This is a genomic window from Paenibacillus sp. 2KB_20, assembly GCF_052115765.1.
Classification (GTDB): Bacteria; Bacillota; Bacilli; order Paenibacillales; family Paenibacillaceae; genus Paenibacillus_AQ.
Window position 1 is genome coordinate 115,343 of the sequence record NZ_JBFRHH010000008.1, and the last position, 57,671, is coordinate 173,013.

50 protein-coding genes (2 of these 50 running past the window's edge) are annotated in these 57,671 nt (G+C 48.6%); 42 read left to right on the forward strand and 8 right to left on the reverse strand.

Annotated features, from left to right (window positions below; translation table 11 throughout):
• The 22 genes from metH to AB4124_RS22825 form a co-directional block, all read left to right on the forward strand.
• Positions 1–523, forward strand: partial view of a methionine synthase gene (gene metH, locus AB4124_RS22720; RefSeq protein ID WP_441974262.1) — the 3' portion only. 2,918 nt of this gene lie to the left of the window's left edge; only the last 523 of its 3,441 coding nucleotides appear in the window; the start codon falls outside the window, past its left edge; the stop codon is at positions 521–523.
• 86 nt (positions 524–609) lie between these two features.
• A complete protein-coding gene (rnz, locus tag AB4124_RS22725) occupies positions 610–1,539 on the forward strand; it encodes a ribonuclease Z (RefSeq protein WP_441974263.1) in 930 nt (309 codons plus the stop codon).
• A gap of 373 nt (positions 1,540–1,912) precedes the next feature.
• Positions 1,913–2,707: a TIGR01457 family HAD-type hydrolase gene (locus tag AB4124_RS22730; RefSeq protein ID WP_441974264.1), complete on the forward strand. Its 795-nt coding sequence runs from the start codon at positions 1,913–1,915 to the stop codon at positions 2,705–2,707.
• A gap of 51 nt (positions 2,708–2,758) precedes the next feature.
• Positions 2,759–3,577 carry a DNA-formamidopyrimidine glycosylase gene (gene mutM / locus AB4124_RS22735; RefSeq protein ID WP_076321153.1) on the forward strand — a complete coding sequence of 273 codons (819 nt, stop codon included), beginning with the start codon at positions 2,759–2,761 and terminating at the stop codon, positions 3,575–3,577.
• Positions 3,567–4,415 carry a deoxyribonuclease IV gene (locus AB4124_RS22740; RefSeq protein WP_441974265.1) on the forward strand — a complete coding sequence of 283 codons (849 nt, stop codon included), beginning with the start codon at positions 3,567–3,569 and terminating at the stop codon, positions 4,413–4,415. The genes mutM and AB4124_RS22740 overlap by 11 nt, the downstream gene beginning before the upstream one ends.
• A gap of 17 nt (positions 4,416–4,432) precedes the next feature.
• Positions 4,433–4,771: a cyclic-phosphate processing receiver domain-containing protein gene (locus tag AB4124_RS22745; RefSeq protein ID WP_441974266.1), complete on the forward strand. Its 339-nt coding sequence runs from the start codon at positions 4,433–4,435 to the stop codon at positions 4,769–4,771.
• Positions 4,768–5,115 (forward strand): thioredoxin family protein, encoded by a 348-nt coding sequence (locus AB4124_RS22750; protein WP_098743275.1) that lies wholly within the window; start codon positions 4,768–4,770, stop codon positions 5,113–5,115. Before AB4124_RS22745 ends, AB4124_RS22750 begins: the two co-directional genes overlap by 4 nt.
• Complete coding sequence (locus tag AB4124_RS22755; RefSeq protein WP_441974267.1) at positions 5,112–5,885, forward strand: ABC transporter ATP-binding protein; 774 nt, start codon at positions 5,112–5,114, stop codon at positions 5,883–5,885. The genes AB4124_RS22750 and AB4124_RS22755 overlap by 4 nt, the downstream gene beginning before the upstream one ends.
• A 5-nt stretch (positions 5,886–5,890) precedes the next feature.
• The gene (locus tag AB4124_RS22760; protein WP_441974268.1) at positions 5,891–6,967 is read left to right on the forward strand and encodes an SAM-dependent methyltransferase; all 1,077 of its coding nucleotides are present in this window, start codon (positions 5,891–5,893) and stop codon (positions 6,965–6,967) included.
• Positions 6,968–7,127: 160 nt separating this feature from the next.
• Positions 7,128–8,594 (forward strand): serine/threonine protein kinase, encoded by a 1,467-nt coding sequence (locus tag AB4124_RS22765; RefSeq protein WP_339272390.1) that lies wholly within the window; start codon positions 7,128–7,130, stop codon positions 8,592–8,594.
• Positions 8,595–8,622: 28 nt separating this feature from the next.
• Positions 8,623–9,732, forward strand: coding sequence for an SAF domain-containing protein (locus tag AB4124_RS22770; RefSeq protein ID WP_441974269.1), 1,110 nt, complete (start codon positions 8,623–8,625; stop codon positions 9,730–9,732).
• A 53-nt stretch (positions 9,733–9,785) separates the two neighbouring features.
• The gene (locus AB4124_RS22775) at positions 9,786–10,493 is read left to right on the forward strand and encodes a hypothetical protein (protein WP_441974270.1); all 708 of its coding nucleotides are present in this window, start codon (positions 9,786–9,788) and stop codon (positions 10,491–10,493) included.
• The gene (locus tag AB4124_RS22780) at positions 10,490–11,359 is read left to right on the forward strand and encodes a hypothetical protein (protein WP_441974271.1); all 870 of its coding nucleotides are present in this window, start codon (positions 10,490–10,492) and stop codon (positions 11,357–11,359) included. The genes AB4124_RS22775 and AB4124_RS22780 overlap by 4 nt, the downstream gene beginning before the upstream one ends.
• Entirely contained in the window at positions 11,346–13,250 is a 1,905-nt protein-coding gene (locus AB4124_RS22785) for a pilus assembly protein CpaF (RefSeq protein WP_441974334.1), read from the forward strand. Before AB4124_RS22780 ends, AB4124_RS22785 begins: the two co-directional genes overlap by 14 nt.
• Positions 13,247–15,319, forward strand: coding sequence for a hypothetical protein (locus tag AB4124_RS22790; RefSeq protein ID WP_441974272.1), 2,073 nt, complete (start codon positions 13,247–13,249; stop codon positions 15,317–15,319). Before AB4124_RS22785 ends, AB4124_RS22790 begins: the two co-directional genes overlap by 4 nt.
• 73 nt (positions 15,320–15,392) lie before the next feature.
• Positions 15,393–15,851 carry an ABC transporter permease gene (locus AB4124_RS22795; RefSeq protein WP_076321164.1) on the forward strand — a complete coding sequence of 153 codons (459 nt, stop codon included), beginning with the start codon at positions 15,393–15,395 and terminating at the stop codon, positions 15,849–15,851.
• 24 nt (positions 15,852–15,875) lie between these two features.
• Positions 15,876–16,271 (forward strand): hypothetical protein, encoded by a 396-nt coding sequence (locus AB4124_RS22800; protein ID WP_430130309.1) that lies wholly within the window; start codon positions 15,876–15,878, stop codon positions 16,269–16,271.
• A 5-nt stretch (positions 16,272–16,276) separates the two neighbouring features.
• Entirely contained in the window at positions 16,277–16,831 is a 555-nt protein-coding gene (locus tag AB4124_RS22805) for a hypothetical protein (protein WP_430203943.1), read from the forward strand.
• Positions 16,818–17,813: a hypothetical protein gene (locus tag AB4124_RS22810; RefSeq protein ID WP_441974273.1), complete on the forward strand. Its 996-nt coding sequence runs from the start codon at positions 16,818–16,820 to the stop codon at positions 17,811–17,813. The genes AB4124_RS22805 and AB4124_RS22810 overlap by 14 nt, the downstream gene beginning before the upstream one ends.
• Before the next feature lie 122 nt (positions 17,814–17,935).
• The gene (locus AB4124_RS22815; RefSeq protein ID WP_441974274.1) at positions 17,936–19,489 is read left to right on the forward strand and encodes an ABC-F family ATP-binding cassette domain-containing protein; all 1,554 of its coding nucleotides are present in this window, start codon (positions 17,936–17,938) and stop codon (positions 19,487–19,489) included.
• 408 nt (positions 19,490–19,897) lie between these two features.
• The gene (locus tag AB4124_RS22820) at positions 19,898–20,707 is read left to right on the forward strand and encodes an aminoglycoside phosphotransferase family protein (RefSeq protein ID WP_441974275.1); all 810 of its coding nucleotides are present in this window, start codon (positions 19,898–19,900) and stop codon (positions 20,705–20,707) included.
• Positions 20,708–20,914: 207 nt separating this feature from the next.
• Positions 20,915–21,952, forward strand: coding sequence for a ThiF family adenylyltransferase (locus tag AB4124_RS22825; RefSeq protein WP_441974335.1), 1,038 nt, complete (start codon positions 20,915–20,917; stop codon positions 21,950–21,952).
• 98 nt (positions 21,953–22,050) lie between these two features.
• Here the strand turns inward: AB4124_RS22825 and AB4124_RS22830 are convergent, their stop codons facing one another.
• A complete protein-coding gene (locus AB4124_RS22830; RefSeq protein WP_441974276.1) occupies positions 22,051–25,401 on the reverse strand; it encodes a discoidin domain-containing protein in 3,351 nt (1,116 codons plus the stop codon).
• Positions 25,402–25,627: 226 nt separating this feature from the next.
• Here AB4124_RS22830 and AB4124_RS22835 point away from each other — a divergent pair, with 226 nt between their 5' ends.
• Complete coding sequence (locus AB4124_RS22835; protein ID WP_430107002.1) at positions 25,628–26,350, forward strand: response regulator transcription factor; 723 nt, start codon at positions 25,628–25,630, stop codon at positions 26,348–26,350.
• A 48-nt stretch (positions 26,351–26,398) separates the two neighbouring features.
• Here the strand turns inward: AB4124_RS22835 and AB4124_RS22840 are convergent, their stop codons facing one another.
• Together AB4124_RS22840 and AB4124_RS22845 are read right to left on the reverse strand one after the other, a co-directional pair.
• The gene (locus tag AB4124_RS22840) at positions 26,399–26,893 is read right to left on the reverse strand and encodes a C40 family peptidase (RefSeq protein WP_441974277.1); all 495 of its coding nucleotides are present in this window, start codon (positions 26,891–26,893) and stop codon (positions 26,399–26,401) included.
• A gap of 268 nt (positions 26,894–27,161) precedes the next feature.
• Entirely contained in the window at positions 27,162–27,806 is a 645-nt protein-coding gene (locus AB4124_RS22845) for a thiamine diphosphokinase (RefSeq protein WP_215154976.1), read from the reverse strand.
• 139 nt (positions 27,807–27,945) lie between these two features.
• On the opposite strand from AB4124_RS22845, the gene AB4124_RS22850 reads away from it, so the two are divergent.
• Together AB4124_RS22850 and AB4124_RS22855 are read left to right on the forward strand one after the other, a co-directional pair.
• Positions 27,946–28,593 carry a trimeric intracellular cation channel family protein gene (locus AB4124_RS22850; RefSeq protein WP_076321343.1) on the forward strand — a complete coding sequence of 216 codons (648 nt, stop codon included), beginning with the start codon at positions 27,946–27,948 and terminating at the stop codon, positions 28,591–28,593.
• Between the two features lie 79 nt (positions 28,594–28,672).
• Positions 28,673–29,137, forward strand: a complete 465-nt coding sequence (locus AB4124_RS22855) for a low molecular weight protein-tyrosine-phosphatase (protein ID WP_098743292.1) — start codon at positions 28,673–28,675, stop codon at positions 29,135–29,137.
• A gap of 304 nt (positions 29,138–29,441) precedes the next feature.
• Here the strand turns inward: AB4124_RS22855 and AB4124_RS22860 are convergent, their stop codons facing one another.
• On the reverse strand, positions 29,442–30,170 hold the full coding sequence (locus AB4124_RS22860) for an alpha/beta hydrolase (RefSeq protein ID WP_215154972.1): 729 nt from the start codon (positions 30,168–30,170) through the stop codon (positions 29,442–29,444).
• 256 nt (positions 30,171–30,426) lie between these two features.
• On the opposite strand from AB4124_RS22860, the gene pdhA reads away from it, so the two are divergent.
• From pdhA to AB4124_RS22900, 8 genes are all read left to right on the forward strand, one after another.
• Entirely contained in the window at positions 30,427–31,494 is a 1,068-nt protein-coding gene (pdhA, locus tag AB4124_RS22865; RefSeq protein ID WP_076321344.1) for a pyruvate dehydrogenase (acetyl-transferring) E1 component subunit alpha, read from the forward strand.
• 167 nt (positions 31,495–31,661) lie between these two features.
• Positions 31,662–32,639, forward strand: coding sequence for an alpha-ketoacid dehydrogenase subunit beta (locus AB4124_RS22870; protein WP_076321175.1), 978 nt, complete (start codon positions 31,662–31,664; stop codon positions 32,637–32,639).
• 29 nt (positions 32,640–32,668) lie between these two features.
• Complete coding sequence (locus AB4124_RS22875; protein ID WP_076321176.1) at positions 32,669–33,988, forward strand: dihydrolipoamide acetyltransferase family protein; 1,320 nt, start codon at positions 32,669–32,671, stop codon at positions 33,986–33,988.
• A gap of 3 nt (positions 33,989–33,991) precedes the next feature.
• Positions 33,992–35,407, forward strand: a complete 1,416-nt coding sequence (gene lpdA / locus AB4124_RS22880) for a dihydrolipoyl dehydrogenase (protein ID WP_009589200.1) — start codon at positions 33,992–33,994, stop codon at positions 35,405–35,407.
• 138 nt (positions 35,408–35,545) lie between these two features.
• Positions 35,546–36,340: a thymidylate synthase gene (gene thyA / locus AB4124_RS22885; RefSeq protein ID WP_215154970.1), complete on the forward strand. Its 795-nt coding sequence runs from the start codon at positions 35,546–35,548 to the stop codon at positions 36,338–36,340.
• 58 nt (positions 36,341–36,398) lie between these two features.
• Positions 36,399–36,887 carry a dihydrofolate reductase gene (locus AB4124_RS22890; protein ID WP_076321178.1) on the forward strand — a complete coding sequence of 163 codons (489 nt, stop codon included), beginning with the start codon at positions 36,399–36,401 and terminating at the stop codon, positions 36,885–36,887.
• Between the two features lie 341 nt (positions 36,888–37,228).
• Positions 37,229–38,716, forward strand: coding sequence for a glutamate synthase subunit beta (locus AB4124_RS22895; protein ID WP_441974278.1), 1,488 nt, complete (start codon positions 37,229–37,231; stop codon positions 38,714–38,716).
• Between the two features lie 116 nt (positions 38,717–38,832).
• Positions 38,833–41,124: a DNA topoisomerase 3 gene (locus tag AB4124_RS22900; protein ID WP_430184768.1), complete on the forward strand. Its 2,292-nt coding sequence runs from the start codon at positions 38,833–38,835 to the stop codon at positions 41,122–41,124.
• A 70-nt stretch (positions 41,125–41,194) separates the two neighbouring features.
• Here the strand turns inward: AB4124_RS22900 and AB4124_RS22905 are convergent, their stop codons facing one another.
• Both AB4124_RS22905 and AB4124_RS22910 read right to left on the reverse strand, forming a co-directional pair.
• On the reverse strand, positions 41,195–41,932 hold the full coding sequence (locus AB4124_RS22905; protein WP_076321181.1) for an HAD family hydrolase: 738 nt from the start codon (positions 41,930–41,932) through the stop codon (positions 41,195–41,197).
• A gap of 16 nt (positions 41,933–41,948) precedes the next feature.
• Entirely contained in the window at positions 41,949–42,866 is a 918-nt protein-coding gene (locus tag AB4124_RS22910; RefSeq protein ID WP_076321182.1) for an ArsR/SmtB family transcription factor, read from the reverse strand.
• Between the two features lie 129 nt (positions 42,867–42,995).
• Here AB4124_RS22910 and AB4124_RS22915 point away from each other — a divergent pair, with 129 nt between their 5' ends.
• From AB4124_RS22915 to AB4124_RS22940, 6 genes are all read left to right on the forward strand, one after another.
• The gene (locus tag AB4124_RS22915; RefSeq protein WP_339272425.1) at positions 42,996–44,177 is read left to right on the forward strand and encodes an MFS transporter; all 1,182 of its coding nucleotides are present in this window, start codon (positions 42,996–42,998) and stop codon (positions 44,175–44,177) included.
• An 83-nt stretch (positions 44,178–44,260) separates the two neighbouring features.
• The gene (locus AB4124_RS22920; protein ID WP_441974279.1) at positions 44,261–44,980 is read left to right on the forward strand and encodes a phosphonate ABC transporter ATP-binding protein; all 720 of its coding nucleotides are present in this window, start codon (positions 44,261–44,263) and stop codon (positions 44,978–44,980) included.
• 52 nt (positions 44,981–45,032) lie between these two features.
• The gene (locus AB4124_RS22925) at positions 45,033–46,367 is read left to right on the forward strand and encodes an FG-GAP repeat domain-containing protein (protein WP_256720407.1); all 1,335 of its coding nucleotides are present in this window, start codon (positions 45,033–45,035) and stop codon (positions 46,365–46,367) included.
• Between the two features lie 3 nt (positions 46,368–46,370).
• Entirely contained in the window at positions 46,371–47,069 is a 699-nt protein-coding gene (locus AB4124_RS22930; RefSeq protein ID WP_076321185.1) for a response regulator transcription factor, read from the forward strand.
• Positions 47,066–48,520, forward strand: coding sequence for a sensor histidine kinase (locus AB4124_RS22935; protein ID WP_441974280.1), 1,455 nt, complete (start codon positions 47,066–47,068; stop codon positions 48,518–48,520). Before AB4124_RS22930 ends, AB4124_RS22935 begins: the two co-directional genes overlap by 4 nt.
• Positions 48,521–48,705: 185 nt before the next feature.
• On the forward strand, positions 48,706–49,236 hold the full coding sequence (locus AB4124_RS22940; protein ID WP_076321187.1) for a GNAT family N-acetyltransferase: 531 nt from the start codon (positions 48,706–48,708) through the stop codon (positions 49,234–49,236).
• A gap of 143 nt (positions 49,237–49,379) precedes the next feature.
• Here the strand turns inward: AB4124_RS22940 and AB4124_RS22945 are convergent, their stop codons facing one another.
• Positions 49,380–50,594: a glucose-1-phosphate adenylyltransferase gene (locus AB4124_RS22945; protein WP_441974281.1), complete on the reverse strand. Its 1,215-nt coding sequence runs from the start codon at positions 50,592–50,594 to the stop codon at positions 49,380–49,382.
• A gap of 225 nt (positions 50,595–50,819) precedes the next feature.
• Here AB4124_RS22945 and glgB point away from each other — a divergent pair, with 225 nt between their 5' ends.
• Positions 50,820–52,796, forward strand: a complete 1,977-nt coding sequence (glgB, locus tag AB4124_RS22950) for a 1,4-alpha-glucan branching protein GlgB (protein ID WP_441974282.1) — start codon at positions 50,820–50,822, stop codon at positions 52,794–52,796.
• Positions 52,793–54,232 carry a glycogen synthase GlgA gene (glgA, locus tag AB4124_RS22955; protein ID WP_441974283.1) on the forward strand — a complete coding sequence of 480 codons (1,440 nt, stop codon included), beginning with the start codon at positions 52,793–52,795 and terminating at the stop codon, positions 54,230–54,232. Before glgB ends, glgA begins: the two co-directional genes overlap by 4 nt.
• 123 nt (positions 54,233–54,355) lie before the next feature.
• On the opposite strand, the gene AB4124_RS22960 is transcribed toward glgA, so the two are convergent.
• Positions 54,356–56,104, reverse strand: a complete 1,749-nt coding sequence (locus AB4124_RS22960) for an alpha-glycosidase (protein WP_441974284.1) — start codon at positions 56,102–56,104, stop codon at positions 54,356–54,358.
• Positions 56,105–56,663: 559 nt separating this feature from the next.
• Between AB4124_RS22960 and AB4124_RS22965 the strand changes: the two genes are divergently transcribed.
• Positions 56,664–57,671 carry the 5' portion of an ABC transporter substrate-binding protein/permease gene (locus AB4124_RS22965; RefSeq protein ID WP_441974285.1) on the forward strand. Its footprint extends 435 nt past the window's final position, so the window shows 1,008 of its 1,443 coding nt (coding positions 1–1,008); the start codon lies at positions 56,664–56,666; the stop codon falls past the right edge of the window.

The window sequence follows — 57,671 nt, forward strand, 5'->3', positions numbered from 1 at the left end:
AAAAGATACAACAAAAGTATTACATACCTTTACGTTTCCAAGACAGCAGGTTGAGCCGTACCTGTGCTTGGCGGATTTCCTGAAATCCGTAGATAGCGGGATTATGGATTACGTTGGATTCCTTGTCGTTACAGCCGGCCACGGCGTCGGAAAATTGTCCGGGGAATGGAAGGACAAGGGTAACTATTTGCGCTCCCACGCACTTCAATCGGTCGCACTGGAAACGGCAGAAGGGCTGGCGGAGCGGATTCACCATATGATGCGGGACTCGTGGGGATACCCCGATCCGGCAGACATGACGATGAAACAGCGCTTGGGTGCGAGATACCAAGGCATTCGCGTATCTTTCGGGTATCCGGCATGCCCGGATCTGGAGGATCAGGAACCGTTATTTAAATTGATGCTGCCAGAAGATATTGGCGTTCATCTGACCGAAGGTTTCATGATGGAACCTGAGGCATCGGTATCCGCCATGGTGTTCAGTCATCCGGAAGCTCATTATTTTAACGTAGATAAAGCTTAACATTTGAATACCGGTAAAGCCGGTTTGAAATCCTCCGAATGTTTCGGGGGATTTCTCCGGTTTTCAACCGAAAGGGGAGAAGAGGGATGGAACTCTATTTTCTAGGAACAAATGCGGGGGTTCCTACGCTGCAGCGTAACGTAACCTCGATTGCACTGCGTATGCTGGAAGAACGAAGAAGTCTGTGGCTGTTTGATTGTGGAGAAGGTACGCAGCATCAAATATTGAAGTCCCCGCTCAAGCTGTCCAAGCTTGAAAAGGTATTCATCACCCATATGCATGGTGATCATGTATTCGGTTTACCGGGTTTGCTGTCCAGTCGTGGTGCCCAAGGGGTAACTTCACCCCTGACGATATATGGTCCCCCTGGTATTAAGACCTTCATTGAAACTACGCTGAATATTAGCCAATCGCGCGTTCCTTATACGATGGAGGTCATTGAACATACCGGAGGCGTGCTGTTTGAGGACGATAACTTCCTCGTGGAATCGGCAAAGCTGGATCACAGGGCCGAGAGTTATGGCTACCGTATCGTGGAGAAGGATCTTCCCGGCAGCCTGGACCTGAAACGGTTGGCGGACTATGGACTTAAGCCAGGGCCGCTTTATGGCAAACTGAAAAGAGGGGAAAGCGTAGAACTCGGCGACGGCCGATGGCTTCATGCCTCTGAGGTGCTCCTGACACCGAAAAAAGGGAGAGTGGTTACGATCCTCGGGGATACAAGGCCATGCCCTGGAGTGGAGACTCTGGCCAAAGACGCCGATCTTTTGGTCCATGAAGCCACTTTCATGGAGGATCTGTCGGAGCTCGCGCACGAATACTATCACAGTACGGCTAAACAGGCGGCGGGAGCAGCGAAACGGGCTGGAGTAAGAACGCTGTTCCTGACCCATTTTAGCTCCCGGTATAAGGATATGGAGCATTTGCAGCCGCTGCTCAAGGAAGCGCAGGAGATTTTTGAGAATACACGCTTGGCAGAGGATTTCGGATTATACCCAATCCAGCGCAAATCATAAGCCAATAGAGCTGCTGCTATTTACAGGGAAATATCGAGTGATGGAGTGAATTATTTTCCGGGAAAGCGCAGGAAATGACAAACCGGTTGATAATCACTAATGCTTGGACACTCTTCGATTTCTTTCGACTGATTAGCTACCGGGCTGAAGTACTAGCCATGAGCCTTGCAACCGGAAGTAGCCTTCTTTACAATAATACTAACTGGAGTTTCTACGTAAGTATGCTTCAGGGTAGTGTATGAACCGAGGTTATACATATTATACCGATATATGACGATGAATGACGATCACAGCGATGCCGAGAAAGCTCATACTTTAGCCGATGAATCATTTATGGCGTGAAGGAAAGAAATAAAGAAGGTGCTATCAATTCATGGAAAAACCAAAACCAAAAGGATTACTGATTGACCTGGATGGAACGCTTTATCATGGCCGTTATCGAATTGAGGGGGCAGACCTTCTCATCGAACGGCTGAAGGAATTGCAGATTCCGTTTCTGTATGTAACGAATAATTCATCACGAACACCCGAGCAGGTTGCGGCGCATCTGATGGAGTTGGGGATACCTGCCTTGCCGGAGGAAGTCTGCACCTCTTCCTTGGCTGCAGCAAAATATATCGCGGAGAAGTCACCGGGTGCCAAAGTGGCGATGCTGGGAGAAGTGGGGCTCCGTGAAGCCCTCTTGTCTGCGGGTCTAAATATCGTGGAGCAGTCCCCTAAATACGTGATTCAAGGAATCGACCGTTCGTTCGATTACGAGAAGTTAACCCGTGCCGTTCGCTGGATTCAGGAGGGAGCCGTGTCGATATTGACCAATCCGGATTTGCAGCTTCCATCAGATACCGGCTTGATGCCAGGTGCAGGTTCGCTGGGTGCTGCGATCGAAGCCGCTTCCGGAGTGAAACCGACGGTCATCGGAAAGCCGTCCTCGATTTTAATGGAATTTGCTTCGGATCGTCTCGGTTTGGCTCCGGAGGACACTTATGTAATTGGAGATAATATACGTACGGATATCGCGGCCGGCGCGCATGCCGGCTGTAAGACGGTGCTCGTTATGACCGGAATCACGACCGATCTGAATATGGAGACACATATGGAAGCCACGGGTGTCACACCGGACTTTATTTGCCGAGATTTGAGCGAAGTGATAAACCTGCTGTGCTCATAATGAGCGAAAGTGTACATTAACTTTTGTGATTGACGAAAGGGAAGATGAATGATGCCGGAACTGCCGGAAATGGAAAATTACCGAAGATTGTTATCGCAGAGCATTTTGAATGTGCCGATCACGAATGTTGTCGTGAACCGTGAAAAATCACTGAATGTGACGGTTGACGAGTTTACTTCCGAGTTAAAGGGAAGCAAGGTCATTTTTGTGGAGCGCAGAGGCAAACACCTCATATTCCATCTGCATAACGGAGGCAGATTGCTGCTTCACCTCATGCTGGGCGGCATTTTGTATTTAGGGCATAGGGATGAGGAGCGTCCCTCAAGGTCGACCCAGGTCGAGATCACATTTGGTGAACAGGTGCTGTATTTTATCGGTTTGCGTCTGGGTTACTTGCATTTCTTAACAGCCAGAGAAACGGAAAATGCGCTTAAAGAGCTTGGTCCTGAACTTCTGGATCGGCGAATGACCAAAGCGCGCTTCGTTGAACGGATTGGAAAACGGCGGGGCGCTTTAAAAACAACGCTGGTTAATCAGCAGGTTGTCGCCGGAATTGGCAACTGTTATGCGGATGAGATTGCCTTTGATGCTCACATTCACCCGCTGTCCAAAATTCAGGATTTATCGGAGCAGTCTTTAGAGCAGTTATACGAGAGTGCCGTTAAAGTGATGCACGAGGCGACGGATGGCGGCGGATATATGGAAATGCCGTTTCAGGAAGGGGATACTCTGACGGGAGCTTATAACGACGAGTGTAAAGTTTACGATCGCGAAGGAGAGCCCTGTGTTCGCTGTGGCACGCCGATCGTGAAGGCGGAGCATACCTCGCGCAAAGTGTTCTTTTGTCCAAATTGTCAGCATGAAGTCTAAAGTCCGGATTGGAAGTCATGTCAGCACACGAGGCGGATTTCTCGCAGCAGCTCAGCACGCAGCCGGCATCGGTTCACTCGCCTATCAGTATTTCCCGAAAAATCCGCGCAGTCTTCATTTGAAGACGCCGGATGCCCGCAATGCCGCCGCATGCTCAAAGTTTTGTCAGGAACAAGGACTCGTTTCGATCGCGCACACACCATATCCGACGAATATGGCGGTTGGCTTAACGCGGGGAGAAGAGTTTTACCAGTTGACCGTAGATTCCCTTAAGAATGATCTCATGATTGCCGAGGCTTGCGGATCGCTGGGTATTGTGGTTCATTTTGGGCATCTCAAGAGCCAGGATATCCTTGAAGGGTATCAGAATATTATTCGCTGTTTGAATGATGTGTTGGCTTCCTGGACGGGAAGGGCCAAGCTGCTGATCGAGAATCAGGCGGGAGACCATGGGTCCATGGGGATGACGCTTGAAGAGAGTGTAAAGGTTAGACAGCTTGCTGATGATCCGGAAAAAATAGGCTTTTGCCTGGATACCTGCCACTTGTTTGCTGCCGGAGGCTGGGACATTTCGAATACGGATGAGCTCCTTGCCAGAGGCAAGGAGCTAGCCTATTGGGAATCCACCGTTGCCGTTCATCTGAACGATTCGAAATATGGGGCCGGTTCAAGAAAAGATCGCCACGCCCGCATCGGACAAGGTATGATAGGTACAGAAGCCTTGAAGCGTTTGGTTCTGGCACCGGAACTTGCGGGCAAGGCATTTGTTCTGGAAAGTGAAAAAGGGGCTGACGGCACACATCGGGAAGACATCGCTAAGGTGCTGTCCTGGTCCTGATTAAGGGAGAGAGTAAAATGATTCATCTGTATTTAGACGACTGGCGCCCCAATCCGAAAGGATTTGCGCTGGCTCGAAACGGGGAAGAGTGCTTGTTGATGCTCCGTGAATGCGAAGTGGATGTTCTGTCGCTTGATTTTGAATTGGGGCACGCCCAGATGAACGGCGGCGACGTGGTTGCAGCCATGATCGCCGAAAACCTGCAGGCCAGGGAAATATACTTGCATACCTCAAGCCCGTCGGGCAGAAGAAAAATGTATGAGCTGCTCTATGAGCACATGCCGGAAAGCGTCCAGGTTCACAATGGGCCGATGCCGGAATCCGTTCTGCGGGAAGTCGCCCAGGGTTCAAGATGATTGAGGTTACACAGCGTGAATTGACAGAGAGGCTTGAATGGCACGAGCGCCTGACGAAACGAGATGCGAATGCGGAGCCTGTCATCGTATTTTTACATACGCCATTATGCGGCACATGTGCCGCTGCGCGTAAGATGATCGACATTGTGGAACATGTGGTGCCGGATGTACAGCTGCTCGAAGCCGATGTTAACTTTCTACCGGGCATTGTGGAACGGTATCAAATTCGCAGCGTTCCTGCATTGCTGGCTATTCAGTCGAGTCCCCTCGCCGCGCCGGAGGTGCTGTACCGGATGGGTTCCGTGCAGGATATCGTAAGTTTTGTTAGGAGTGTGAGGCCGTGATTTCGTTACAGCATGTGTCGCTCGTCAGAGGGAGCCGTCATATTCTGGATGATGTTAGTATCGAGATGAAGCCGGGACAGAACTGGGCTATTTTGGGCAGGAACGGATCAGGCAAAACGACGCTGCTGGAAATGATGACAGGATATATGTTTCCTTCCCGTGGGCGTGTTGAGGTCCTGGGTCATGTTTACGGACAATGCGACGTTCGGGAGGTCCGGAAGTCCATTGGCTATATTAGCCAGTCATTATTAGAGAAATTGACCCTGAGCGACCCAGTCTGGGAGGTTGTGGCAACAGGGGCGTATGCCTTTCTGCGCTTCTACCAGGACATTCCGGAAGAGGCCAGGAATCAAGCCTATTCCCTGCTGAACGAAATGAATTTCGGCCATCTGGCGGAGCAGCCTCTCGGGACATTGTCCCAAGGTGAACGGAAAAAGGTGATGTTGGCACGCTCCCTCATGGCCGATCCGAAGATTCTGATTATGGATGAGCCTTGTGCCGGCCTGGATTTGTATGAACGGGAGAAGATGCTGCAGGAGATTCACAACCTGAGGCAGCACGAAATTACGGTTGTGTACGTCACGCATCATATCGAGGAGATTGTCCCTTTATTTACTCATGTGGCGCTCATGAAAGACGGCCGCTTAACGGGTGCGGGAACAAAAGAAGAAGTATTAAACCATGTACTTATCAAACAAACTTATGATATCGACGCTCAGCTGGAATGGGATGGCGGACGTCCCTGGATCAAAGTTATTTCTGGAGGTTAATCCGTTTGGATGAATTAAATATGATGCAAGAGCATGAGGAACAGAATCAAAATCACCGGGATTTTCACAGCAAGTGGGTATGCACAGCAAACCATGGTTTTGCTCCCTACGCCCAAGAAGAGCTGCGCCGGATGTTTGGCAGTTTAAAGAGCACGATGATGATGCCGGGCGAGGTGTTTTTGGCGACACTCGGCAGTTCCGAAGAGGAGGCGAAGCGGCTAATTACGTCTTCCCCGCCAATTTTTCTGCGGCATTTGTTTCCGGTACATCTGGAGGTAGCGGCCGATACCGCTGCCGAAGCATTGCATGCGGTCGTTGAGCATGTCATGAAGCAGGAGGAGATCGGCAGCAGCCGTGTATCCATCCAGATCCGAAAGACGGAGAACAGCTCGTGGAAGGAAAACCCGGCGGCGCTTCGAGATGAATTACAGCATCGCTTGGCTGCGCTAGAAATTGAATACACGGTTCAGGCACCGGAGTGGATTATTTCACTATTCGCTGCTGACAGCGTCTGGTATGTTGGCGTGTCGCGGCCGGAGGACAACCTGTCGGATTGGAACGGAGGCGCCGTCCGCTTTCAACGGGAAGAGGGACAAATCTCAAGAGCCAAATTCAAGCTCCTTGAGGCGGAGAAACAGTTCGGGATTCCGTTTGATTCCTTCCGCAAGGCAGTTGATATCGGAGCAGCGCCTGGCGGATGGACATCCTTTCTATTGGAGCGCGGCCTGCAAGTTACGGCAGTTGATCCGGCGAAAATGCATCCATCACTCGATGGTCATAAAAACCTCCGCGTGATTCACAAGAATGCAGCGGACGTATCGTTTAGAGATTCTGAGTTTGACTTGTTGGTGTGTGATATGAGCTGGAGTCCTAAACAAATGGCCAGAATGGTGACCGGGCTGCTGCACAGCCTTCAAACGGGCGGTACTGCTGTCATTACGGTGAAGCTGCTGACTAAGAAACCGATGGCGCTGGTAAAAGAAATCATGTCGGTGTTTGAAGAGTCCAGAATGCAGATTCAGGGAGCGAGGCAGCTGTTCCATAATCGGGACGAGATTACGCTATATATGATTAAGTATTAAAAAAGTCTTTACAAGTGAATGTAACTTGTTCTATAATGATTCCAAAATTAACCAACGACAACATTAGGGAAAGCATCCCGCTATTCATCACAATTCAGTGATGAGGCGGAGTGCTTTCCTTTTTTTGTTGTGTTTGTAAGTCAGAGGAGAGGGCGTTGACATGAATCAGCCTTGCAGATTGGTACATGGGGAAGTGTTGGGCGAGCGTTACGTGATTGACCGCGTGATTGGTGAAGGGGGCATGAGCTGTGTATATCTAGCCGAGGATCAGAAGCTGCCCGGGAAGAAATGGGCAGTGAAAGAGAGCTTGTCTGAACCCGGTATGCAGCGCGCCGTTCAGGATGAGGCACAGCTTCTGATTAAACTCAGTCACCCGCGGCTGCCCCGTATTGTCGATTTTTTTCATGTTCAGGATACCGGCTACACCTATTTAGTTATGGATTATATTCAGGGCATGACTTTGGAGAAGTACTTCCGAGGATATCGGGGAAATGTGAATCCGGACTTCATTATGGAACTGATCGAGCAATTGCTGGATGTTCTGGAGTATCTCCATAATCACGAACCTCAGGTTATATTCCGAGATTTAAAGCCATCGAACATTATGCTGACCGATCAGCTGGAGGTTAGACTCATCGATTTTGGAATCGCGAGAAGTTATAAACAGGAGAGTGGCGAGGATACGGTCAAGCTAGGCACGGTTGGATTTGCAGCGCCGGAGCAATACGGAGGAAGGCAAAGCGATGCGAGATCGGACCTGTATGGACTTGGTGCGCTTCTGCTTTATCTCTCAACCGGAGGCAAATTCAGTGAATGGATAACGGGTGTGGAGCGACATATTCGTGGCGATTTACCAAGAGAGCTTGTGCCCGTTATCCGAAAGCTGCTACAGTATGCTCCGGAGCACCGATATCAATCCACAGTAGAGGTTCGTTCAGCACTAAACAGGCAGCAGTCGATTACTGCGAATATTGCGGGTGTTCAGTCCAACACGCTAGCCGGGACGCTTGTGACGGCCGTATTGGGGACATCGTCCGGTGTAGGAACAACGCATAGCTGTATCGCATTTGGTCATTACTTGGCATCAAGGTACGGGAAGGTAGCGATCGTGGAAATGAGTGCAAAATCCACCGCCTTTACCCGGATTCAGGAAATTGCCGAGGGCGGGAAGCTTGGATCTATCCGAAAATTCGAAATCAACGGGATTCATTTCTGGCGGCAAACGGCCAGAACGGAAGTTATTTCGCTGCTCGGAGGCAGCTACGATGCAGTTGTGTTGGATTTGGGAGCATACCGGGACAGCGAACGGCTTGAGGAGTTTCTTCGGGCCGATCTGCCTATCGTTATCGGATCAGGAGCGGAGTGGCGACAGCATGATGTGGTGACGCTGGCCCGGATGCTGTTAAGACACCCACAGGCGGCAAGGATCTATGCACTGCCTCTTGCAGGAGAAGAAACAATTCAAGAGATGAGAAGAACGCTAGGAACGAATAAAGTTTATTCTTTACCCCTGCAATTGGATCCGTTTGAAGTACCGGACAGCAGCAGGGAGGCATTTGCACAGTTATTTCAGGACTACTTGCCGCCGGCAGAAAGGAAGCGAAGATTCAGGTTTCTAAAGAATTAACCGCATTTGAACTGAAGGAGATGAAGCAATGCCGATTATCAGGAGGCGCAGCCGCAAACTGATATTTGCTGGACTTGCCGGCGCAGCCGTAACGGGTGCCGTATGTGCTGGCGCAATGATGTATTATGTGCACGGTTATAAAGAGCAGCAGGGTGTAGAGCGTACTAAATACGAGCAGCGAATCACGGAGCTTGAAGAGACGCAGCTGCAGCAGCTCAATTCAATGAAGGTTGCATGGGTTCCGTTAAAAGATATTCCGCCTGGTCATTTCATAGATGCGAAGGATATTAAGGAAGTGCGTTTGCCTGATGACGGTTCTTCCGGCAATCTGTTCTCGGTCAAGGAAGAGATCGCAGGGAAGGGGGCTAAGATCGAGCTGCTGCAGGGAACACCGATTACCCGCTCGATGCTCTTTGAAGAAGAGCCGACACCGTCTGATCTCCGTCATCGGGAGATGAAGTCCGTATATCTGCCAAGCAATTTACGCCAAGGGGATGTGATCGATGTAAGGGTTCAATTTCCTACCGGACAGGATTACATCATTTTATCCAAGAAGAAGATCGACAAGCTTCAAAATCCAACGTTCTGGACGACGTTAAGCGAACAGGAGATTTTATTGCTTTCCAGCGCTTTGGTGGATGCTTATCTGCATGATGCAACGCTTTATGCACTCACCTATGTAGAGCCGGAGCTGCAAGATAGAGCGATTCCTAACTATCCTCCGAACGCTGAAGTAACGAAGCTGATTACAAGCAACCCGAATATTGTAAAGAAAGCTGAGAAGTTTTTCGAGGTTACGCTGCGAAACACGCTGGAAGAGGATTTAAAGAAGCTTCAACCGAATCAGCAGGCTCAGGTATCTGACATGCATCATAACTCGATCTTTGCCAGCGGTGCAAGGAGTCCGGACTCCTGGAGTCCTGCGTCCAACATAAGCTCGCAAGCGAAATCTTCAACGGATACGGAATGGAATACCGCTGACATCCGTTCTGACGATGAGTCCAATACAGAGACTCCGATCCGTGAAGAGCGGGATTCAGAAGCGGAGCAAATTTTGGGATCATCCGGCTCGCCAGAATCCCAGAATAGCAGTGATAAGGAATCACCAGAAGCGGAGTTGATATTCTCAAGTCCTTAGTAAGACAAGGCGAACCCCGAAGAACAGATGGTAAGTGAAGGAGTGTAATCAAATTGAAGACGTGGATATTTACAGGCATCTGTGATAAGAGCGACATGCTCCTCTATATGTGCAAAATATTAGCCAATGGAGACAATAGAGTACTGCTCGTGGATGGTGCGATTGATGCGAAGTACAAACATTGCATAGGCGTGATACATCCACAGCTGCCGGTTATGGAGTTTGCCGGATTCGACGTGGCAACCGGATTTGAGAACTATACGTCGCTGATGGACTATCTGGAGGAAACAGACGAGAGGAAATATGACTATATCGTCATGGACGTGGAGAAGACGGAATTCCTGGACAAGATGCAGTGGGATACAGCAGATGCCCATGTTTGGGTTAGCGGGTTTGAGGTAACAGGACTGCGTAAGAGTACGGCTTTGCTTGATGAACTGAGAGCTTCAAGAACAGATGCTCCGCTACCGCCGTTCCACCGGGTATATGTTCAGGTCATTGAAGATTTGATGGATGAAACCTACATTGAAGGCTATCTGGAAGACAGCCGGATTCAGTGGCTGGGTCCTCCCGTGAAAATGCCTTGGGATGAATTGTTTTTCGCCTTGAAAATAAAAAATGAACATGCAGGAAGATTGGGCATCAAGCCATTGTCCAGACAGTATAAACGATCGCTTACCGAACTTCTCCGCCTTTTAACGGAAATGGAGCAGCGGCATATTCGCCGGGCACTTCGGCAAGCAGGAAGGAGGCATGCATGAGTCTGATTGCTGTATGGAGTCCCTTGAAGAGCGGCAGTGGCAGTACGATGTTGGCTTCGAGCTTACCTATTGTATTGGCGCTTGAATATCAGGTTAAAGTGCTCCTCGCCCATGGTGGACATGCAGGGGAACGAGTGGAGCAAGCCTTTACCTATAAACAGGAAGCATTAGATTATATGACGGCATTTCAAGATACCGGAATGGATGCCTTGGAACGGCTTCGTGCAAGCGGGCGACTGAGCCCAGAGAATGTACGCAATTATACCTTGCCGCTCCTGTCTGATCGGCTCGATCTTTTATGTGGACCGAAACCCATGTCTGCCGATGCTATACATGCAACAGGAAATGCGGAGGACAGGAAACAGGCAGAACTTATGACCAGAGTTATGGAGTCCTCCAAGCGAAGTTACGACATCACGGTAGCCGATGCAGGAAATGGAGTTCCTGGTGCGGCAGATCGGGCGATACTTCAAGCGGCAGACTTAATCGTAGTTGGTTTGAATCAGAATTTGCATATCCTGGAGAGTGCGATTGAACAGGAGAGGTTGCCTCCAGAAGTGAGTGACAAGGCATGCTTCTATATCGTCGGCAAATATGACCGGGATAGCCATTGTACACTGCAAAATATCAAGCGCCGCTTTGGCATCAAGACGACGGTACTCGGTGTTCCGTATTGTTCCGGGATGACGGATGCATGGAATATGCGCTCAGTTATGCCCTACATGCAGCGAAGCCGGGGAGGCGCTGACCTGAAACGCATGAGCTCACTGTATAATGCGGTTCGTAATCTGGCGGATGCCGTGGCTGAACAGCTTGGTCTTCCTGCTGGCGGTTCGAAACTGGGAGGCCTGCATGCTCTTGGGTAATTCCTTGAATACGATATGGATCATCGTCATGATTTTGTTTGTATTGCTGTTTGTATATCTGCGTTATTTGGATACCCGAAAACCGGCGGCTACGATTTCGCGGGGATCGGACCCCTATTCTATTGAAGCTATGACTGCGTTTGTTAAAGAAAGCCTCCATCAGCTGACGCACAGCCAGTTGTCTGATTTAGGGTTGCACGAAGAGGAGTATCGCCGCAGGCTGAACAAGCGAAGCGAATTGAGAAGTGCCCTCAAGGGCTGCGTTTCCGGAGATGTGCTGGATAAGGCGTATGTAAAGGATTTTTTAAAGCAGCTCCTGGTAAGAGACCTAGGTTTGAACGAGTCCAACATTCATGCAGCCATTCCGTTCGAAAACCTGACCGAGTTAACGGCCCAGGATCAATTCGAGATCATATTATACCTGTATAAGCAGAGGCACGGAGAGGATGCTCTATCCGTACTTCTTGAAACGTATGATCTTGCAGAGCCGCGCGTGATTCCAGGTTATGGAGAGGGCAGCGTCTATGCGGTTACCGCGGAAGACATCGCATATATCTATGAGTCAGAGCAGCGTCCGCTCTTGTTTCCGGAGAAGCTGGACATCGTCGTTCAGCGCATATATCAGCAGTACAAAGGCTTTTCCGTTGTGGATGAAATCAGGGATCAACGGATTGACGGGATCAGTGGCGGCGTTAGTGGCATTCCTGTTAATCGTGACAGCGGGCAGGATATTTTTCACTCCGAGGATGAGTTTTTGGGGCTAAGTTTTTCGCATATCGAATCTCCTGCAACAGGCTGTGAGAGTGTGTGGATTTTTTATCGAGGGGTGTCGCTGCATCTAGCTTTTTTATCATTTGGTTCGATGCTGGAACTTAAGAGGGTATGTCAAAACATATACAAATACAATCATCCTGGGCAGCTTTCGGAAGCCAGCGGTTATAAAGTGAATGAAATGAAGGATGGCTCCAGGGTCGTTGTGGTCCGGCCCCCATTTGCCGAGTCCTGGGCGTTCTTTGTCCGCAAGTTTGATCTGCCCAAGGCTTCGCTGGATCAGTTAATTACGGGAAACGGCTCAGAATTGGTGATCGGTTTGTTGAGGTATTTAATGAAAGGCAGCCGGATTACGGCAATCACCGGTGCTCAGGGATCCGGAAAAACAACGCTGCTCATGGCGATGGTGGGTCATATTTATGCGTCTTATACTCTTCGGGTTCAGGAGATGGCCTTTGAGCTGCATTTAAGGAAAATCTACAGCCGCAGGAATATTCTCAGCTTCAGGGAAACCGAGCATATTAGTGGGCAGGCAGGTCTGGATCTGCAGAAGAAAACGGACGGTACCGTTAATATTCTTGGTGAGGTTGCCAGTGACGAGGTTGCGTCATGGATGATACAGATGTCTCAAGTGGCAAGTTTGTTTACCGTGTTTACCCATCATGCCAAGACATTCAAAGACCTTGTACAATCCTTGCGCAACTCCTTGCTCAAGAGCGGCGTTTTCAGGCAAGAGCATATTGCTGAGCAGCAGGTGGTCAGCGTGATCAACTTTGATATTCATCTTAGAAGAGACGCTGACGGTAACCGTTACATAGAGCGTATTACAGAGTGCATCCCGGTTGAGAAGGGATCCCTGCCACCATTCGAGGGAACTTCGGAAAAACGCTGGAAGAGCAGCATGGAGGAGTATTTTCAGCTAAGTGCAGAACATATGCGGAGATTGAACGAAGTAAGTTATTTCGTATCCCGTAATGTAATTGAATACCGGGACGGTGCCTATATCGCTGCCGCCAAGTTATCCGAAAGCAGTGTTCGTGAAATGTCCGAGCAGATGCATCCGGAAGATGCCGAAGAATTCAGAGTGTTTCTGGCTTCGGGTTGGGGGGAACAAAAGTGACCTCTAAAGATGTGTTAATACTGATTTTAATCATATCTCTGGCACTGTTTTCCATCACATTCGGTATCATGTCGTGGATGAACAGGAGACGAGGGGATCGTGAGGTAACTCCCGTCAAGGTGGATGCGGGCGAGGTGAGATCCTTGCGGGGGATGTACCGGCAATGGTTTCAATTGGCCTATATGTATGGGATGAAGCTCCCGCTAATCAAAACCTATCTTAAACGGATCAGACAGCGGATCGCGATCATGCATCCTTACGACGAAATATCACTCCGGTTTGAAACAGTGAGGCTAGCCTTGGCGATAACCGGCACGATCGGGTTAACCGCCATGCTTCTTATATGGAGTCATCCGGACTTAGGGTTTATTATCATTGTTATTCTCGTAGCAACGGTTATTAACAATATGCTCATTGAGATGTTCATTAACCGACTGGAACGAAAAATACTTATCCAATCGGTTGAATTGTTCTCCTCCGTCCGTCATCACTATCAGCAGCATGGAATGGTAGAGGAAGCTTTGTACGAGGGGGCGGAGACTTCTGGACATGAAATCTCTATGCATGCCCATCGGATCTACAATGCTTTGGTATCCCACGATCCTGATGACGAGTTGGAGAGGTATTATGAGGTAGCTCCGAACCGATATCTTAAAGCATTTGCGGGTATTTCACATCTGGTCATGGAGTTTGGCGATCATGCGAGAAAACAAGGCTCAATTTATCTGCATGGACTAAGCGGATTGACCAAGGAGATCCAATTGGAAATATTGCGCAGAGACAAGCTGGATTATTTAATGAAGGGCTTGAATGTGATTGCGTTGGCGCCGGTCTTTTTCACCAAACCGATTGAACGCTGGGCCAGAAGCAGTTTTCCATCGATGGATATGTTTTATATGAGCAAGCTTGGGTTTATGACCAAGATATCCATTTATGTCATTATTCTCATTTCTTATATCTTGCTTCAGAAGCTCCAGCAAAATCGAGAAACGGATTACCGCGCTGAGGTTCAGAAAATGACCTTGGAAGAAAGGATGTACCGAATTCCTGTTATGCGCTGGCTTGTGAAGGTGATGGCTCCGACACCCGGTACGGTGAAATATGACAGGCAGATACGGTTACTAAAGGAAAGCAACGCGAGAATCAAGTTCGAATGGCTCTATATCAGAAGGGTGACGTTTTTCCTCCTGGCTTTCTTCCTGTCGTTATCGCTGGCAGCAGGCCTGCATGTGCAGGCAAAACATCATCTGCTGTATGTCCCCGTTTCCCTGAACCATTCCCTGTTCGGCCAGATGAATGAGATCGAGCGCCGGCAGGCAGAAGAAACGGTTGAGCGTGATCGGCTGCTAATGGAACAATTGCATATGTCGCCGGATGTAACTGATGATCAGATCAAACAGATGGTCAGTGAGACAGACCCTATGGGATTGACCAAAGAACAAGTTGAAATCACAACCGATCGAATTATGACTAAACTGCAGCGCTATGATAGCGAGTATTTGAAATGGTGGGAGTTGCTCCTATCCTTTCTGGCAGGTGTGGCTGCATATGCGGCGCCATTATGGCTGCTGCATTTTCACCGGAAAGTTCGCAATATGGAAATGCGGCATGAAATTTATCAATTTCAGACGGTCATCTCTATATTGCGTGGAATGGAGCGAATCTCGGTTGAGGGCATATTAGAATGGCTTAATCGGTTTGCCGTTATTTTTAAGAGTCCCATTCAAAAAAGCTTGCTTCATTACGAACATGGCGCACAGTTGGCTTTGCTGGTGTTGAAGGAAGACGTCTGGTTTCCTGAATTTCAGCGGCTCGTGGACAAGCTGCTGCTTGCGGTGGATAAAGTACCGATCAAGGATGTTTTTGATGATCTCGATGGAGAAATGATATTCAGTTTCGAGCAGCGCAAGCAGGAATATGAAGCGATGATCGACACGAAGGCCGCATGGGGGCGAATGATCGGTTTTACTCCGATGTATGCGCTGATCTTTATGTATCTTGTCATTCCGCTAATCGGCATGAGTTTCTCCCAGATGGAAACGTACTATGAGCAAATTCAACGATTATAACGACACGAGGATGGGTCAACTGGAATTAGATCAGTAGATTTAAAAAATAAATAAAAGAATGAGGGAGATTTCAATGAATAATGCATCATCCGCTTTAAAGGTTGCAGCAGGTATATTTCTGACCATTGCTTTGATTACCATTGTTGTTATTTTGTTTATCTCGGCGCAGGAGGCAACCAAAACTGCTCAGAACAACTTTTCAGATATTCAAACAGAGCTGTCCCAGGCAGCATTTACCGTATATGACGGAACAACCATCAGCGGTTCTCAGGTGACAAACGCACTGCGCAAATACAAGGATAAGGATCAATTTGGCGTTTTCATAGCAACAGGCAAAAATAAAGCAGGGCAATGGTACGGCAATGTGTTGGAGAAGGACGGTTCGATTCCCAATCCGGATTCAAGACAGGGAAATATCGAACACGTTATGGATGAGAAAAGCCCGGAGTACGTCAATCCAAGCGGGAAATTTAAGGCCACCATCGTTAAGGATGATTCCAACGTGATCAGAGGCATCAAGTTTGATCAATAGTTATGAATGGAAAGGTGACTTGCCTTGCGTGAACAAACGATAAGCGCGCTGGAAATGGCAGCAGGGGTGGCATTATTTCTTGGCGCAGCCCTGTATGCATTCCATATTCAGACGATGGTTGATGGCGGTATATCAGCCGCAGGGAGAATGACTCAGGAGCAGCATGCGGGTGTGATCACCGTAGAGATGACGAACGAGAACAGGAAGCTCATTTATAAGGGGAGCGAAGTATTATTCACGCTGCGAGAGGTTCAAGCAGGCGGCTTCAATATGTATGTAGATGGAGCACTGTTCCGATCAGGAAGTAATCCGGAGGAGCTGGATCTCTCGATCATTGATATGAACGCCCGTTATGCTACGGAGTACGTTCGGAGAATCAATGGAGATGTGGAAAGCATCCAGTTTGTTAAAGTGAGGTAACAGCAATGTCAAACTCGGTTTCGAAATGGTTTGCTGCCTTTCTGGCACTTCTTCTGCTGTACTTGGTTCCCGCAGGTGAGATGGCCAGAAGACAGGATGATCTGTCACGACTTGTTGTTTATCAATCCGTCACCAAATTCGTGGACAGTGTTCGTACGAAGGGGTATATTACTCCGATCATGTACAATGACTTCCTGCAAGAGCTGGCAGCCACCGGGAACATTTACAATGTGGAGATGGAGCACCACCGCAAGAAGTACCACCCGGAATATGGGGATCCTTCAGATCCGGGTACATTCCTGAATCGTTATTCCGTCGTATATGATGCTTACTATCAGGAAGATGTTATGAGATATTTGTTCCCGGAGTCGAATGTTGATAAACACGATGATAGACGCCGATATCGCTTAACGGCCGGAGATCACTTCCAGGTAAGTGTCAGTTCTCTGAATCGAACACCCGGACTGATCATGTTCGATGCGCTGACCGGATCAAATTCAGGTGGAAAAGCAGCAATCGCATTCCCATACGGAGGCTTGGTTCTGAATGAAGATTACTGATCTTGCCATCGTATTCACCGCCGTGTTTTTCCCCATGTTTATTATTCTGGGCATGCGTGCAGAGAGTCTGGAGGATGTCCGGTACGTAGAGATGAAATACTCGGCAGCTCTGCGCACAGCCGTCCAAGACGGTGGGATGATGCTGAACGATAATGAGACCCAGGACAAAGAGTCGGCATATGATTCTTTAAAGTTCATGCGTGCGGACAAAGAGCGAGCGCTGGAGTCCTTTTCTCAGACGCTGTACATCAATATGGGGATCGCGGATGATCCGGCTGCGCAGACTGCCCTGTGGTGGTATATTCCTGCTATCGTTGTGCTGGATTATGACGGGTATTATATGTATGTTTCGCAAACTTTCACCAACGCGTATGGGGAGGAGCTCATGGAGCACAGATGGACACCCAAAATCCCTTATGCCTGGAATGATGGCAGGGGCAACAGCATCCGGTTTACATTGGATTCCTTCGTTCAGGTGTATGAATCAGGTGGAGGCTCCTCCATCTGGCACTCTGGCTTTCGGGAGGATCTGACTGGCAGGACGGGTGTAGCTTTGCTGGAAGATAAAGATAGGTTTGAACAAGTTAGGCGGATCACGATTGTGAATACCGTTCAAGATCATCTGGCTTATTACATACAGCGGCACAACCAAGTGGCGCTCCGAAACGGAGTATCCTATACGTTCGCGCTTCCGTTGATATCCCAGGAAGAGTGGGTGAATACGATTGATGATATCGGTATGATGGCATTTATTCAAGGTATTCCCCTGGGCGATCAGTATTATAATAACTATGCCCTTGCAGGCGGCAGACTCGTTAAAGCTCCGGTTTATTTCGGAGGTGTGGATAGCAGGGGACTCAAATATTATTATCGCGATGTCTGCCAATACAACTATCGCGTGGAAGAAGTGTTTCCGAGTGCCAAGGAGGCAGCGGCAGCCGGTTATCAGGAGAAAAACTGTTCTAATCCCGGTGTTCTATAATCTCTGAAAGTTATGGTTTCTGCCGGACTCCAGGATGTGATACAATAAACTCTTGACTGTGTATATTTCGCTAAATTAACATGAAATAAGTTCATTTTATACAGACAGGAGTTACTATAGCCATGAGTTTATTGACTGTAGAGAACGTATCACATAATTTCGGGGAACGTACTCTATTTAAGAATGTATCCTTTCGTTTGTTGGCAGGCGAACATGTTGGTTTGGTTGGAGCAAACGGCGTAGGCAAATCAACACTAATGAATATTTTGACCGGGCAGCTGTTAAAAGACAGCGGCAAGGTGGTGTGGACACCGAAGATCCGGTACGGATACCTGGATCAGCACACCAAACTGACACCTGGCAAAACGGTTCGTGATGTGTTGAAGGATGCCTTCCTGCCTCTGCTGGAGCTGGAAAAAGAAATGATGGAGATCACCAATAAGATGAGTGATGCTTCTCCCGAGGAGTTGGAGCTGCTACTCGAACAGATGGGTGAAATTCAGGAGCAGCTGGATATCGGGGATTTCTACATGTTGGACGTAAAGGTTGAAGAGATGGCGAATGGTCTTGGGTTATCCGTCATTGGCTTGGATCGCGATGTAGCAACATTAAGTGGGGGACAGCGTACTAAAGTATTGCTTGCAAAGCTTCTTCTGGAGAAGCCCAATGTACTGTTGTTGGACGAGCCCACCAACTATCTGGATGTTGAGCATATTGATTGGCTCACTCAATATTTGAAGCAATACCCATATGCTTTCATCTTGATATCCCATGATACGGAATTTATGAACCAGGTGGTGGATGTGATCTATCATTTGGAATTTGCAAAATTGACTCGCTATACAGCGAACTACGAGAAGTTCCTGGAAATGGCCGATATCAATAAGAACCAGCATATTGATGCTTACGAGAAGCAGCAGGAATTCATCAAGAAGCAGGAAGACTTCATTCAGCGGAACAAGGCCCGTTACTCCACCTCTGGCCGAGCGAAAAGCCGGGAGAAGCAGCTGGATCGTATGGAGCGGATTGACCGCCCCGAGGAAGCAGCTAAACCTGTGTTTAACTTCAAGGAATCCCGTGCTAGTGGAAAAACGGTATTCGAGGGGATCGATTTTGAGATCGGATATGATCGACCATTGCTCCCCAAAATGAATATCCTGATCGAGCGAGGAGAGAAAATTGCCATTGTTGGCTGTAATGGCGTAGGTAAATCAACGCTGCTGAAGACCATATTAGGCAAAATCCCGGCGCTCTCCGGGAAGACGTATCAAGGGGATTTCCTGGTGCCTGCTTATTTTGAGCAGGAAGTGCGTCCAGGGAATATTACGCCGATTGATGATGTGTGGAACGAATTCTCACACTTGAACCAGCACGAGGTTCGTGCAGCGCTTGCTCGCTGCGGGCTCAAAAACGAGCATATTACCCGTCCATTGAAGGCACTTAGCGGCGGAGAGCAAGCCAAGGTCCGTCTGTGTAAACTTCTGATGCGCGAAAGCAATTGGATTCTGTTTGACGAACCGACGAACCACCTTGATGTTGTGGCTAAGGAAGAACTAAGACGTGCTTTGAAAGAATATAAAGGCACAATCCTGCTGGTTTCCCACGAACCTGAGTTTTATGAGGATTGGGTGACCAAGATCTGGAACGTCGAAGACTGGTCCAACCAGAATTCCTGATTCATATCAGGATCAGAATCCAGCTCTCTGCAAGGACAAATGAAACTTTGATTATCATAAATTTATTAGTATTCCATAAGGAGGATGGGCAGATTGCTGCCTGTCCTCCTTATGTATATCCGCAAAATGGGGCGTACGGTTACGGTTTTATGTTTTATGTTTTATGTTTTATGTTATATCGTATATCGTTCGTATATCGTATGGTATATCCCTTATGCCTTATGCTTTATACTTTATGTTTTATGGTATAAGTGCATTTATGATATGCTAGAAACAACCTGAAATGAACGGAGGAGATGTTGATGGAAGACATGGACTTATCCATCGGGGCATCATTATATGAAGGGGATTCGCATCCATAGCCCCATGAACCCGTGTAATTCCCTTCTGAAAGGGAGTCGTACTAAAATGAATTGGGAAAATAACTTAAATCAGGGAGAAGACGTCATGCTCTCTCCCGAGAAGTCGGTTATACGGCGGGGCCAGATTGTGTACCGCCCAGCCGGAGCTTGGACTCCGGCTGTACACTCTTTGTTGAGGCATTTGAGGCAATCAGGGTTTACATCGATTCCGGATATTATAGGTTCAGGATGTAATGAGAAAGGCCAAGAGATGTTAAGTTATATCGAAGGCGAATTTGTTCATCCCGGGCCATGGAGCGACGAAGGTATCATCGAAGTAGGACAATTATTACGGCAGCTTCATGACGCTGCTGCTACATTTAAACCCCAACCCGAGCTTGTCTGGAAACCATGGTTCCTGCGTAAACTGGGTGACACCAGGGTTGTATACAGCCACGGTGATATTGCCCCTTGGAATATGGTTACCCGTGATGGGAGGCCGATTGCATTAATTGACTGGGAATACGCTGGCCCTGTACATCCGTTTCTTGAACTAGCCCGCGTATGTTGGCTATTTCCGCAGCTGCATGATGATGATGTAGCTGAAAGGGTTGGTTTGCCAAATGCAGAGGTTCGTGCAAGGCAGCTCCGCTTATTGGTTGACGCATATGGCCTCGATCCAACTAGTAGGGCCGCCCTCTTTGAGATGATCGTTGAAGTGGTCGTAAGGGAAACGGCAGAGGAAGCGATCGAGTTACAGGTCACGCCGGAAACGGAAGGCCTTCTATGGGGGATTGCCTGGAGGGCGCGAAGTGCGGCCTGGATTCTGCGTCATCGCAGTATAATGGAGAAGGCGCTAAATACTAGGTTGCAATAGTTAAACAGCCCATCCTCTTCGTGGGATGGGTATTTTCAATCATGGGTCGTCGTCAAAAAACTTCGTGAACGTCATCTTTTGTTAGAAGATTTGCAGATATTGATCGGAGGAAAATTCATGTCTGATTTAAGCGATAACAAGGAGGAAGTCAATCGTACACAGTCTCTCTTCGTGGCAGCCTCGGGGTCCCCTGACCGTGATGTAACAATGAAAAGGGAACGAGAGGATCGGTATTCTAGGCAAGAGCGCTTTACGCCATTTGGAAAAGAGGGCCAGCTCCGCCTCCGGGACAGTCACGTGCTCGTTCTTGGTGCTGGGGCGCTGGGAAGCGCTATAGCTGAAACTTTGGTTCGCACAGGTGTCGGGCATGTAACGATCGTGGATCGGGATTATGTGGAATGGAGCAATCTGCAGCGTCAGCAGCTGTTTACCGAACAGGATGCGATCGATCGATTACCGAAGGCCGTAGCAGCGGCTAAACGGTTATCCGAAATTAATTCGGATGGTATCGTAGATGGTATCGTTATGGATGTACGTGCCCAGGAACTGTCGGTACTCTGTCAAGGCGTTGATTTGATGATGGATGCTACCGATAATTTCGGGACCCGGCTGATCCTGAACGACATCGGTTTTAAGCATGGAATCCCGTGGATTTACGGAGGCTGCGTGGGAAGTTCAGGCATGAGTTACACATTCTTGCCGGGAGAGACGCCATGCTTGAACTGTCTGCTTGGAACGATTCCCTTGGGTGGTGACACCTGCGACATTAACGGAATTCTTCCGCAAGCGGTACAGATGGTCGTTGCCCATCAAACGATGGAAGCGATGAAGCTTTTGTCAGGACACCGACATGCTCTTAGAAAAAAGATGCTGTCGTTCGATTTATGGCGTAATGAACGGGTGGAGTTTGGCGTGGACCGAGCGAAAAAATCGGACTGCCCCACATGCGGGGAACATCCGAAATATCTTTACTTGACGGCTGAACACGCGGATAAAAGCGAGGTGTTGTGCGGCAGGGATACGGTACAGATTAGGCCAGCCAGACCGCTGCAGCTTCAGCTGGATGAAATGGCCGATCGATTGAACAGGCTCCATCATGGAAAAGCAACCGTAACGCCGTATATGATCATCTATCAGGTGAATCCACATCGTTTGGTTATATTCCGGGACGGCAGAACCCTGGTGCATGGCACATCGGATATCGCCAAGGCCAGGTCGCTGTACAATCAATACGTTGGTGGGTAATTACAAGGACAAGAGCAGAAGCGTTTCATCAATAATCGTAAACGCACAAAAGGAGTGGGCCTCACAGGCCCACTCCTTTTCATGTTGATCCCCAATCCTTAATTCAAAATTAAATTAAAGCCGTTCTGAATGAAATACAGATCAGGATGAGCGATATTTTCTGTTGTCAGATTGTTAAATGTTGCCGAACCATTGCCCGTATAGGTGTAAATCGCCGCACCTGGATGAGGATTCGAGAATCTTGAGGATGTGATCCCGTCTAGCCCCGTACCGTCAATATGGATGTTGTTAAATACGATGTTCTGAAAACCGCCGCCATAACCAAGCTGAACGGCACTGCGCTGGGTGTTCAGGATATCGATGTTGGTAAACGTGACATTGCGGATTGCATCATTCGATGCTTCCAGATCAATTGCGCCGCGCTCCCCATCATACAGGTCTTTACTGGTTCCACTCCCAATGATCGTTGTATCGGAGAACAGAATGCCGGTATTGTTCTGGAAATGGTATCCCGGGAACACGGTATTCATTCGAATACCGGAACCGCCTACGGTGTCAACTATCAGGTTGTGAGTAGCCTTATGTCCGCTTCCCCCAAAGAATGCGATGGCTGCTGCGCGCCAATTATTTTCGATGGTGTTATAGGAGAAGGTGTTGTTAACGCCCGCAGGTGCGCCATTCACGTTACTCGTCCATACGGCGAGACCATCGTCTCCGTTATTTCGAATGCTGCTATTGCGGACAGTTGAATGGCTGGTTCCTTGGGCAAAATTGACCCCGTCCGCGAGATTATTGCGGATTCGGGTGTTTTCAATGATCAGCCCCTCCGCGATAATGGCTGGGGTATGCGCATAATCGCCTACCCAGAATCCACACTCAAAGTGCTCGACCCACACATTGTGAATTTTGGAGTTGGTGCCGAAGTTATCCATAAATCCCTTGTAGATTGCATTTTGATTATAACGTGACCGCAGATTTGAGTTGAGGTAGATATGGCTGAAATCAAGCTGGCCCGTGATCCGAAGCGAGATCCCGCCAGAAGCGGCATTTGAATTGGTAAATTGAATATTTGTATGCCAGATGCCTGCGCCCATAATCTTGATGTCATCAATCATATTCCCAACCGAACCGATCTTCCACATGTTGCCCAGATGGAATGTCCCTTCGGGAATGTATAAGGTCTTGCCGGTTGAAGCGGCAGCCTGTACAGCAGCTTCAAACGCTGATAGGTCATCTTGGCCGTCGTTCGGGGTTGCACCGAAATCCGTTACGGATACCGAATTTGCCGGACGGGCGATTGCCGCAGGGACCGGCTCGATTTCGATAAAATCAACGCCATATTCCAGGTTATCGGCATTGGATTTCTGAATACGAATTTTGTCTCCTGGCTGAAGCGGCGTATCCATCTTCCAGTGTACTTCATCGAACCGGAAGAGAGGGCGTCCTCCACCAGGCGCATCTGCAGGATGATCGCTGGAGAAATATTGCCAGCTGTAGTAGGAAGTCAATGGAATGGTCTTTTTCTTCGTGCCATTCACATAAACGTCGAGTGAGCCAGTCAATCCCATGCCATCAGGTGAGTCCGGCATCGTATAGCGCATGGTTACGCCAGCGCCGCCTTCACCTGGCCGAACCGTCCATTCCAGATTGGACCCGTTGGAAGGTAGCGCTACATAACGTTGGCCGGATGCTTCTGATGCTGTGAGCGCTTGATCGAAAGTCGATGCCGACTTTAGCAGAGCCCCGCCACCGCGTAATGCATCATCCGTATCGTAACGGGTATATGGCATGCTGGCGCCGCGGGAGGAATATACCGTGAGATTGGCCTGGCTGACGTTGTTCTCCCGTTTAACGGGTAGTTCGTTTGCATCCGGTGCTATGGATGTTGTTAACGTGTAGCTGCCATTTGCCGCTGTCCATGTGCCCGGAATATGGACAGCGGCGGAGGAACCTGCAGCAAGCGCGCCATCATAACCACCGGTGAAGGTTTGAATCGTTGAACCGGCCGGATTTTTCAGAGCGACGGAAATCGCGTGGGATCCGCTTGCCGTGGCTTTGTTGCCCTGGTTCTTAAGATTAACGGTAAAGGCTACTGCATTCCCTGCGACAGGAGTGGCGGGCGTCCATTGTACCGTTCCTATCAAATCAGAACTTTCGAGCGCACCAATAACCAGAGGGGCTGGATGCGAATAGCTGTTGTTTTCATTATTCTGTTCCATGATTTCATTATCCTCATCGACCTTGGCACTGACGGAATAGGATCCAGCCGTCTTGATTCCGGCATGAAGCGTTACCGTGGAGGATGCTCCTGCCGCAAGCGGACCTACCGGGGAGGAGCCTGCTTTCGTGTCATTTAAGTAAAAATTGACCGTCGTAGCCCCAGCTTCCAAGTCCCCAATGTTTTTAACTGTAGCACGCAGTGTAATGTTATCGTTTTCATTCGGGGAAACTGGAGTCCAGGACATATCCGTAATGGTCAGGTCCGGATTCTGTGCGGGTGTGCCGTAAACTTCGAATTCGGCAATCTGCCCTGCCGGTGCACCGGAATTGGACGTTATGTTCAATTGTAGACGTTTCACGGTCGCCGCTATCGGAATTATTACGAAGCTGCCGGACGCGGGATTGAATGTATAAGACTGAGCCGATACCAAATCACTAAAATTTGTTGAGCTCTGGTCATGCCCGAGCACTTGTATGGTTTGGGTGCGCGTACTCCACGCTGGAGACGGATTCAGCTTCAGCACGATGGAGGTGATATCGTGATCGGTTCCCAAGTCGAGCGTCAAGGAGCTTGGGTTGCTTCCGCCTTCCCAGTAGGTTTGGATGTCATTGTCGTTAGCTTGGGTTGCTGCATATGTGAAGGTGCTTGAGGAGGCGGTAATCGGTTTGCCGCTCGCGATATTGTTACCCGTAGGAGGTGTTGGCGGGGAGACCGATGGTCCATAAATTTCAAACTCAGACAGCTGCGCTGCCGGCCAAGTCGTGTTACTCGTTACGGTCAGGCGAACAAATCGCGTGCTCGCTTCGTCAAAACGAATAGTCACCGAGTTTCCTGCTGTAGACGGGTTGAATTCATAATCGGCCGAATCCACGATATTTGAGAATGTTGAACCGTTCGAGCTGCCTTGTACCATTAACGTTTGTGTCCGTGATTCCCAAGTGGCAGGTAGTTTAAGGACGATCCGGTTGATGCTCGTGTCATCACCGAGATCGACTTGAATCCACTGCGGAAAGGCATGATTGGTGCTTTCCCAGTACGAACCTTGATTTCCATCGTTAACGTTAGCCGGCTCGTAGGTTTGGGATTGACCACTTGCTGTTACGGCTTTGCCGAGCGAGAGGTTTGTTTCGCCTGCGGCTGAAACCGGTGCGGGCGGCCCTGCGGCCGTGCATACGATAGATATCAGCATAGCCATGACAAGTGGCCATACCACGAGTTTGTTGCGCATGTTATTTTCCTCCTCCAAAGTGTTCACATACTTTCCCATTAAACATGAGCTAATCGGTAAAGATATCCCCCTTTCCTAATCCTACATCCCATTATAAAAATAGCGCCGCTGCAGAGATAAGATGTATTTCTACGGAAATCGTATGTGATCCCAGCATCTTTTGGAGTGAAAGCAGGATGAATCAGCCATACTTACATTATTAAGTGTTGAAAGCGGGGGGGAACCCGTGGAGAAAGTAATTCTGATCGCGGCAGACAATCAAGATCGGGCACAGACCGTTATGGAGATTTTAAAACAAGCGGGCTATGAGGTTAGGCATGCCATGAGTTATTCGGAAGTGGTCGCCATTTTACAGCGCTCAGGCGCAGACTTGCTGCTCATCGACAGCAGACTGCCGGGTATGAACCATTTTAATCTCGTGGAACGGCTGACGGGCAAAAAGGAACAGATCCCGATCATCGTCATCGGAAATGACGGTTCTGATGAAGCCATTCAGGCATTGGAGGCAGGTGCCCATGACTATATCCCTGATGACAGAGATACAAGGGAGCTGTTGGCGCGGATTTCCAATTTGCTGAAACTTTTTCAGACAGGTCGCATGGAGCAGGAGGAAGTCATCCGAATCGGAGATCTGGTGATCGATCCTCTGAGCCGGAATGTATCCCGGGAAGAAGAAGCCATCGAGCTGACTCATCGCGAATATGATCTGCTGCTGTTTTTGGCTAGAAGGCAGGGACAAGTATGCACCCGTGAGGATATTTTAAAACAGGTGTGGGATTACGATTTTCATACGGGTACCAACGTGGTGGATGTCTATATTCTTCATCTAAGAGAGAAAATCGATAGAGGGCGCAAACAAAAGCTGCTGCGTACGATTCGGGGAACCGGATATAAACTGGTATCGCAGGAAGAAATCAATGCTGCAAGCAAAAAAGACCGCCTTCCGTGAGTGGAAGACGGTCTTTGATTTCATTCGTTAGTAACAAGTGGTATTGAACTACAGCACGCGGCGGGCTTTCAGGTAAGTCTTGCTCCAGTTGCCTGACAGGCTGGAGATTGTTACGCCAGGATTGCCGTAAGTGTGCAGAATTTTGTTGTTGCCCATATAAACGGCTACGTGTGTTACGTTTCTACCATTTGCGCGGCTTCCGCTCGAGAAGAATATCAAATCGCCGGCTCTCAGGTTCGATTTTGATACAGCCTGACCGACTTTGGATTGGGCAGCGGATGTGCGTGGCAGATTTACGCCGTATTTTTTAAAGATATGCTTCATAAAGGAAGAGCAATCAAACACTCTTGTCGTGGACGTGGATGCTCCGAATTTATAAGGTGTTCCCATATATTGTTTACCAAAGTTAACGACTTGAGTTCCTGTGCTTACCGATGCTGCTTCTACAGGAGCCGGTGGTGCAACAGTAAGAACTGCTCCTACACCCAAAGTTGCGCTCAAGCTGATTACTACGGCCTTCTTAATCCAATGTTGTCGATTCATGTTGTGATTACCTCCAAGCAGTTTTTGTTTTTGCGATGAACCGAGTATATCAGATTTGAAACCGACTATATTTTGGATAATCGGCGCAAACCCTTGGGCCACATGAAATGAAAGCGAATTATTAAAATATCATTAAAAGTTACAAAATATTAAGAATTAGATGCAAACGATGACTTGAAAACGAGAAAAAACCCTTGATATACAAGGGTTTTTGACAATAATTTCGATTGTTAACATTGCTGTATCAAAGATGACAAAATAGTAATGATTAGTGGTCTTTACTCTGAATAATAAGGAGCAGGCCGCCTTCGATCCGGACCGTCCCTTTGTCCTCGGCCAGCTTATTGCTAACTCCGAGAGACTGCCCCAATCGCAATGTGGCATCGTGAAGCGGGTACTCAAATCCTTCGAGATTGATCCCGGTAACTTCCGTAGTCAGCGGCAGTAGGGAGACATATGTAAACCCTTTGTTCTCAACTATGCAGCTGGAGCCCGTCAGGGTAATAAAATTGTTCTCATCTAATATAGAACACGGAATATGATGTTGGAGTCCACGAATTAGCATATGGATATTAGCCAGCGTGTGATCCAGGCGCGTTCCCGTAGCTCCTAGAATCAGGATGGATTCGGGGGAATGCTCCAGTGCCATTTCGAAGGCAAGCTCGGTGTCGGTCAAATTTTTATCGATCGGATCACAGTCGATTACCTTACCGCTCATAGATCGTACTCGATCCATTTGGCCGGGCGGAATGGAGTCAAAATCTCCAACGGACAGGTGCGGCTTGATCCCATGTTCAATCAGGTAGAGGGCTCCGCGATCAGCCCCTATAATGAAGTCCCCGTTTTGAACCTCATCCAGGAAACGTGGTGACAACTCCCCACCTGTAAAGATCAGGACGCGAGTATGGCTCATTATATAAATTCCTCCTTTTTCGAGAGAATTGTCATTGTATTCTAGTATAGAGCAGTTTTCATGCTTGCACAATTTTAATAGGCACGGCTACAATGTAGTATGTAAATTGACGGGGGAGCGGGGGAACTGAATTTTGGACATGCATCTGTTTGACGTATTCAGTATCATTGGCACCATTGCGTTTGCCATGTCCGGAGCTTTTGTAGCTATGGAAGAGGAATACGATATTCTGGGGGTTGTGGTTCTGGGTTTAGTCACAGCCTTCGGCGGGGGTATTATAAGAAACGTCTTGATCGGCGTGCCGGTTACCACCCTGTGGAGCCAGGGGGATTTAATCATGCTCGCAATGATTTCGGTATTTGTAGCGTTTGTGCTGCCGCTCGGTTTGATTCAGCACTGGAAGAAAACGGAGGCACTGTTCGATGCGATCGGATTATCTGCCTTTGCGATTCAAGGGGCTTTATATGCTACACAAATGAATCACCCCATGAGCGCGGTGATTGTGGCTGCTGTGCTTACCGGAAGCGGCGGGGGAATGGTCCGCGATTTATTGGCAGGGCGGAAACCGCTTGTGCTGCGTGATGAGATCTATGCGGTCTGGGCCATGATAGCAGGAGTCGCCATCGGCCTTGGTGTCGCCACCAAGACATGGGAACTGCTGGCTTTGTTTGTTGTGGTGATCGTATTCCGGATGCTGTCCGTGCTTTATAAATGGAGATTGCCCAGAAGGTCGCTGCACGAGGGTCATCCTGCGGCAGCCAATGGAAAGAAAGTCAGTTCGGGTTAATGGAAGGCAGGCAACAATACTCATAAAGTTAGATTTCTCGTAAAATGACGATTTATTATAGCGTGAAGGAGAGAGGACCATGGTATCCGTCTTGTTTGTATGTTTGGGCAATATCTGCCGCTCGCCAATGGCGGAAGCGGTGCTGCGACATAAAATTGTACAGCGTGGGCTGCAGGGAAAGATCAGCGTGGATTCTGCCGGCACAGGAGATTGGCATATCGGGAACGTTCCCCATGAAGGAACCCGAAAGCTGCTGGACAGCTGGCAAATCAGCTACGAAGGAATGGTTGCTCGCAAAGTGGTAAGCGAGGACCTCGTCAAGTTCGATTACGTCATCGGCATGGATGATTCGAATGTGGCAAATATGCGCAAGTTAGCGGGCGGCGAACAGGCTGCTATTCTGAAGTTTATGGATTTGCTGCCCGATGAAAAGCTGCGCGAGGTGCCGGATCCGTATTTCACTGGAAATTTTGATGAGGTGTACCGGCTTATTGATGCGGGGTGTGACATCTTACTGGACAAAATCATGAAAGAAAAGCTATAATCGATTCGAACAAGCGGTGAGTCCACCGCTTTTTTGACGAAAATCATTGAAAGCGATACCAAGAAGAACGGGCTGCCGAACATAAAAGATGAACAATGCACATTCCATAAAAAATGCGCGGTTGTTCATCTTTTTTTGAAGTGAAGCAACAGGAGTGGCATAACTTGTGCTAACTATTGCTTCAAAGGTATTCTTTTTTGCTAACTGCTTTAAAGCGTAACACGTGAAGTCCCGGGTGGGACAGGCAATGAATTTTGCTGTAACAGGTCATTTATATAGCCAATGGATTTTGCCAATCTATCGATTAATCAAGGAAGTACATAAGAGCAGCAGGGAGCTCTTTTTGCCAGAATCCCCAAAGGTGACGGCCGTCTTTTTCAAGATAGGATAGGGTGGCACCCCGTTCTTCCAGCAATGCCTTTGTTGAACGATTCAGTTCAACGAAGTTATAGACACCTGTATCGGTTGCGTAGTTGTCTTCTTGCAAGCCTACAATCATATAGATGTCGAGCCAGGATAAATCCTGTTCTTCCCTAATCATGTTCTGAGACTTCTCATAGAAGGCGCCGGACAAGCTGATGATTCGGGTAAAGAGATGCGGGTAACGCAAGGCCAGATGCACGGAGACGCTTCCGCCAAGGGAGTCGCCGGCGAGTACTCTTTCGGCAGGCTCTTTGCGCACAGGATATTTTTGTTCAACGAAGGGAATAATCTCTTCGGCGAAGCAGGATAGGTAAGCATCGAAACGGTTGCCGAATGGCGCATACTCCTCGGTGCGAACTTTGGTGTTCACTTCCACGCCTACAATGATAAACGGCTCCACGCCTTCTTCGAGTATGAGCTGGTTGGCCCAAGTCGCGATGCGACCAAAATTGAAAAATTCCTCTCCATCCTGACAGTAAACGACAGGATAGCTGAGAATTTCATTGTATCCGGGAGGAAGGTAAATGCGCAGCGTTCGATTCTCCTGCAGAAACTTGCTTTCAATCACTTCTTTTACAATGGTTCGCTTCAATAAACGTTCATTCGTCATCATTCGTCACCTTTTTCGGGTTAGTTTTTGAAATGCGGTAAACAATAAGTTAAAATTACCCTGACATGTCTAAGTTGGCTGCTGTTCTATGATGTTTGTCATACTGTTATAGTATTATATATTATCTGTTATACATACAAACGTTAAGAAATATGAAATTTTATCTCGTATTTCTTTGACGAATGGAGTGAAACAGGTGTATAATAATTCTATAACAGCGGAACTTGATATTCAAATATTTATTGAGGTGAAAAAAATGACCAAGGTTCCTTATGAAGTATATACCGAGGAAGTCGATACTCTATCTGTACTTTCCCCGGATGGCAAAATCGTAAACAAAGATCTTTTGCCTGAATTGTCAGATGATCAACTGAAAGAAATTATGTACCGTATGGTATTTACCCGTACTTGGGACGACCGCGCCGTAAATCTCGGCCGTCAAGGACGTCTCGGTTTCTATGCTCCTGTATCCGGTCAAGAAGCAACAATGGTAGGTAGCGAATTCGCGCTTGAGAAAGACGATTTTGTCTGCCCGGGCTACCGTGATATGCCGCAAATCGTATGGCATGGACTTCCACTTTATCAAGCATTCCTCTACTCCCGCGGACATCAGCATGGCGGACAAATTCCGGAGGGTGTTAACGTATTGATGCCTCAGATCATCATTGGCGCGCAAATCTTGCATGCTATGGGTATCGCTATGGGTTACAAATTGAAGAAGCAAAAACAAGTTGCTATTACGTATACCGGTGACGGTGGTTCTTCCGAAGGCGACTTCTACGAAGGCTTGAACTATGCAGGCGTGTACAAATTGCCAGTTATCTTCTTCGTGCAAAACAACGGCTATGCAATCACGACTCCATTCTCCAAGCAGACTGCAGCATTGTCTATCGCACATAAAGCTGTAGCAGCTGGTATCAAGGGTGTTAAAGTTGACGGCATGGATGTTCTCGCTGTGATCAAGGCCGTTCGTGATGCTGCAGAACGCGGCCGCAATGGCGAAGGCGCAACGCTTATCGAAGCTGTGACATACCGTTTCCGTCCACATTCCCTGTCTGACGACGCTACGAAATATCGTACGAAGGAAGAAGAGGGCGAGTGGAACGAGAAGGATCCGATCGCACGTCTTGCGAAGTACCTGGAAGCAAAAGGCCTCTGGACAGAGGAAGATACAGCTCGCGTGAGAGAAGAAGCGAAAGCGAAAGTCAACGAGCAAATTAAAAAAGCAGAACAAACGGAAAAAATGACGGTACCTGGTTTGATCGACAGCATGTTCGAACAAACACCGAAGCATCTGGAAGAGCAGAAAGCCGATTTTCAATAAAAATGACGGGCCGATGATTGTCGAAGGTTGATCCTGGATAATCATCCGGTTTGTCATGGCTGTATGCATCAGGTCTGTTTTAAATTACGTTTTGACATCGATATATAGCCGCAAGGCATAACACTGGAATTTTAGTGAACTGTATTTCTTAAGGAGGAAATGAAGCAATGGCACAAATGAACATGAAAGAAGCGATTCGCGACGCCATGCGCGTTGAATTGAGCCGTGACCCTAACGTTGTCATCTTCGGTGAAGACGTAGGTAATGTCGGCGGTGTTTTCCGGGTAACGGAAGGCCTTCAAAAAGAATTCGGGGAAGAGCGCGTATTCGATACGCCGCTGGCTGAGTCCGCTATCGGCGGTTTGGCAGTAGGTCTCGGTATTCAAGGCTTCCGTCCGATCGCTGAAATTCAATTCGTTGGATTTATCTTTGAGGCGCTTGATCAAATCGTCGTTCAAGCAGCGCGTATGCGTTACCGTTCCGGTGGACGTTACAATTCCCCAATCGTATTCCGTACGCCATTCGGCGGCGGGGTTAAAGCAGCTGAGCTGCATACGGATGCGCTCGAAGGTTTGATTACACAAACCCCGGGTATTAAAGTTGTAGTACCTTCCAATCCTTATGATGCAAAAGGACTCATGATCGCAGCGATTCGCGATAATGACCCTGTGTTCTTCATGGAGCACTTGAACCTGTATCATGCGTTCCGCGCTGAAGTTCCTGAAGGCGACTACACCATTGAGCTTGGTAAAGCTAACGTGGTTCGCGAAGGAACAGACGTTACGATCATCGCTTACGGCCTGATGGTTCATACCGCAACGAAAGCGGCGGACGAACTTGAGAAGAACGGAATCAAAGCGGAAATCATCGACTTGCGCACCATTTCTCCAATCGACATTGATACTGTGCTTGCTTCGGTTAAGAAAACCAACCGTGCCATCGTGGTTCAAGAAGCACAAAAATCGGCAGGCGTAGCTGCAGAAGTTATCGCTCAAATCAACGAGAAAGCGATTCTGCACTTGGAAGCTCCAGTGCTTCGCGTGACTCCGCCGGACACGGTGTATCCATTCGCGCAAATCGAGGACACTTGGTTGCCTACTCCAGCACGTATCGTGGATGCCGTCAATAAAGTATTGAATTTCTAATAGCAGCAATATCTAGGGAGGTTTTTCAGTTGGCAAAATTTGAATATCGTTTTCCAGAGCTGGGTGAAGGTCTGCATGAAGGTGAAATCATCAAAATGCATATCAAGCCAGGCGACAAAGTAACGGACGACGACATCATCATGGAAGTACAGAACGACAAGGCAGTCGTAGAAGTTCCTTGTCCCGTGAACGGTACGGTTCAAGAAGTGTTTGCCAAGGATGGTCAAGTGTGCCGTGTCGGTGAAGTGGTGGCTATCATCGATGCTGAAGGCGACATTCCTGAGCAAGAAGCTCCTGCTGAAGAGCAGTCGGCGCAAGAAGCTGACGCAGCGAAAGGCAGTGCAGATACAACTTCTTCACCAGCTCAAAATGCTCCGGCTGACGCTAAACAAGGCGGAAACGGTGAAGCAGCAGCGCCAGCAGCACCTAACCGTGAAGTTCTGGCTACACCTAGCGTGCGTAAATTCGCTCGTGAGCAAGGCGTAGACATTGCACAAGTGCAAGGCTCCGGCAACAACGGTAAAGTGACTCGCGAAGATGTTGAAGCCTTCAAAAACGGTGGAGGCCAAGCAGCAGCTCCAGCGCAAGAAGCGGCTTCCGAAACGAAAGCAGCTCCTGCAGCAGCATCCGCAGCGGTGGATACTCGTGCAGAAGAAGAGCGCGTACCATTCAAAGGTATTCGTAAAGCGATCTCGAACGCCATGGTTAAATCGGCTTACACAGCTCCTCACGTTACGATCATGGACGAAGTTGACGTAACCGAGCTGGTAGCGTTCCGTACTCGCATGAAACCGATCGCGGAGAAGAAAGGCACGAAAGTTACGTATCTGCCATTCATCGTTAAAGCACTCGTTGCGGCTAGCCGTCAATTCCCTGCTTTGAATGCGATGATCGACGAAGAAGCGAACGAAATCGTGTACAAAAAATACTACAACATCGGTATCGCTACAGATACAGACAACGGTCTGATCGTACCGGTTATCAAAGATGCGGATCGTAAGAGCATCTGGATGATCGCTGACAGCATCCGTGACCTGGCTGCTCGCGGCCGTGAAGGTAAACTGTCTCCTAACGAAATGAAGGGCAGCACGATTTCCATCACAAACATCGGATCCGCAGGCGGTATGTTCTTTACACCAATCATTAACTTCCCAGAGGTTGCTATTCTCGGTACTGGCCGCATTAGCGAAAAAGCGGTTGTGAAGAACGGCGAGATTGTAGCAGCACCTGTTATGGCATTGTCCTTGAGCTTTGACCACCGTATCATCGACGGCGCAACGGCTCAAAACTTTATGAACTATATTAAACAACTGCTCGCTAACCCTGAGCTGCTTGTTATGGAGGTGTAACTAATGGTAGTTGGAGATGCTTCTTTAGATATTGATACTCTAGTCATTGGTGCTGGTCCTGGTGGTTATGTGGCGGCGATTCGTGCCGCCCAACTGGGTCAAAAGGTTCTGATCGTTGATAAATCGGAACTCGGCGGTGTTTGCTTGAACCGTGGTTGTATTCCTTCCAAGGCTTTGATCGCTGCAGCTCATCAGTTCGAATCTGCTAAGCATGCCGATGCATTCGGTATTTCCGTGGAGAACGTAACGGTTGATTTCGCGAAAACACAGGAATTCAAAAACGGCGTTGTCAAAAAAATGACTGGCGGCGTAGCCGGTTTGCTGAAAGGCAACAAAGTGGAAGTTTTCAACGGCGAGTGCATGTTCATCAACGAAAACGAAGCGCGTGTATTCAATGATCATGAATCTCCGCGTTACCGCTTCAAGAACTGCATCATTGCTACAGGTTCCCGTCCAATCGAACTGAAGCCATTCCCGTTTGGCGGACGCATCTTGTCTTCTACCGAAGCATTGAACCTGCCTGAAGTACCGAAGAGCATGATCGTAATCGGTGGCGGCTACATCGGTGCCGAGCTTGGTCAAATGTACTCCAAATTCGGTTCGAAAGTAACGATCATCGAAGGTCTGGACAGCGTTCTGGCTGGCTTTGACAAAGACATGACAAGCCTCGTTACGAAAAACATGAAGAAAACCGGTATCGAAATTATCACAGGTGCTAAAGCTGAAAGTGCTGAGCAAAACGATAAAGAAGTTACCGTGAAATACTCCGTGAATGGCGAAACCAAAGAAGTAACAGCAGATTACCTGCTGGTTACAGTTGGCCGTCGTCCGAACACGGACGGAGAGCTCGGTCTGGACCTGATCGGCCTCGATATGGATGAGCGCGGGTTCGTGAAAGTTGACCATCAAGGACGCACAAGCATTCCTCATATCTTTGCAATCGGGGATATCGTGTCTGGTCTGGCGCTTGCACACAAAGCTTCCTATGAAGGTAAAGTGGCTGCTGAGGCCATTTCCGGAATGCCTTCCGTTGTGGATTACAAGTGTATTCCAGCGGTTGTGTTTACAGATCCAGAATGCTCCAGCGTAGGTTACACCGAAGCTCAAGCGAAGGAAAAAGGCCATAAAGTGAAAGCTGGCAAATTCCCTTACGCTGGTAACGGACGTTCCGTATCCTTGAACCATCCTGAAGGCTTCGTGAAGATCGTGGCAGAAGAAGGAACAGGACTTATTCTTGGAGCGCAAATCGTAGGTCTGGAAGCTTCCAACCTGATTGCAGAGCTCGGTCTTGCGATTGAAATGGGTGCTACGCTTGAAGATGTAGCCTTGACGATCCATGCGCATCCGACGCTTGGCGAAATCGTAATGGAAGCTGCGGAATTGGTTATGGGTCATCCGATCCACATCATTGCCCGTTAATCCAAACGACGTTTTTCGAGTCATTATATATTCGGCCAGGAGGCAGAGAACGCGCAGGCGGTTTCTGCCTCCTGTTTTTGTGTGTGGATATCGAACATGGTAGACTGTTGATATGAGATTCTAGTGAGGTGACTATACATGAAACAATACTTGGAGCTGCTGCAAGACATTCTTGATCATGGAGTAGAGAAAGGGGACCGTACGGGGACGGGAACGTTATCCGTATTTGGAAGACAGCTGCGTTTTGACCTTTCCAAAGGTTTCCCTCTGATGACAACCAAGCGGATTCACCTGAAATCGGTGATCCATGAGCTTCTGTGGTTCTTAAGCGGGGAAACGAACATCCGGTATCTGAAAGAAAACGGCGTGCGGATATGGGACGAATGGGCGGATGAGGACGGCAATTTGGGACCGGTTTATGGCTCGCAGTGGCGAGCATGGGAAACGCCGGATGGACGCTATATCGACCAGATTGCCAATGTCATCGATTCGATTAAAAACAATCCCGACTCCCGGCGGCATATCGTCAGTGCCTGGAACGTGGCAGAGATCGATAACATGAAGCTGCCTCCATGCCATTTTGTATTCCAATTCTACGTGGCGGGCGGGAAACTCTCCTGTATGCTTACCATGCGTTCTGTGGACAGCTTCCTTGGGCTGCCGTTCAACATTGCGAGTTATGCGCTGCTCACCCATATGGTTGCCCAGCAGTGCGGCCTAGAGCCGGGTGAATTCATCTGGTCCGGAGGCGATGTCCATATCTATTCCAATCATATGGAACAGGTCAGAACGCAGCTTGAACGTGAGCCTTATGAGCTGCCGAAGCTGGTCATCAAGCGCAAGCCGGAGAGCATCTTTGATTATACATTCGAAGATTTTGAATTTGAGGGTTACCAGTATCATCCAACCATTAAAGCAACCGTAGCTGTATAAATAGAGTTCAAGCGGGTATGAAGTGACATCACATATATAGGAAGGAGAGACTGGAGTCATGATATCCATGATATGGGCAATGGGCAAGGATCAGGTGATCGGGCTGAATGGTACGATGCCGTGGCGTTTGCCGCGGGATATGGCCTTTTTTAAGGAGACGACCCTGCACAAAACGATTCTGATGGGGCGCAAGACCTGGGATTCCTTTGGCAGTAAACCGCTGCCTCACCGAAAGAACATCGTGCTTACGAGAGACAAAAGCTTCACGCTGACAGAGGATCAAGGCATCGTGATCCATGATATCGATGAAGCCCTTCCCTACGCGGAGAACGGAGAACTGATGGTGATCGGCGGATCGCAGATCTATGAATTGATGCTGCCGAAAGCGGATCGTCTGTACTGCACATTTATTGATGAGACTTTTGAAGGGGATACGTTCTTCCCTGAAGTGAACTGGGATGAATGGAGGATTATTGAAGAAGTTCCCGGCATAACAGACGAGAAAAATCCATATGCCTACCGGTTTGTTACATTTGAACGAAAATAAAGAGCTTGTTGGTGAGCTTAAACGGGATAGACATCCTTCAATCCATTCATGTTGACAACACTTTGATAGTAGGATAGTACAAATGATCATGCATATAGTCCATTTAACAGGAGAAAAGCGAAATGCTACTATATTTTTAATGTTTATTCAAATCGCAGCTTAAATAGCCGCTAATCGTGGGGATTCATGCTCTGATAAAAATTTTTTTAGCATAAATAGAAAAAATAAATCAGGCTGAAACCTGTTTCTTGGGTCATCTGAAGATCGATGTCGGATGATTTATGATATGATAAATTGTACATGGTAACCAGCATGGATAGAACGGATGGGGGTAAAGCAGTATGTCTACACCAACAGGATTTATGGAATATCAGCGCCAGCTTCCGGCAGATCGGAGCCCGGCAGAACGAGTTAAAGACTGGGAAGAGTTTCATAAACATTTAGAAGAAGAAGAGCTCCAGACCCAGGGAGCACGCTGCATGGACTGCGGTACGCCATACTGCCATACAGGGATCGATCTGCTCGGCGGCACTTCGGGTTGCCCGATTCACAATCTGATTCCGGAATGGAATAATCTTGTTTATCGGGGATTATGGAGAGAAGCTTTAGAGCGTCTCCATAAAACAAACAACTTCCCTGAGTTTACCGGACGCGTATGTCCTGCCCCTTGTGAGGGTTCCTGCACCGTCGGTTTGATCGGGGAGCCGGTCACGATTAAATCCATCGAGCAAGCGATCATCGATAAGGGCTTTGAGGAAGGGTGGGTCGTTCCCGAGCCGCCGGCAAAGCGCACGGGACGTCGCGTAGCCGTTGTCGGTTCTGGTCCGGCAGGGCTGGCTGCTGCTGCTCAACTGAACAAAGCAGGACATTCCGTAACCGTCTTTGAACGTGCCGACCGCATCGGCGGCCTGTTGACATACGGAATCCCATCCATGAAGCTGGACAAGGGGATTGTTCAGCGCCGTGTCGATCTGCTCGCGGCTGAAGGCGTTGAATTCGTTGTCAACACGGAGATCGGCAAGGATATTCCCGCTAAGCAGCTGATGGAAGACTACGATGCCGTCGTACTGTGCGGCGGTGCAACAAAGCCGCGCGAATTCAACATTGAGGGCAGTGATCTCAAGGGCATTCATTACGCGATGGATTATCTGAACGGAACCATCAAGAGCCTGCTGGATTCCGGTCTTGAAGACGGCAATTACTTGTCGGCAAAAGACAAGGACGTTATCGTCATTGGCGGCGGCGATACCGGCTCCGACTGCGTCGCGACAGCGCTTCGTCACGGCTGCACCAGCGTCACTCAGTTCGGTACGCATAAGCAGGCTCCGCTGCAGCGTGATCCGATTGCGAACCCTTGGCCACAGTTTCCGAACGTGTATACGCTTGATTACGCACACGAGGAAGCCAAAGCGCTGTTTGGCAACGATCCACGCGAATTCTCCATTATGACTACGAAATTTGTCGGAGATGAAGAGGGCAATCTGAAAGAACTTCATACCGTTCAAATCGAGCGTATTGTAGATGAAACCGGTCGTAAAGTGTATCAACCGATTCCGGGCACAGAAAAGGCATTTCCTGCTCAAATGGCGTTCATCGCCATCGGTTTTGACGGGCCGGAGCATACGCTGGTCGAGCAGCTTGGGCTTGAAACGGATCGCCGTTCCAATGTGAAAGCACCGTATGGCAAATATACGACCAATGTGGATAAAGTATTTGCCGCCGGAGATATGCGTCGCGGTCAAAGCCTCGTGGTATGGGCCATCAACGAAGGACGCGAGGTGGCACGCGAGGTAGACAAATATTTGATGGGTGCGACCGTACTGGTTTAATCCTTCTCCTAAATATGCTATCATACTAATAGTAGTTAAAAGGACTTCGCGAGAGCGAAGTCCTTTTTGGAGTTAGCCACCGCGCCATGGTGACTCATCGGGGAGGAGAATGTCATTTGAAAACGTTGGTCATTGCCGAAAAGCCGGATATGGGACGGAACATCGCTGCGGTCATCGAGCCGAGGGCCAAGAATAACCGTACATATCTTGAAGGTGAGCAATATATCATAACTTGGGCTATCGGACATCTGGTTGGGCTAGCGGAGCCGGATGCATATGATCCGAAATACAAACGCTGGAATTTACGGGACCTGCCTATCATTCCGGAGCAATTCAAAATCATCCCGAATCCGAAAACCAAAGATCAGCTGAAGGTCATTGGAGAGGTCGCCAAACGCTGCAGCCATATCGTAAATGCATGTGATGCGGGACGAGAAGGACAATATATTTTCGCTCTTATCCAACAGCAATTAAAATTGAAACAGCCTGTAAAAAGACTATGGATTTCGGATTTAACGGCGGAAAGCATTGCCCGTGGCTTCGCGGAACTGAAGGATGGGGTTGAATTCGAGAATTTAACGCAAGCTGCGCGCGCACGCAGTGAAGCTGATTGGTTGATCGGTATGAATGCCTCGCGTGCCTTTACGACCCGTCATCAGACATTACTGTCGGTTGGGCGGGTCCAGACGCCGGTTCTGGCTCTGATCTATGACCGGCAGAAGGAAATCGAAGCCTTCGAATCGCAAACGTTTTATGACGTGAAGGCCGTGTTCAAACAAGAGCAGTTGGAGTATACCGGAACATGGCAGGGAGAGCGGCTGACCTCGCAAGAGAAAGCAGAGACGATCGCATCCAAGGTCAATGGGAAGAATGGGGTCATCACTAAATATGAAGTCAAAGAAACGAAAGAATATCCGTTCAAATTGTATGATTTGACCCTGCTTCAGCGTGAAGCCAATGCCAAATACGGATATTCTGCCAAAAAAACGCTAGATCTTGCGCAAGCGTTGTATGAGCGTCACAAGGTGATTTCATATCCGCGTACCAACTCCAATTATGTGAATGAACAGAACATCGAGGGCATGCACAAGGCACTTCATATGTTGAAATCGACCTCCTATGCATCGATGGCTGAAGGAGCGGATCCTAGCCGGGTGCACATAAATAATAAAGCGGTTTGCAATCCGCAGCGGGTTGAGGATCACCATGCCATCTTGCCGACGTTAAAGCGTCCGGGCACACTCAGCAAGGAAGAGCAGCATATTTACGATCTGGTCATCCTCCGGTTTCTGTCCCATTTCTACCCGCCGGCGATGTATAAGCAGCATACGGTGCTCACCGAGGTCGAGGGCGAAACGTTTAAGACGGGAATCAAGGAATTGCTGTCGCTAGGCTGGAAAGTGCTGATTGCCCAGGACAAAGAGCAGAAGAAAGCCAAGTCTTCCAAGAAGGGGAAAGAGGACGAGGAAGAAGAAACTCAGGAATGGAACGACCGTTCCTTCGATCTGTCTCCCGATGAGCCGGTACACTGCAAAAAATCCGAAGTGAAAGAAAAGGCAACCCAGCCGCCAAAGAGTTATACGGAAGGTACCTTGCTGAAGGCGATGGAGAGTGCCGGAAAATCCATTGAGGATGAAGCGCTTCGGGATGCGATGAAAGACAGCGGTCTGGGAACGCCGGCAACCCGGGCAGCGACCATTGAACGCTTGAAGAAGGTCGGATATATTACGATGCAGGGCAAAAGAATCACCGTTACCCAAAAGGGAAGGACGGCGGTGGAGTTGATCCGGCATGCTGGCGTAGAATTACTCGCTTCGCCTGAGATGACTGGCCAATGGGAACGGCGTCTTCACCAAATATCCAAGGGCGAGGCTTCGGCTGACGTGTTCATGCAAAACGTGCAGAAGTTTACCATTTCGATCATCAATAAGGTATCCTCGCAGCGTCAGGCCCCTTCGTCATTATTCGGCGGGGACGAGGACAAGTCCAAAGGCAGAGGGAAGCGAAGCACGGGGAAAGTTGCCGCAGCCCCACGCGACAAGGAAGAACGTACGGCTAAGCGCACTCCGAAGTCGGATGCCTCCACTTCAAGTGAAGCACCGTCCGTACGCTCTTCATTAGGCCGATGCCCTAGACCCGGATGTGAAGGGCATATTATTGAAGGACGCAAAGGCTATGGCTGCGCAAATTTCAAAACCGGCTGCAACTATGTCATCTGGAAGGAATTTGCCGGTAAACAAGTTTCGCATGCGATGCTGAAATCCTTGCTGCTTCAAGGAAAGACCCAGCTATTATCCTTTAAAAACGAGGACGGCAGCACGTATAAAGGCAGGATTGTCCTAGCTGCTGAAGGGAACGGAAAGCTTGCCGTTCAGGCAGAGGACTCGAATGAAGCCGTGAAATCGTGAGGCGACACCGTTAAATAAAAAAACCGAGCCAACCAGGGATACCCTCCTTGATCGGCTCGGTCTGTTTTGATTAATCTAAGTGATCTTCTATGACCTCGGGCACTTCGGTCAGCGCCGAAACGGTATACAACACATTATGCGGCTCTTGCTTCAACTCGACCAGATTATATTGCCATTCGCGCTGCTGCTTGATATAGATGCTGTTGATGCCGGCCGTCAGCGCCGGAACGACATCCGTGCGAAGCGAGTTGCCGATCATCCATGTATCGGAGCGGGAGAATGTCCCCAACGTGAGGATTTCTTCCAATGCCGTAATATTTTTATGCTGGCGAATGTAGATTCGGTCATTGAAGTAATCGGCGAGCTTCATCTGTTTGATTTTCCGCTTCTGAATTTTAGTCTCGCCTCCTGTGTAGAGGTGGAGGCAGTGTCCATCTTCCTGAAGCTTCTCGAGCGTCTCGACCATGCCGGGGTAGGCTTCGATTTCCTGCTCATATACACTGAGCCCTAACTCGTAGAGAAGCTCTTCTTCCTTGCGCGAGCTTTCTCTTCCATGAATGCGGCCGAAATAATGGTACGTATCAATTAGGGATTGCGGGAAGTTCGCACTTGCAAATCCCAGCTTATCTACGCCGGCTACGTCGATTTCCATCTGCTTGGCCCGGACTTCTTCAGTAGTCAAGCCAACATGTTGAAACCATTCGGTCATACACTCGAAGTAATCGCCGAGGATCAGATTGAAGTATTTGTTGCAATGTATTAATGTGTCATCCATGTCGAAGATAATATGTTGCGATGTTTTACTCATGGTATACTCCTTCTTGCTATGAAAGTCGAATGTAAGTTTCCAGAAACATTTGAAGCTCGGCAGCCCCATCCGGCCGCAGACTGAATCTTTCATTATTCTCGGACTTCAGATGGGAGCGCAGCAAGCCTGCTGCTCTCAATATCATCAAGTGGTGCATCAATTCCTCATAGGGCTGACCCAGCTCGGACGCCATTTCGGACACGGCCTTCGGCTCATCTGCAATATAACGCAGGAGACGCAGGCGTTTCGGGTCGGCGAGAGCCTCGGTCATGCGGAGGAGAACGACGGGCGGCTCATCTTCCTCTTCTTCCGGGATATCGATAGGATACTGGAGCAGGAGTACGTTCTCATAGAAGCAATAGGTATTGATCGGCCGGAAATGCGTGCCCGGGAACAAAACGACGTTTTCTTGAGGCACATCGTCCAATATAACCCCGCTTGAGGCATATTCGATCAAATTTTCGTCATCCATTTTCGGAAGGAGCATTCGTTTCTCTTCGGCATCGTCTTCCAGGAGCTGATATAGGTCAGGCTCCACTTCCGAGAAGTAGTGCTCATGCCACAGCTTCATCAGCGGTGTGTAGTTTTCTCGAATTCTAGATGTTTCATCCCGCGAGAGGGAGGGCAAGTGAGGCTGAAGCAGGTCATGCAGCTCTTCAACGGCGGAAGTTTCAATCCAATTCAGAAAATCCGGGATTTCAAGGTGTTCTCCCCGAAGCATGATTAAGGCGTATAACACATCATAATCCGCGAGCGGCCATGATCGGGCTCGGCTGAACTGGACGCGAACAGGCTGAGGTAAACGCTCGTCCATCTCTGTTATCAGCTGTTTTCCGATATCCAGGTTATCGGTCCATTTCCTTGTTGCATATATCATGAAGCTGCCCAGCAGCTCGTAGACCATAGATACATCGATGCTAACTTTATATTTCATTAACGGATACCCTCCCAATTGATGGCATTGTTATTATTATGGCTTGTATGGATTGGGCTTGTCCACTATAATGTTCATCTGACTGTTTAAATTCATCGTTTTTTCACATTAGAGGAGGACTATATTTCAGTGACAGAAGCTGTAACCCCCCGTCAGGGGAGAACTCATTATTTCATTTTAATTGCCGTCGTCGTTGCGGCTGGTTTAAGCCAGGGACTGTTATTGCCGGTGCTGGCTATATTTTTGGAACGGATGGGCATTTCATCCTCCATGAACGGATTGAACGCGGCTGCCTTATATGTAGGCTCATTTGCCATGACACTTGTTGCGGAAAGACTTCTCGGCTGGGTCGGTTTCAAAAAACTGATCATTTCGGGACTGGTGCTCGTGATGCTGTCGCTGGTTGCTTTTCCGTTGATTCCAAGCGTGGCCGTCTGGTTTGTACTGCGCGTGCTCGTCGGTATAGGCGATAGCGCACTTCATTATGCCGCCCAGCTATGGGTGCTGATGATGTCAACGGTTAAGAACCGGGGGCGAAGCATATCCTTTTATGGCATGTCCTACGGCTTAGGATTCAGCATAGGGCCGCTGGGCATTCCGCTGCTGAAGTATGGCGAGGCGGTACCATTTATAATTCTGGCCGTGCTGTTCTTGTTCATTCTGTTGGTCGTGCTCTTCAAACTTCCGAACTTGAAGCCGGAAAAAAGCGAGAATGGGGATCAGCAGCCAGCTGGACGCTATCTCAAAAGCTACCGCCTGGCCTGGTTTGCGTTGATTCCCGCGTTTCTCTACGGCTATATGGAAGCAGGAATTAACAGCAACTTCCCGGTCTACGGGTTAAGAAGCGGATTTACATTGGGCGAAATTTCGGCGTTGCTTCCTTTTGTCGGCATCGGCGGTCTGGTGCTGCAGCTTCCCCTCGGCATGTGGAGTGATAAATTCGGACGCAAACGGGTGCTGACGATCGCCGGTATTGTGGGCGGATGCTGTTTCTTGCTCATTCCTGCAGCAGGAACGAATTTCTGGGCAACCTTAGTATTATTAACGCTGGCTGGTGGCCTGGTTGGTTCTTTCTTCTCCCTAGGTTTGGCTTATGCGGCGGATATCCTTCCCAGAGTGCTGCTGCCGGCGGCCAACGTCGTGGCTTCCTTCCATTTTAATGCGGGCAGCATAGCAGGTCCGAATGCCGGGGGCGCCATCATGGAAACGGGGTGGAACGGAGGGATCTTCGTACTGCTTGGTGGATTGTATATTCTGTTTGCCTGTACGGGATTATGGTTTAAAGTCAAAACCACATCAACACAAGAATAGGAACATGCGTTCTCATGGCAATTGCTTTCGCTTTCTTCTAAACTAGAGAGTAGGAATATGCACTTGACGGGAGAGACGATAACATGATTAAAGTGGATCGGCTGAAGAAAACGATGGGTCCTGAACGCACACCGGTGTTAAAGGATATCACTTTTCAGATGGAGCACGGGGAAATGATCGGTCTGATCGGTGCTAGCGGAAGCGGGAAAAGCTTGTTAATGAGCTGTCTATCCATGCAGCAAAAATGGGACGGCGGCAAATTAACGATTGATGGCGAAGATATGATGAATCCTGCGGGAAAACGGAGAATTCGCCGGGAATGGGCTTATCTTGAGCAGAACCCGTCCTTGAATGTTAATCGAACGGCACTTAAGAATGTATTGATCGGACAATCCAGCCAAACACCGCTGTGGCGGATGGTAACCGGGATGGTCCGGTCTGATGATTATATGGGAGCTATGGACACGATCGAGCACCTTGGGTTGTTGGACAAGGCCAAACGAAAAGCCGGCGAGTTAAGCGGCGGCGAGAAGCAGCGGATTGCTATTGCCCGTGCACTTGTTCATGGTGCCAAGGTGATTTTGGCGGACGAGCCGGTCACGGGACTCGATCCGGCCTCGGCTGAGCACGTATTGAAGACACTTAAAACCTTGTGCGAGGAAGAACGTTTAACCGTATTTACCGTTATATCCTTGGAGCTGGCTGAGAAGTATTGCACCCGGATCATGGGACTATCCGGCGGAGAGCTGGCTGTGGATGTGACGGGAAGACGTTTAACCCATGGCGAGAAGTCAAGACTGTAATTATCGATCACCAAAGACGCCAGGTGAATGTATAGAAATGAGTTGATACTTATTGAAATATAGAGTGATGCAAGCCCTCTTGGCAGGCTTGTTACTATGGATCATAAGCGGCTGCACCTTTATTCAGGACCCGGTCTCTTTAATGAAGAAACCGGATTTGCCGACGGATAAAGCGACGCTGAATGGCGCCATCCAATCTGCGCTTCTGAAGAATAAGCTGGATAATGCCGCCATTATCCGGCCGCGAAGTGACGTGGATAGCAGTTCCATCCGTATTCAGGACCTGGACAATGACGGAATTTTGGAAGCTGTCGTCTTCTATCAGACGCCGGACGATGAAGTGAAAATCCATGGCATGATCATGCAGCAGCAAGGCGACACATGGGTGAAGAATCTTGATTTCGACGGAGAAGGGACGGTATTGGAGTCGTTTGATTTCGTTGATTTTACGAATGACGGCAAGGTCGACATCGTAGCCGGCTTCTCACGCGGAGAAGAGAATCTTCAGAACCTGCTGGCCGTGTATTCATTCTCCGGGAATTCGCTCGAAAAAATACCGGCTTTGCCATACACACACTTTAATATCGGAGATATGAACGGGGATAAGATCAACGATATTACGGTTGTCTATCTTCAACAGAAAGAGCTCTCGTATATCAGCACCTATCAATACGATAAATACGAGGACGCCTTTGTCGAGCTGAACAAGCTGGATCTGGGACCGAATATCGAAAGTTATTACAATGTTGTCGCAGGTAAAGTGGCCAAGGACAAAGAAGGTATCATCTTGGACGCTTCGGTTGTATCCAACTCTTCTTATTCCAAACTCATCATTATGGAGGATAACCAGTTTATTGACGTCCTTCAGGATGAATTGCTTACCTACAAGGAACTGCCTGTAGAGAGCGAAGATGTGAATGATGACGGTATTTTAGAGTTTGGTGTTCTTACGAGACCGAGCGGCTGGGAGGATCGGCTTATTCTGGAAGAGATCCCGTTCTTCACCACGTACTTCCAGTGGGACGGAGTGGTACGGGAGAACAACGAAAAAGAAGGGCTTCAATTCGTGCTCCAAAGGTACTACGATATGAACAATCGATTCTATCTGGACTTTCCGCCAGACATGTATAATAAGATTACCATCACGCCGGAATCCAACAAAAATGCTTATTTGAATTTTGTGACGACCGACACGGGAGAGTCCGTTGCCGAGATTAAATTCTTTTCAAAGGCCCAGTGGGGAAAAGCTGAATCCGATTGGGAGATTCTGGTGAAGGAGAAAAACCGCGTAATTGCTTATCGCAGTCATGGCGATCTGAAATTGAGTAAAAAAGATAAAAAGCCAAACAGCAATAATGTGGCTCCTATCGAAAGAAAGGGGAACTAGACCTTGAGTAAAGTGCTCATATTAGAAGATGAAGAATCTATCCGCAGTTTTATCGTAATTAATCTGAAACGAAACGGCTTTGACGTCCTGGAGACTGGGGATGGCAACGAAGCCCTTCGTTTGCTGCAAACGACGCCAGATATCGATATCGCCTTGCTTGATGTCATGGTACCAGGGATTGACGGATTTGAAGTTTGCCGCAGAATTCGGGAAACGAACGAGCGGATCGGTATTATTTTCCTGACGGCAAAAGTTCAGGAGCAGGATAAAGTGTATGCCCTCTCCGTTGGTGCCGATGACCACGTAAGCAAACCGTTCAGTCCGACGGAGTTAATCGCCAGGCTGCAATCTTTACTGCGGAGGGTGAATGTCCAGCGTGCGGGAACCGCCAAGGTATCGTTTCAATCAGGTCCCTTTACGCTGGATCTGATCTCCAAGCAGTTTAAGAAGAACGGGCAGCCGGTGGAGCTGACGCCAACAGAATTTTCGCTGGTGCAGTTTTTCCTGGAGAAAGAAAACACGCCGCTTAGTCGTGATGTGCTGCTCGATCATGTATGGGGCAAAGAATATATGGGTGACCCCAAAATCGTGGACGTGAACATTCGGAGACTACGCCAAAAAATCGAAGGCAATCCTTCCGAGCCGGAATACCTCCAGACGGTATGGGGACACGGCTATAAATGGAAGGGTCAGGGACAATGATCATCAAAAAAGGCATTCGGCGGCAAATCGTGCTGCACTACTTCCTGGTAGTGTTCATCGCCTTGCTGCTGATTGAGGTTATATTTCTAATCGCTTTACGATCGTATTATTACGATACGGTATACAATCATATTTTGAATCACATTAATACCGCCAACGCCTTTTATCAGCCCTTCCGATTAACCTCGACGGAGAACGCTAACCAGTTGAGCGAGATGGTTCGCCATTTTGAATTGTATACAACGGAGCTTCAAATTTTGAATCCGGGTGGTCAAGTTCTCTCCACATCCACCGGTTTCGAAATAGAGCAGACCATCAAGACCAGTGATGTCACCCAAGCGCTTGCAGGCAATACGGGCCGTTGGATTGGTAAGCAGCAAGGTACGGGGCAGATCGTAATGGCTGTATCTCAAACCGTTTCGAACGGATTTGAGAAAACGTACATTCTTCGCTATGTGACTTCGCTTGAGTTCATTAACGACAAGCTGATGAAAATCACGCTGTTTGCCGTCAGCATCGGTGGGGCCGTGCTAGCGCTCGTGCTTGCCTTCAGCATCGGGCTGGCCAACTCCATCGTAAAGCCGCTCAACAACATTACCACGGTATCTGCGCAGATGGCCAAGGGCAGGTTTAACGTGAGAATCAAAGGCGATTATAAATACGAGCTTGGTGAGCTGTCGTCAACCCTGAACTACATGGCGCAGGAGATTGTACGAAGCAATCAGGTAAAGGATGATTTTGTTTCATCCATTTCGCATGAGCTGCGGACTCCGCTCACAAGCATTAAGGGCTGGAGTGAAACGCTCGACTCCGGTGGCTATGATCCGGAAGAAACGAAGATCGGGATGCAGATTATTTCTAAGGAAACCGATCGTTTGATCGGTCTTGTTGAAGAGTTGCTCGACTTCTCCAAGCTCCAGCAGAATGAGATGAAGCTTGTGAAGGGTATCGTGAATTTACGGGAGCTTCTGCAAGAGATTATGCTCAATCTGTGGACCAAGGCCGAGAAGAAGGGCGTCCAAATCAAACTGGAGACCGATGAAAAGCCGATTATTTATGGGGATGCCAACCGCTTGAAGCAGGTGTTTCTGAACATTGTGGATAATGCGATTAAATTCTCGCATGAGAACGGCGTGATCAACCTGTCCTTCGCTATGGAAGACAAGTTTGTGATCGTAACCGTGGAAGATCACGGTATTGGCATATCGGACGAACATCTGCGGCGGGTAAAGGATCGATTCTTCCAGGTTAATCCGCTTAATGGGGGAACGGGACTGGGCCTTGCGATTACGCAGCAGCTCATTGAGCTCCATGGGGGCACGATGGAGATGGAAAGCGAACTCGGGCACGGAACATCCGTTATCGTCAAGCTGCCGCTGCCTGAAGGGAAAATACCGATGGCCGGCGGATTAGAGAACGGTGAGGATGACGTAACCGGACCGACCGTATAAGCTTTGCCGGGTTACCGGCAAAGCTTTTCTCAAGAGTACAGAATTGTTAAGTTTTCAGCGAAGCGTACTGTATTCGCAATTATATGTTGTGGGGCAGTGTTTTGGGGTCCCCGCAAAGTATTCGGATTAAGCATCGAGGTGTAGGCTCCACTTTGTGGGGCTGATGTGTAAGGGGGAGTGCGGAATTGGGACACACAGCAGCAACGTTTTCTACTGAGCAAGGTCTGTTTGAATTAAAAGTGGCTGAGGCAGAACAGGCAGGAGTGATGCTGTCGCTTCTCAAGGAAGCGGCAGAGGTGATGGAACAGCAAGGGCGCAAGCAGTGGAGTCCTTCTATCTTCTCCTTCGATTTGATGGAGCAGTACCTGGCGGAGCGTGAGGTGTTTATCCTCTGGCATAAAGATGTCGCCGTCGGCATGTTCACGTTACAGTATGGAGATCCAGCTTATTGGGGAGAGCGGGATGATCCGGCATATGGTTATCTGCATCGGCTGACCGTACGTGCCTCCTATCGGGGACTGGAGCTTGGAACCAAGATGATTTCCTTTGCGGAATCGTATTTGTTATCCATGGGTAAGCAGGGTTTCAGACTGGATTGCGTAACTCATCTGCCAACGCTGAATCAATTTTATCAGCGCCAAGGATTTCAGTTCGTGGCTGAGCAGGATATGGGTGGTCGTGTCGTGAATTTATATGAGAAGAGATTTATTTCATAATTTTACAGTTTTATAAAACCTAAGTCGCATGCGCTTGAAACACAGTCAGCAGGGCACGATACATGAGAAAAAGCGATCCGTGACGGATCGCTTTTTTGTATAAGAAATTAATCTCAGAGCTAATATGTTGTTGAAGAACTCGTTTAGGATGAAGAGACATTAGCCCGCAAGCGTCCTTTTTCGTATACATCCTGAAGCAGTCGGGACGGCTGGGTACGAATGGTTGGCTTCGGAAGTACGGTCTCATAAGGTCCAACAACCACTACGTTGCCGGGAGTTCCTTTTACAATCGCTCCATCCTTGATGATTGCTCCCTCACCGATAATGGCATGCTCGATATGAGCGCCCTTGCCGATTTTGACATTCGGCATGACCACACTGTCTTTAACGATGGAGTATTTGCCGATCTCCGCACCGCAGAATATAACGGAGCTCTTGGCTTTTCCTTCGAAGGTGCATTGGTCATGAATCAAGCAGTCGGTGTGTTCCGTATTCCGGTTCCGCGCTGCCGAAAGTTTGGTCTTCCATGCACGGGTATACATGGGCCAATCGGATCTTTCCAGAACAAGCTCGTTTTGGCTAAGCACATCCATATGGGCTTCCCAGAGGCTTTCTACAGTACCCACATCGCGCCAGTAGCCCTGGAAGCGATATGCAAGCAGCGACTCTTCTCCGGACAGCATCTTAGGGATGACATCCTTCCCGAAGTCATGGCTGGAGTTGGGATCAGCCGCATCCTCAATGAGGTGCCGCTTCAGATAGTCCCAACGGAACAAATATATGCCCATCGAGGCAAGGTTGCTTTGCGGTTCTGCCGGTTTTTCGGCAAATTCAATGATATTGAGATTGTCGTCAACGCACATGACGCCAAACCGGCTGGCGTCTTCCCAAGGCACTTCCATCACGGAGATCGTGGCAGGTGCCTCCTGCTGTATGTGGGCTTCAAGCATTTCGCGGTAATCCATTTGATAAATATGGTCCCCCGATAGAATAAGGACATGTTCGGGATTTTGATCATCGATGTATGGAATGTTTTTATAAATGGCGTCTGCTGTACCCAAGTATCCATCTTGGTGTGTGCTGTTGGATGGAAGCAGAGCGATGCCTTCACGTCCTGTATGTGTTAGTCCCCAGGGTTCACCTTCACCGATATGTTCGTGTAATGATTCTGCCTCATATTGCGTTAGGACTCCAACCGTATCGATTCCGGAGTTCACACAATTGCTGAGAGGAAAATCGATTATACGATAATGTCCGCCAAATGGAACGGCGGGTTTTGCCAGCTTGGACGTAAGGGGAGCTAATCGTTTACCCTCTCCACCGGCCAGAAGCATAGCAATGCAGTCTTTTCTCTTCATCACGTTTCCCTCCCAATGTATTTTCACGTTGTACATTACATAAACGACATTCCCGGGGTTTGAAACGATTATATTGAAAAAGTGAAATGAAAATTACAAAATTATTTTTCAGGGACATTTTTTATTTTCAACATGGTTAGAATGGGGTAATAGCACTAATAATATTTGGATTTATAAAGAAAAAGCGGGTGACGATGATTGAACCAAGCAGTTAGGGAAGGAAATATGACTCCGGAACAATTGTATTTATTTCATGAAGGAACCTGGTTTCACAGTTACCAATCCATGGGTGCACACCGTGCTACGGAAGATGGAGTTGAAGGCGTGCGTTTTACGGTTTGGGCTCCGAATGCAAGGCAGGTGGGTCTTGCCGGAGACTGGAACGGCTGGGACGGTTCCCAGGACACGTTATATAGGATACCCGATTCGGGAATTTGGAGTCGGTTTTTCCCTGGGATGAAGACTGGAACTTTTTACAAATATCATATCACCGGACCGTATGGTGAAACGTTCTTGAAGGCGGATCCGTACGCGTTTCACGCCGAAGTTCGACCTGCAACCGCATCGATTGTGACCGATCTTTCTGGATATCATTGGAACGACGGAACATGGAGAAGAAAGAACAGATCCCCCTACACCAAGCCGATGAACATATATGAGATGCACGTTGGAACCTGGCGGCAAAAAGAGGACGGTTCGTTCTATACATATCGCGAACTGGCGGACCAGCTGATCCCCTACTTGCTGGAGATGAGTTATACCCACGTGGAATTCATGCCCTTGGCTGAGCATCCGTACGACCTTTCATGGGGGTATCAGGGAACCGGATTCTTTGCGCTGACCAGCAGATACGGAAGTCCCCATGATTTCATGTACCTTGTTGATCAGCTGCATCAAGCTGGTATCGGCGTGCTGCTCGACTGGGTGCCCGCACATTTTGCCAAGGATGCCCACGGGCTTCGACTGTTTGACGGGGCGCCTCTTTATGAGTACGCAGATTCGCAAAAAGCAGAGAAACCGGGCTGGGGAACACTGTCTTTCGATTATGCCAAGCCTGAGGTGATTTCATTCCTCATCTCCAATGCCTTATTTTGGATGGATATGTATCATATTGATGGTCTTCGTGTGGACGCTGTGACAAGCATGATCCGGCTCGATTTTGAGAAGCGCGAAGGTCAGTATAAACCTAATGAACATGGTGGCTTGGAAAATCTCGAAGCGATATCCTTTCTGCAGGAATTGAATAAAGCTGTGTTTCGATATTACCCGAATGCCTTGATGATGGCCGAGGAATCCAGCGCATGGGCAGGAGTTACCGCACCTGTGCACGAAGGGGGCCTTGGGTTCAATTACAAGTGGAACATGGGCTGGATGAATGACACGCTGTCCTATGTGGAGCAAGAATTCGATCAGCGGCCTACCCATCATAATTTACTAACATTTCCCATTTGTTATGCCTATTCAGAAAATTTTACATTACCGCTGTCACATGATGAAGTTGTCCACGGGAAGAAATCACTGCTTAATAAAATGCCGGGGAGCTATGAACAAAAGTTTGCAGGACTCCGCATTTTGCTTGGATATCAGATCACCCAGCCTGGCAAGAAGCTGCTGTTTATGGGGGGAGAGTTCGGCCAATTCATTGAATGGAAGGATCAGGAGCAGCTGGATTGGCTGCTGCTTGATTACGAAAGCCACCGGAAGCAGTTGGCTTATACGGCAGCGTTAAACCGCATGTATGTGGAGGAGAAGGCGCTATGGGAGCAGGATCACAGGTGGGAAGGCTTTGAGTGGCTTAGCGCTGATGATCATGAGCAGAGTGTCTTATCGTACATGAGAATGGGCACAAAACCTAGCGATACACTAATCATCGTCATTAATTTTCAGCCCTGGGCATATGACCAATATCGGATCGGCTTACCGAGAGCGGGACAGTACGTGGAAATATTGAATTCCGATCATACCGATTATGGCGGCTCCGGACTGGTTAACAACGAAGACTTAAAAGCAGAGAAGAAGGCCTGGCATGGTCAAACCCACAGCCTGGAGATTAAGCTGCCTCCACTAGGCATGGTGGTGTTAAAGAAAAAGCCGCGTTCCAGAAAGTTGCAGGCACAAGAGGACGTTTCACTGAAGGCATCAGTAGTAAAAGAGAAGACGGCACGGAAAACCAAACGAATCCAAAGGGGGAAGCAGGATTGAAATTGTTATTTGCAGCTTCAGAATGTGGACCATACATCAAGACAGGCGGATTGGCGGATGTGATCGCTGCTTTGCCGAAATCCCTTCGCGGCATGGGCGAGGATATTCGGGTGGTTCTGCCTAAATATCGCGGCATTCCTGACGACTACCGGGAGCGCATGGCGCAAGTCGGGGAAACCCGGGTACGGGTAGGCTGGCGCGAGCAGTATTGCGGCATCGAGTCCCTGGTTGAGGACGGAGTCACGATTTATTTTGTAGACAATGAATATTATTTTGGCCGCGAAGGTATTTACGGCTACATGGACGATGGCGAACGCTTTTCGTTCTTCAATCGCGCCGTTCTCGAGATCTTGCCGGTAATCGGTTTTCAGCCGGACGTGCTTCACTGCCACGATTGGCATACGGCGATGATTCCGCTGCTCCTTGAAGATGTCTACCGACATGATCCTTACTATGCGGGAATTCGAACCGTATTTACAATCCACAATTTGTTGTATCAAGGCGTATATCCGTACGAGGTGCTGGTCGATCTGCTCGGAATCCACAGCCGTCATTTTACAGCGGAGGGCGTAGAATATTACGGAAACGTGAATTTCATGAAAGCGGGAATCGTGTATGCAGATCATGTAACGACGGTTAGCCCGACTTATGCTTCGGAGATCCAGACCGGTTATTACGGATACGGACTCGACGGGCTTTTGTCAGCCCAAGGTTCGAGATTGAGCGGCATTGTGAATGGTATAGATACTAAGAGCTACAACCCGGCGACCGATCCGCACATCGCGATGAAGTACCGGAGCGGTCTGAGTAAGAAAACGCAGAACAAAATTGCCTTGCAAGAAGAGTTGAACCTTCCGGTAGCACCGCATATTCCGTTGATGTCGATGGTGACGCGGCTGGTCGATTCGAAGGGGCTCGATCTGCTCATCCGGATTCTGGATGAGCTGCTCTACTATGATGAGATTCAATTTGTCGTTCTGGGAACGGGTGATCCGTCTTATGAACATTGGTTCAAGGAAGCGGCGAATCGGTATCCCAATAAAATGTCGGCCCAGATTCGGTTCAATGAACCGTTATCGCGGCGCTTCTACGCTGGCAGCGATCTGTTCCTGATGCCTTCCAAATTTGAACCGTGCGGTATCAGCCAACTCATCGCCATGCGTTACGGCAGTGTGCCGATTGTCCGCGAAACAGGCGGACTGAATGATACGGTTCATGCATATAACGAGTATACGGGAGAAGGGAATGGATTCTCTTTCAAGGATTACAATGCCCATGATATGATGAACACGATCCGGCGCGCGACCTCGCTTTACCGCATGCCTGAGCACTGGCGTAAAGTGACTAAGAACGCATTGGGCGGGGATTATAGCTGGAACGTTTCGGCCAAGGAATATCAGGAGATATACCATCAAATCACCCAATCTCAGGCTTGAACCATAACAAGACACAGGGGTGTAAGGATAGCCAAATTATGCGCTGTCCTTGCACCCCTGTGCTCGTTAAAGTTTGGTATAGATGTATGGCGCCAGTTGGTCTGATCACATAAGATGAGTTTACTAATGTTTCAATCGCCGGCATAAAATTCGATATGCATAAGGCTCTAAATCGATATGCATTGTCCCGTTTACTGGTTTTACGGGCTCTTTTGTCTCGGCATCAACCCAATCGGTCGTGACGATAGGATGCGATATGGTGCGTGCCGAGTTGCTGTTGTTCATCCAGACGATAAAATGCATGGTTTCGTCCGCACGCTCGTACACAATGCAAGGATCATGGAGATTCGCTTGCAGGAAGCGGAAGCGTCCCTGTCTCAGCGCCTTATGCTTTTTCCGAAGCGCGATCATCCCTTGATAAAACGTATACAGCTCTTGGTTTCGTTTCTTTGGATCCCATTCCATGCATTTGCGGCAATCGGGATCTCCGTCACCCGTCAATCCGATTTCGTCGCCATAAAAGATGCACGGCGTACCCATGAATGTAAACAGAAATACAACCGTGAGTTTCATGCGCCGGATATCTTCTCCCACACGGGTAAGCAGCCTCGGCGTATCGTGGCTGCATAGCAGATTAAAGACCACTTCGTTGGTCTGCTGCGGATATCGCATCAGGATCGAGCCGATACGGTTGGCGAACGTGAGCCCGTCCATGTTGCCGTTGAAGAACTCCAGCACCTTATCGGCAAAAGGATAATTCATTACGGAATCAAACTGGTCACCTTGCAGCCAGATTAAGGAGTCCGACCAGACCTCGCCCACGATATAAGCCTCAGGGTTGGCCTTCTTGACGACCTGTCTGAAATCCCGCCAGAAGTGATGATCAATTTCATTGGCAACGTCCAGGCGCCAGCCGTCGAGATTGATCTCCTTGATCCAGTATTCGGCTACACCCAGCAAATACGCCTTCACTTCGGGATTGGCGGTATTGAATTTCGGCATATTTCCGAAAAAACCGAACGTATCGTAGCTGGGAATGCCATCCTTGACCTCGCAGGGAAACTGGTTCACATGAAACCATTTCGAATACTTGGATTTCTCGCCGTGCTTCAGCACGTCCTGAAAGGGCGGGAACTCCTCGCTGCAGTGATTGAATACCGCATCGAGAACCACTCGGATGCCTTTTGCGTGACAAGTATCTACTACTTTTTTCAACAACTCATTATCGCCAAAGTGCGGATCCACCTGTTTATAATCAACCGTGTCATATTTATGATTGGAGGGGGAGAGGAAGAGAGGAGTAAAATAAATGGCGTTGATACCCAGGTCAACGAGATCATCGAGATGATCCAGTACGCCCTGCAGGTCACCGCCGAAGAAATTATCCACCTCCGGCTTGCCGCCCCAGGTCTCGGTTTTTTCTGGATTGGTGGCTGCGTTTCCGTTAGCAAAGCGCTCCGTCATAATTTGATAAAACACGGCTTCCTTGGCCCATTCCGGTACTTTGAATACATCGACTTCATGTATGTACGGAAATTCAAAGTAACCTGCAGGCGGATAAGGGTAGTCCCATCCGATTCCGTTGTCCACCATATAAACCGTTTCATCTCCGGCATGAATTCGAAAGCCGTAGGACAGTCTTTTGTATTTCGGCCTAACTCCGCATTCCCAGTAGTCAAACATGTCATCCGAGGCGGCCTTTTCCATGGTGATCTCGAAGTACGTACGGTCCCAATCGTATTTGTCGCCGGTCATGGCAACAACAGAATCAATGTCGTTTTTCTTGGTTCGAATCCGAAGATGAATGGTTTTCGTATCATATGCATAAGCCCATTTATCTCTTGGAACATGATACAGTGCTTCTAACAGCATGGTTACACCTCCTATATGAGTGAAGCTATAGCTAATTAATAACCAACTGCTGGCTTGCATGAATCATGGAGTGAAAGAGACCGCCCGGCTAGCCTTCCTATTTATCAAGTACTGCATGTTATGCGCAATTATAAGATGGGAAGGGGACGGAGAGATTATGCATCGTCGAAAGATTGCTTACCATAGATCCTCGTATCACTTTCCGGATGATGCTAAAGTCCTGTATTTACATTTATATGTAGGAAAAATTGAACGGCCCGTAATGGTTAACATAGCGAAGTGATTTCCACAATATGGACTCTCAATCGATTCACCCCTCTAATTTATTTGTTTAAATGATTAAAAGAATCATGAGTAACATAATCCTAAGGATATGATGAATTGACCGTTGTATTAAAATAGTGGAGTAGACGCCATATGTAGGGTTTAATATAAGGGTGCTGTTCATGAGAACCCATGAATTTTCATTGCATATTCATGCATCCTGTTTTATAATGACTCAGTTGCATTTTTTCTGTGGTTGAATTTATTTGTAACAGTTAGGGGAGAAACGAGACATATGAAACGTAAATTTACAGCGTGGATGACCCTGTTCATGGTGGTCGTGCTGTCTTTTGGCAGTATCGTTCATGCGGAGGGTGAGAAGAAAACGGTGATTCTCGGCACGAGTGCCGATTATGCACCTTATGAGTTCCATAAAACCATAGATGGCGTGGATACCATCGTCGGATTTGATATCGATATTGCGAAGGAAATCGCCAAGGATCTTGGCGCCGAGCTCATTATTAAGGACACCTCCTTTGATGCTCTCTTGCCGGAGCTGACGAGCGGACGCGTGGATTTTGTCATATCGGGCATGAATCCGACAGAAGAGCGCCGAAAGAGCATCGATTTCTCCGAGCCTTATTATGCTGCGGAACAATCGGTTGTCGTTCGTAAGGAAGATGCACTAAAGTTTAACACGCTTGAGAGCCTGGAGGGAGCACGCATCGGGGTTCAGAAAAGCTCCATTCAGGAGTCCATTGCAAAAACAATTCCGAAAGCCAATGTGGTATCACTGGATAAAATCCCGGACTTGCTGCTGCAGCTGGAATCCGAGCGAGTGGATGTTGTTCTCGCTGAGTATCCAATCGCGAAGACGAATATGAATGAAGCGACGATGGTGATCACGGACGCTAAACCGACGGCTGAGAATGACGCCTATGCCATCGGGGTTCGTAAAGGGAACGAAGAGCTGCTGAAGAGCATTAATGCTACACTTGAGCGTTTGAAGGAGAATGACCAGATCCAGAAGTTTGTCGACGAGGCCAGCGACCTGGCTGCAGGCCGTAAAGCAGAGAATCTGAACACATTTGAGTTCTTTTGGAAATATCGCGATTATTACGCCAAGGGAATCCAGTTTACGTTGCTTATTTCGGCTCTTGGTGTATTTTTCGGCTTCATTCTCGGATTGATTATCGCTTTAATGCGGATGTCGGGTGTCAAAATCCTTAAGTTTTTGGCTTCCGCTTATATCGAGATCATCCGTGGTACGCCGATGCTGGTCCAGTTGTTTATTATCCATTAC

Bases quoted from the DNA above. Each gene is read 5' to 3' on its own strand.
- rnz (WP_441974263.1), top strand. From the start codon at position 610: ATGGAACTCTATTTTCTAGGAACAAATGCGGGGGTTCCTACGCTGCAG.
- AB4124_RS22730 (WP_441974264.1), top strand. From the start codon at position 1,913: ATGGAAAAACCAAAACCAAAAGGATTACTGATTGACCTGGATGGAACG.
- mutM (WP_076321153.1), top strand. From the start codon at position 2,759: ATGCCGGAACTGCCGGAAATGGAAAATTACCGAAGATTGTTATCGCAG.
- AB4124_RS22740 (WP_441974265.1), top strand. From the start codon at position 3,567: ATGAAGTCTAAAGTCCGGATTGGAAGTCATGTCAGCACACGAGGCGGA.
- AB4124_RS22745 (WP_441974266.1), top strand. From the start codon at position 4,433: ATGATTCATCTGTATTTAGACGACTGGCGCCCCAATCCGAAAGGATTT.
- AB4124_RS22750 (WP_098743275.1), top strand. From the start codon at position 4,768: ATGATTGAGGTTACACAGCGTGAATTGACAGAGAGGCTTGAATGGCAC.
- AB4124_RS22765 (WP_339272390.1), top strand. From the start codon at position 7,128: ATGAATCAGCCTTGCAGATTGGTACATGGGGAAGTGTTGGGCGAGCGT.
- AB4124_RS22770 (WP_441974269.1), top strand. From the start codon at position 8,623: ATGCCGATTATCAGGAGGCGCAGCCGCAAACTGATATTTGCTGGACTT.
- AB4124_RS22780 (WP_441974271.1), top strand. From the start codon at position 10,490: ATGAGTCTGATTGCTGTATGGAGTCCCTTGAAGAGCGGCAGTGGCAGT.
- AB4124_RS22785 (WP_441974334.1), top strand. From the start codon at position 11,346: ATGCTCTTGGGTAATTCCTTGAATACGATATGGATCATCGTCATGATT.
- AB4124_RS22795 (WP_076321164.1), top strand. From the start codon at position 15,393: ATGAATAATGCATCATCCGCTTTAAAGGTTGCAGCAGGTATATTTCTG.
- AB4124_RS22805 (WP_430203943.1), top strand. From the start codon at position 16,277: ATGTCAAACTCGGTTTCGAAATGGTTTGCTGCCTTTCTGGCACTTCTT.
- AB4124_RS22810 (WP_441974273.1), top strand. From the start codon at position 16,818: ATGAAGATTACTGATCTTGCCATCGTATTCACCGCCGTGTTTTTCCCC.
- AB4124_RS22815 (WP_441974274.1), top strand. From the start codon at position 17,936: ATGAGTTTATTGACTGTAGAGAACGTATCACATAATTTCGGGGAACGT.
- AB4124_RS22820 (WP_441974275.1), top strand. From the start codon at position 19,898: ATGAATTGGGAAAATAACTTAAATCAGGGAGAAGACGTCATGCTCTCT.
- AB4124_RS22825 (WP_441974335.1), top strand. From the start codon at position 20,915: ATGAAAAGGGAACGAGAGGATCGGTATTCTAGGCAAGAGCGCTTTACG.
- AB4124_RS22830 (WP_441974276.1), bottom strand. From the start codon at position 25,401: ATGCGCAACAAACTCGTGGTATGGCCACTTGTCATGGCTATGCTGATA.
- AB4124_RS22840 (WP_441974277.1), bottom strand. From the start codon at position 26,893: ATGAATCGACAACATTGGATTAAGAAGGCCGTAGTAATCAGCTTGAGC.
- AB4124_RS22845 (WP_215154976.1), bottom strand. From the start codon at position 27,806: ATGAGCCATACTCGCGTCCTGATCTTTACAGGTGGGGAGTTGTCACCA.
- AB4124_RS22850 (WP_076321343.1), top strand. From the start codon at position 27,946: ATGCATCTGTTTGACGTATTCAGTATCATTGGCACCATTGCGTTTGCC.
- AB4124_RS22855 (WP_098743292.1), top strand. From the start codon at position 28,673: ATGGTATCCGTCTTGTTTGTATGTTTGGGCAATATCTGCCGCTCGCCA.
- AB4124_RS22860 (WP_215154972.1), bottom strand. From the start codon at position 30,170: ATGACGAATGAACGTTTATTGAAGCGAACCATTGTAAAAGAAGTGATT.
- pdhA (WP_076321344.1), top strand. From the start codon at position 30,427: ATGACCAAGGTTCCTTATGAAGTATATACCGAGGAAGTCGATACTCTA.
- AB4124_RS22870 (WP_076321175.1), top strand. From the start codon at position 31,662: ATGGCACAAATGAACATGAAAGAAGCGATTCGCGACGCCATGCGCGTT.
- lpdA (WP_009589200.1), top strand. From the start codon at position 33,992: ATGGTAGTTGGAGATGCTTCTTTAGATATTGATACTCTAGTCATTGGT.
- thyA (WP_215154970.1), top strand. From the start codon at position 35,546: ATGAAACAATACTTGGAGCTGCTGCAAGACATTCTTGATCATGGAGTA.
- AB4124_RS22890 (WP_076321178.1), top strand. From the start codon at position 36,399: ATGATATCCATGATATGGGCAATGGGCAAGGATCAGGTGATCGGGCTG.
- AB4124_RS22895 (WP_441974278.1), top strand. From the start codon at position 37,229: ATGTCTACACCAACAGGATTTATGGAATATCAGCGCCAGCTTCCGGCA.
- AB4124_RS22905 (WP_076321181.1), bottom strand. From the start codon at position 41,932: ATGAGTAAAACATCGCAACATATTATCTTCGACATGGATGACACATTA.
- AB4124_RS22910 (WP_076321182.1), bottom strand. From the start codon at position 42,866: ATGAAATATAAAGTTAGCATCGATGTATCTATGGTCTACGAGCTGCTG.
- AB4124_RS22920 (WP_441974279.1), top strand. From the start codon at position 44,261: ATGATTAAAGTGGATCGGCTGAAGAAAACGATGGGTCCTGAACGCACA.
- AB4124_RS22935 (WP_441974280.1), top strand. From the start codon at position 47,066: ATGATCATCAAAAAAGGCATTCGGCGGCAAATCGTGCTGCACTACTTC.
- AB4124_RS22945 (WP_441974281.1), bottom strand. From the start codon at position 50,594: ATGAAGAGAAAAGACTGCATTGCTATGCTTCTGGCCGGTGGAGAGGGT.
- glgB (WP_441974282.1), top strand. From the start codon at position 50,820: ATGACTCCGGAACAATTGTATTTATTTCATGAAGGAACCTGGTTTCAC.
- AB4124_RS22960 (WP_441974284.1), bottom strand. From the start codon at position 56,104: ATGCTGTTAGAAGCACTGTATCATGTTCCAAGAGATAAATGGGCTTAT.